At 65.7% G+C, this 54,602-nt stretch carries 57 protein-coding genes (1 of these 57 only partly in view); 27 read left to right on the plus strand and 30 right to left on the minus strand.

From position 1 onward, the window contains the following. Positions 1-46: 46 nt before the first annotated feature. Together ACFRJ8_RS12060 and ACFRJ8_RS12065 are read right to left on the minus strand one after the other, a co-directional pair. Positions 47-544, minus strand: a complete 498-nt coding sequence (locus ACFRJ8_RS12060; RefSeq protein ID WP_377986393.1) for a DUF5956 family protein — start codon at positions 542-544, stop codon at positions 47-49. A 47-nt stretch (positions 545-591) separates the two neighbouring features. Further along, positions 592-894, minus strand: a complete 303-nt coding sequence (locus ACFRJ8_RS12065; protein WP_377986394.1) for a DUF4193 domain-containing protein — start codon at positions 892-894, stop codon at positions 592-594. Positions 895-1,259: 365 nt separating this feature from the next. On the opposite strand from ACFRJ8_RS12065, the gene ACFRJ8_RS12070 reads away from it, so the two are divergent. Continuing rightward, positions 1,260-2,249 carry a C2 family cysteine protease gene (locus ACFRJ8_RS12070; protein WP_377986395.1) on the plus strand — a complete coding sequence of 330 codons (990 nt, stop codon included), beginning with the start codon at positions 1,260-1,262 and terminating at the stop codon, positions 2,247-2,249. Positions 2,250-2,643: 394 nt separating this feature from the next. On the opposite strand, the gene rfaE2 is transcribed toward ACFRJ8_RS12070, so the two are convergent. Continuing rightward, a complete protein-coding gene (rfaE2, locus tag ACFRJ8_RS12075; protein ID WP_377986396.1) occupies positions 2,644-4,191 on the minus strand; it encodes a D-glycero-beta-D-manno-heptose 1-phosphate adenylyltransferase in 1,548 nt (515 codons plus the stop codon). Positions 4,192-4,634: 443 nt separating this feature from the next. Here rfaE2 and ACFRJ8_RS12080 point away from each other — a divergent pair, with 443 nt between their 5' ends. Further along, entirely contained in the window at positions 4,635-5,780 is a 1,146-nt protein-coding gene (locus ACFRJ8_RS12080) for a glycosyltransferase family 9 protein (RefSeq protein ID WP_377986397.1), read from the plus strand. On the opposite strand, the gene ACFRJ8_RS12085 is transcribed toward ACFRJ8_RS12080, so the two are convergent. The 7 genes from ACFRJ8_RS12085 to ACFRJ8_RS12115 are packed head-to-tail and all read right to left on the minus strand — an operon-like array spanning position 5,746 to position 12,469. Then, positions 5,746-6,444, minus strand: a complete 699-nt coding sequence (locus ACFRJ8_RS12085; protein WP_377986398.1) for an SDR family oxidoreductase — start codon at positions 6,442-6,444, stop codon at positions 5,746-5,748. The two genes, ACFRJ8_RS12080 and ACFRJ8_RS12085, sit on opposite strands and share 35 nt — an antisense overlap. Before the next feature lie 57 nt (positions 6,445-6,501). Beyond that, a complete protein-coding gene (locus ACFRJ8_RS12090) occupies positions 6,502-7,881 on the minus strand; it encodes a PfkB family carbohydrate kinase (protein ID WP_377986399.1) in 1,380 nt (459 codons plus the stop codon). Further along, a complete protein-coding gene (locus ACFRJ8_RS12095; RefSeq protein WP_377986400.1) occupies positions 7,878-8,540 on the minus strand; it encodes an SIS domain-containing protein in 663 nt (220 codons plus the stop codon). Before ACFRJ8_RS12095 ends, ACFRJ8_RS12090 begins: the two co-directional genes overlap by 4 nt. 38 nt (positions 8,541-8,578) lie before the next feature. Next, complete coding sequence (locus ACFRJ8_RS12100; protein ID WP_377986401.1) at positions 8,579-9,835, minus strand: glycosyltransferase; 1,257 nt, start codon at positions 9,833-9,835, stop codon at positions 8,579-8,581. Further along, positions 9,832-10,848, minus strand: coding sequence for a glycosyltransferase (locus ACFRJ8_RS12105; protein WP_377986402.1), 1,017 nt, complete (start codon positions 10,846-10,848; stop codon positions 9,832-9,834). Before ACFRJ8_RS12105 ends, ACFRJ8_RS12100 begins: the two co-directional genes overlap by 4 nt. Continuing rightward, complete coding sequence (locus ACFRJ8_RS12110) at positions 10,845-11,918, minus strand: glycosyltransferase family 9 protein (RefSeq protein ID WP_377986403.1); 1,074 nt, start codon at positions 11,916-11,918, stop codon at positions 10,845-10,847. Before ACFRJ8_RS12110 ends, ACFRJ8_RS12105 begins: the two co-directional genes overlap by 4 nt. Further along, the gene (locus ACFRJ8_RS12115) at positions 11,915-12,469 is read right to left on the minus strand and encodes a D-glycero-alpha-D-manno-heptose-1,7-bisphosphate 7-phosphatase (protein ID WP_377986404.1); all 555 of its coding nucleotides are present in this window, start codon (positions 12,467-12,469) and stop codon (positions 11,915-11,917) included. Before ACFRJ8_RS12115 ends, ACFRJ8_RS12110 begins: the two co-directional genes overlap by 4 nt. A gap of 92 nt (positions 12,470-12,561) precedes the next feature. Between ACFRJ8_RS12115 and ACFRJ8_RS12120 the strand changes: the two genes are divergently transcribed. Then, complete coding sequence (locus ACFRJ8_RS12120; protein ID WP_377986405.1) at positions 12,562-13,527, plus strand: glycosyltransferase family 9 protein; 966 nt, start codon at positions 12,562-12,564, stop codon at positions 13,525-13,527. On the opposite strand, the gene ACFRJ8_RS12125 is transcribed toward ACFRJ8_RS12120, so the two are convergent. Beyond that, positions 13,485-14,309 carry a sigma-70 family RNA polymerase sigma factor gene (locus ACFRJ8_RS12125; RefSeq protein WP_377986406.1) on the minus strand — a complete coding sequence of 275 codons (825 nt, stop codon included), beginning with the start codon at positions 14,307-14,309 and terminating at the stop codon, positions 13,485-13,487. The genes ACFRJ8_RS12120 and ACFRJ8_RS12125 overlap by 43 nt on opposite strands. Positions 14,310-14,669: 360 nt before the next feature. On the opposite strand from ACFRJ8_RS12125, the gene ACFRJ8_RS12130 reads away from it, so the two are divergent. From ACFRJ8_RS12130 to ACFRJ8_RS12175, 10 genes are all read left to right on the plus strand, one after another. Then, positions 14,670-15,578 carry an SRPBCC family protein gene (locus ACFRJ8_RS12130; RefSeq protein ID WP_377986407.1) on the plus strand — a complete coding sequence of 303 codons (909 nt, stop codon included), beginning with the start codon at positions 14,670-14,672 and terminating at the stop codon, positions 15,576-15,578. 11 nt (positions 15,579-15,589) lie between these two features. Further along, positions 15,590-15,940, plus strand: a complete 351-nt coding sequence (locus ACFRJ8_RS12135; protein WP_377986408.1) for a LuxR family transcriptional regulator — start codon at positions 15,590-15,592, stop codon at positions 15,938-15,940. Positions 15,941-16,086: 146 nt separating this feature from the next. Next, complete coding sequence (locus ACFRJ8_RS12140) at positions 16,087-16,491, plus strand: hypothetical protein (RefSeq protein ID WP_377986409.1); 405 nt, start codon at positions 16,087-16,089, stop codon at positions 16,489-16,491. A gap of 357 nt (positions 16,492-16,848) precedes the next feature. Further along, entirely contained in the window at positions 16,849-17,820 is a 972-nt protein-coding gene (locus ACFRJ8_RS12145; RefSeq protein ID WP_377986410.1) for a hypothetical protein, read from the plus strand. Positions 17,821-17,956: 136 nt separating this feature from the next. After that, the gene (locus tag ACFRJ8_RS12150; protein ID WP_377986411.1) at positions 17,957-18,955 is read left to right on the plus strand and encodes a sugar phosphate isomerase/epimerase family protein; all 999 of its coding nucleotides are present in this window, start codon (positions 17,957-17,959) and stop codon (positions 18,953-18,955) included. Between the two features lie 28 nt (positions 18,956-18,983). Beyond that, positions 18,984-20,765, plus strand: coding sequence for a dihydroxyacetone kinase family protein (locus ACFRJ8_RS12155; RefSeq protein WP_377986412.1), 1,782 nt, complete (start codon positions 18,984-18,986; stop codon positions 20,763-20,765). Next, on the plus strand, positions 20,758-21,240 hold the full coding sequence (locus ACFRJ8_RS12160; protein WP_377986413.1) for a ribose-5-phosphate isomerase: 483 nt from the start codon (positions 20,758-20,760) through the stop codon (positions 21,238-21,240). The genes ACFRJ8_RS12155 and ACFRJ8_RS12160 overlap by 8 nt, the downstream gene beginning before the upstream one ends. Positions 21,241-21,242: 2 nt before the next feature. Beyond that, entirely contained in the window at positions 21,243-22,211 is a 969-nt protein-coding gene (locus ACFRJ8_RS12165; protein WP_377986414.1) for a 3-hydroxyacyl-CoA dehydrogenase family protein, read from the plus strand. A gap of 117 nt (positions 22,212-22,328) precedes the next feature. Beyond that, the gene (locus ACFRJ8_RS12170) at positions 22,329-23,708 is read left to right on the plus strand and encodes an MFS transporter (protein ID WP_377986415.1); all 1,380 of its coding nucleotides are present in this window, start codon (positions 22,329-22,331) and stop codon (positions 23,706-23,708) included. A gap of 27 nt (positions 23,709-23,735) precedes the next feature. Then, a complete protein-coding gene (locus tag ACFRJ8_RS12175) occupies positions 23,736-24,512 on the plus strand; it encodes an SDR family NAD(P)-dependent oxidoreductase (protein WP_377986416.1) in 777 nt (258 codons plus the stop codon). A 48-nt stretch (positions 24,513-24,560) separates the two neighbouring features. On the opposite strand, the gene ACFRJ8_RS12180 is transcribed toward ACFRJ8_RS12175, so the two are convergent. The 3 genes from ACFRJ8_RS12180 to ACFRJ8_RS12190 form a co-directional block, all read right to left on the minus strand. Then, a complete protein-coding gene (locus ACFRJ8_RS12180; RefSeq protein WP_377986417.1) occupies positions 24,561-25,139 on the minus strand; it encodes a histidine phosphatase family protein in 579 nt (192 codons plus the stop codon). Between the two features lie 71 nt (positions 25,140-25,210). After that, complete coding sequence (locus ACFRJ8_RS12185) at positions 25,211-25,792, minus strand: lytic transglycosylase domain-containing protein (RefSeq protein ID WP_377986418.1); 582 nt, start codon at positions 25,790-25,792, stop codon at positions 25,211-25,213. Positions 25,793-26,057: 265 nt separating this feature from the next. Then, positions 26,058-26,360 carry a DUF4193 domain-containing protein gene (locus tag ACFRJ8_RS12190; RefSeq protein WP_277527067.1) on the minus strand — a complete coding sequence of 101 codons (303 nt, stop codon included), beginning with the start codon at positions 26,358-26,360 and terminating at the stop codon, positions 26,058-26,060. A 285-nt stretch (positions 26,361-26,645) separates the two neighbouring features. On the opposite strand from ACFRJ8_RS12190, the gene ACFRJ8_RS12195 reads away from it, so the two are divergent. From ACFRJ8_RS12195 to ACFRJ8_RS12205, 3 genes are all read left to right on the plus strand, one after another. Continuing rightward, positions 26,646-27,230, plus strand: a complete 585-nt coding sequence (locus ACFRJ8_RS12195; protein ID WP_377986419.1) for a copper resistance protein CopC — start codon at positions 26,646-26,648, stop codon at positions 27,228-27,230. 89 nt (positions 27,231-27,319) lie between these two features. After that, a complete protein-coding gene (locus tag ACFRJ8_RS12200) occupies positions 27,320-27,934 on the plus strand; it encodes a hypothetical protein (protein WP_377986420.1) in 615 nt (204 codons plus the stop codon). A 117-nt stretch (positions 27,935-28,051) separates the two neighbouring features. Beyond that, positions 28,052-28,819, plus strand: a complete 768-nt coding sequence (locus tag ACFRJ8_RS12205) for a YcnI family protein (RefSeq protein WP_377986421.1) — start codon at positions 28,052-28,054, stop codon at positions 28,817-28,819. 124 nt (positions 28,820-28,943) lie between these two features. Here the strand turns inward: ACFRJ8_RS12205 and ACFRJ8_RS12210 are convergent, their stop codons facing one another. The 9 genes from ACFRJ8_RS12210 to ACFRJ8_RS12250 all read right to left on the minus strand — a co-directional run bounded on the left by ACFRJ8_RS12210 (position 28,944) and on the right by ACFRJ8_RS12250 (position 38,082). After that, positions 28,944-30,380, minus strand: a complete 1,437-nt coding sequence (locus tag ACFRJ8_RS12210) for an LLM class flavin-dependent oxidoreductase (RefSeq protein WP_377986422.1) — start codon at positions 30,378-30,380, stop codon at positions 28,944-28,946. After that, a complete protein-coding gene (locus ACFRJ8_RS12215; protein WP_377986423.1) occupies positions 30,377-31,324 on the minus strand; it encodes a TauD/TfdA dioxygenase family protein in 948 nt (315 codons plus the stop codon). The genes ACFRJ8_RS12210 and ACFRJ8_RS12215 overlap by 4 nt, the downstream gene beginning before the upstream one ends. Before the next feature lie 46 nt (positions 31,325-31,370). Then, positions 31,371-32,285 (minus strand): ABC transporter permease, encoded by a 915-nt coding sequence (locus ACFRJ8_RS12220; protein WP_377986424.1) that lies wholly within the window; start codon positions 32,283-32,285, stop codon positions 31,371-31,373. Beyond that, a complete protein-coding gene (locus ACFRJ8_RS12225; protein ID WP_377986425.1) occupies positions 32,285-33,208 on the minus strand; it encodes an ABC transporter ATP-binding protein in 924 nt (307 codons plus the stop codon). The genes ACFRJ8_RS12220 and ACFRJ8_RS12225 overlap by 1 nt, the downstream gene beginning before the upstream one ends. Further along, positions 33,205-34,260, minus strand: a complete 1,056-nt coding sequence (locus ACFRJ8_RS12230) for an ABC transporter substrate-binding protein (RefSeq protein WP_377986426.1) — start codon at positions 34,258-34,260, stop codon at positions 33,205-33,207. Before ACFRJ8_RS12230 ends, ACFRJ8_RS12225 begins: the two co-directional genes overlap by 4 nt. Positions 34,261-34,685: 425 nt before the next feature. Then, complete coding sequence (locus tag ACFRJ8_RS12235; RefSeq protein WP_377986427.1) at positions 34,686-35,675, minus strand: patatin-like phospholipase family protein; 990 nt, start codon at positions 35,673-35,675, stop codon at positions 34,686-34,688. A gap of 426 nt (positions 35,676-36,101) precedes the next feature. Further along, complete coding sequence (locus ACFRJ8_RS12240) at positions 36,102-36,719, minus strand: TetR/AcrR family transcriptional regulator (RefSeq protein WP_377986428.1); 618 nt, start codon at positions 36,717-36,719, stop codon at positions 36,102-36,104. 135 nt (positions 36,720-36,854) lie between these two features. After that, positions 36,855-37,532, minus strand: coding sequence for a PAS and ANTAR domain-containing protein (locus ACFRJ8_RS12245; protein WP_377986429.1), 678 nt, complete (start codon positions 37,530-37,532; stop codon positions 36,855-36,857). An 88-nt stretch (positions 37,533-37,620) separates the two neighbouring features. Beyond that, positions 37,621-38,082: a YegP family protein gene (locus ACFRJ8_RS12250; protein ID WP_377986430.1), complete on the minus strand. Its 462-nt coding sequence runs from the start codon at positions 38,080-38,082 to the stop codon at positions 37,621-37,623. Between the two features lie 347 nt (positions 38,083-38,429). Between ACFRJ8_RS12250 and ACFRJ8_RS12255 the strand changes: the two genes are divergently transcribed. The 5 genes from ACFRJ8_RS12255 to ppk2 all read left to right on the plus strand — a co-directional run bounded on the left by ACFRJ8_RS12255 (position 38,430) and on the right by ppk2 (position 41,215). After that, positions 38,430-38,792, plus strand: coding sequence for an ArsR/SmtB family transcription factor (locus ACFRJ8_RS12255; protein ID WP_377986431.1), 363 nt, complete (start codon positions 38,430-38,432; stop codon positions 38,790-38,792). A gap of 75 nt (positions 38,793-38,867) precedes the next feature. Further along, positions 38,868-39,128, plus strand: coding sequence for a hypothetical protein (locus tag ACFRJ8_RS12260; RefSeq protein WP_377986432.1), 261 nt, complete (start codon positions 38,868-38,870; stop codon positions 39,126-39,128). Positions 39,129-39,151: 23 nt separating this feature from the next. Continuing rightward, on the plus strand, positions 39,152-39,328 hold the full coding sequence (locus ACFRJ8_RS12265; RefSeq protein ID WP_377986433.1) for a hypothetical protein: 177 nt from the start codon (positions 39,152-39,154) through the stop codon (positions 39,326-39,328). 236 nt (positions 39,329-39,564) lie between these two features. Beyond that, the gene (locus ACFRJ8_RS12270; protein WP_377986434.1) at positions 39,565-40,152 is read left to right on the plus strand and encodes a ferritin; all 588 of its coding nucleotides are present in this window, start codon (positions 39,565-39,567) and stop codon (positions 40,150-40,152) included. Between the two features lie 127 nt (positions 40,153-40,279). Then, positions 40,280-41,215, plus strand: a complete 936-nt coding sequence (ppk2, locus tag ACFRJ8_RS12275) for a polyphosphate kinase 2 (protein ID WP_377986435.1) — start codon at positions 40,280-40,282, stop codon at positions 41,213-41,215. Here the strand turns inward: ppk2 and ACFRJ8_RS12280 are convergent. Continuing rightward, entirely contained in the window at positions 41,153-41,488 is a 336-nt protein-coding gene (locus ACFRJ8_RS12280; protein ID WP_377986436.1) for a hypothetical protein, read from the minus strand. The genes ppk2 and ACFRJ8_RS12280 overlap by 63 nt on opposite strands. A gap of 30 nt (positions 41,489-41,518) precedes the next feature. Between ACFRJ8_RS12280 and ACFRJ8_RS12285 the strand changes: the two genes are divergently transcribed. The 3 genes from ACFRJ8_RS12285 to ACFRJ8_RS12295 all read left to right on the plus strand — a co-directional run bounded on the left by ACFRJ8_RS12285 (position 41,519) and on the right by ACFRJ8_RS12295 (position 43,430). After that, positions 41,519-42,154, plus strand: coding sequence for a LysE family translocator (locus tag ACFRJ8_RS12285; protein WP_377986437.1), 636 nt, complete (start codon positions 41,519-41,521; stop codon positions 42,152-42,154). A gap of 106 nt (positions 42,155-42,260) precedes the next feature. Beyond that, entirely contained in the window at positions 42,261-42,872 is a 612-nt protein-coding gene (locus tag ACFRJ8_RS12290) for a glyoxalase (protein WP_377986438.1), read from the plus strand. A gap of 87 nt (positions 42,873-42,959) precedes the next feature. Then, positions 42,960-43,430, plus strand: a complete 471-nt coding sequence (locus ACFRJ8_RS12295) for a group II truncated hemoglobin (RefSeq protein WP_377986439.1) — start codon at positions 42,960-42,962, stop codon at positions 43,428-43,430. Between the two features lie 455 nt (positions 43,431-43,885). Here ACFRJ8_RS12295 and ACFRJ8_RS12300 read toward each other — a convergent pair whose 3' ends face one another. Then, on the minus strand, positions 43,886-44,038 hold the full coding sequence (locus tag ACFRJ8_RS12300) for an LPXTG cell wall anchor domain-containing protein (protein WP_377986440.1): 153 nt from the start codon (positions 44,036-44,038) through the stop codon (positions 43,886-43,888). A gap of 471 nt (positions 44,039-44,509) precedes the next feature. On the opposite strand from ACFRJ8_RS12300, the gene ACFRJ8_RS12305 reads away from it, so the two are divergent. Beyond that, positions 44,510-45,178, plus strand: coding sequence for an alpha/beta fold hydrolase (locus tag ACFRJ8_RS12305; RefSeq protein WP_377986441.1), 669 nt, complete (start codon positions 44,510-44,512; stop codon positions 45,176-45,178). 97 nt (positions 45,179-45,275) lie between these two features. After that, positions 45,276-46,187 carry an alpha/beta fold hydrolase gene (locus tag ACFRJ8_RS12310; protein WP_377986442.1) on the plus strand — a complete coding sequence of 304 codons (912 nt, stop codon included), beginning with the start codon at positions 45,276-45,278 and terminating at the stop codon, positions 46,185-46,187. Between the two features lie 45 nt (positions 46,188-46,232). Here ACFRJ8_RS12310 and ACFRJ8_RS12315 read toward each other — a convergent pair whose 3' ends face one another. Further along, positions 46,233-47,672, minus strand: a complete 1,440-nt coding sequence (locus tag ACFRJ8_RS12315) for an MFS transporter (protein ID WP_377986443.1) — start codon at positions 47,670-47,672, stop codon at positions 46,233-46,235. 728 nt (positions 47,673-48,400) lie between these two features. On the opposite strand from ACFRJ8_RS12315, the gene ACFRJ8_RS12320 reads away from it, so the two are divergent. Then, on the plus strand, positions 48,401-48,838 hold the full coding sequence (locus ACFRJ8_RS12320; protein ID WP_377986444.1) for an RNA polymerase sigma factor: 438 nt from the start codon (positions 48,401-48,403) through the stop codon (positions 48,836-48,838). Between the two features lie 18 nt (positions 48,839-48,856). On the opposite strand, the gene ACFRJ8_RS12325 is transcribed toward ACFRJ8_RS12320, so the two are convergent. From ACFRJ8_RS12325 to ACFRJ8_RS12340, 4 genes are all read right to left on the minus strand, one after another. Continuing rightward, positions 48,857-50,236 carry a glutamate decarboxylase gene (locus ACFRJ8_RS12325; protein WP_377986445.1) on the minus strand — a complete coding sequence of 460 codons (1,380 nt, stop codon included), beginning with the start codon at positions 50,234-50,236 and terminating at the stop codon, positions 48,857-48,859. A 31-nt stretch (positions 50,237-50,267) separates the two neighbouring features. Then, a complete protein-coding gene (locus tag ACFRJ8_RS12330) occupies positions 50,268-52,358 on the minus strand; it encodes a chloride channel protein (protein ID WP_377986446.1) in 2,091 nt (696 codons plus the stop codon). Positions 52,359-52,974: 616 nt separating this feature from the next. Beyond that, a complete protein-coding gene (locus tag ACFRJ8_RS12335; RefSeq protein ID WP_377986447.1) occupies positions 52,975-54,378 on the minus strand; it encodes an ATP-binding protein in 1,404 nt (467 codons plus the stop codon). Next, positions 54,375-54,602, minus strand: partial view of a response regulator transcription factor gene (locus ACFRJ8_RS12340; protein ID WP_377986448.1) — the 3' portion only. 456 nt of this gene lie beyond the right edge of the window; only the last 228 of its 684 coding nucleotides appear in the window; its start codon lies beyond the right edge, outside the window — the gene reads right to left on this strand; its stop codon occupies positions 54,375-54,377. The genes ACFRJ8_RS12335 and ACFRJ8_RS12340 overlap by 4 nt, the downstream gene beginning before the upstream one ends.

The raw sequence follows: 54,602 nt of genomic DNA on the forward strand, positions 1-54,602 counted from the left end.
GTTGCGTACTCCGGGCGGCGTCCAAGAGGCCGATAAGTCTGGATGGTTATGCCCCCGGGAAGTGGTCTGCGTGGTCACCAGCTCGAGCGCGATGTCCGGACCGGAATCGGGGGCCCTGGGCGTAGAAGCCGCGGAGAACGGCAGCGAATATCGGCCGCAGCCGCTTGGGATGTGTGACGGCGCCTGCGGCTCGAAGGATTGAGCTCTCGACGTCGTCCAGAAAGCCCTCAGGTGACGCATGCCCAACCGGAACGCGGATCAACCAGACATACCCCCTGGGCCGCGGCGGGACGTCGGCGTCCCGGAGGTAGGAATCGATGTCGTCATCGACGCCTTGCCGGTCAGTGGCTGTGAACGGACCTTCGAAATCGTGCCGGACGCCAGCGTGCTCGGTGTAACCGGTGACCACCTTGTCCGCGTCCGAGGACGGGTGGCGGCGCAGGTTTTCCCGGCCGGCTGCCCGCCCCATGAGCGCTCCCCAGCCACTTTCGGGCAGCTCTACCCAAGAAGCTGAGAGCTCAGCTTCCTGTACCTCACTCCACATGGTTGCTCCGCATCGGCCGGGGTGCGCCTGCGCCCTGAAGGGGCGCCTTAGCCCTCGCACTCGATGCAGTACGAGTGGCCGTTGCTTTCGCGTGCGAGCTGGGACCGGTGCCGGACCAAGAAACAGGAGGAGCAGGTGAACTCGTCCTCGGCCTGGGGAATGACCTGAACGATGAGTTCCTCGGCGACGAACTCTCCGCCGGGGGTGATGGCATCATCCAGCGCGTCTGATTCATCCAGCTCGCGGACGACGCTGCGGGCATCCGGGGCGTTCGCGGATTGCAGCGCCTCCAGAGACCTGTCCTGTGATTCCTTGACGTCGGAACGGACTTCGTCGTAATCGGTTGCCACTTCGGTGATTCTCTCTTCTCTGGTGTTGTCGGACGATCATGTCTGACTCCAGTCCAACACACGCAAGGGCGCCCGTATTCCCTACTCGTCGCGGAGTGGCAGGCGGCTTCTGGCCGCCCGGAAATTGGTCCGGATCCATGGCCGCTGGACCAGCGGAAACGCCACCGGCCATGTCCCGGAGCAGCCAAATCCCCGGGCGGACGACAGCCTCGCAATCACTGTGGTGCCATGCTATGTCGCCTTAGCTGTGACTTCCTTGGTTTTGCCTGTGAATCATCCGCTGGTCCTTGCGCGCGTATGGTTGCCTGCGGCAAGCTGTTGCTCACTTGGTGAATTGATCAAGTAAATGGAGACTGACGGCGAGGGTGCTGTCGGACTTTGCCGCGGCGATGCCGCCGCCCGGGGATGAACCCGCAGAACGGGAGGGCAGCAATATGCAACGTCCAGTATCCATGTCGGCCAAATTTCGCCCCATCGTCACTTACTCATTGATCGCCGCGATCGTAATTCTTGGGATTGCGTATATTTTCATTTCCCGGTCGACCGTTACGCCGCTTCCGGGAGCGTCCGGGCCTTCTGGGAATAATCCAACGGTGTCTGGGCGCGCCACTTACCAGAAAGTCCCGAATCAAGTTCTGTTTGCATTTGACAGCGCCGGTAAGCCCAATATCGCCGGCGATCTGACGAATATCAAGCAGGGCGACGCGGGCGATTGCTATTTCCTGGCTGCTTTGATGACAGTGGCCGCGCGATCACCTGAGACCATTTTGAACATGGTTCACGACAACGGCAACGGCACTTACACCATCTCCTTTCACAGCAAGTACGACGGCGTACCCAATCCGGTGACAGTGACGGTCAACGGCGATCTTCCGTTCCGCCGCTCCAAACCATTCGAAAACGGCATCGAAAATATTGACGGCAAAAACGTTTCATGGGCGGCGATTATCGAGAAAGGATGGGCGGCGGCGAACGGCAACAGCTATAAGGGCATCGACGGCACCGACCTCAGCAATGCTCAGGACCACGATGTGCATAATGGCCTCTATGCCATCACCGGCGAGTCGGGCGTCGACCGCAACCCCGGCGGCCCCATGACGGAGGTGAGCTTTACGCAGATGGTGGAGGATTTCGCCAGCGGCCTGATTACCCTGGGGACGTCTAACTCCGACGGCAAGCTGGTGTCAGACCATTCGTACGCGTTGCTGGGAGTGAACTCTTCCGACCAAACCGTCGTGGTGGGAGATCCGGAGGGCGGCCAAGAGACGCTGTCGTTTGAGACCTTCCAGTCCACAAATATCAACCAGTACATCGCGATACCGGCCTTCCCTAGCAACGGACTGGTGAACGAATGACGGCGGTCAGTTGCCCTGCCGGGGCAATACCCGGGCTGGCCCGCTATTCGTCGTGACTCTGCTCCCCGCCGAGCCGCCCCGATTGCGCCCCAGGCCCGTCCAGGGCGGCAATGAATCAAGGCGAAGATGCCGGTTGACAGGTGGAGCCCGATATCTAGAATTTTTTCTATATTCCGGCCTAGTCCGGGACGGTTTTGCTTCACCCCTTGATAGCTGTGCAGTTGAGCGGCTACGCCGCCGGACGCAGGAGGCCAAGATGTTGAAGTCACCGCTACAGGAGTTAGTCAATGACTGCATCGTCCGGAATCAGGACGCTGACGGGCTCACACTGGAAGAGTTGTACGGTCTATACCTCAGTTGGTTATCCGGGGACGACGGTTCGACAACCAAATGCTCACGTTGGTTCGACCGGAACGGCACCCTCGCCGTGGCGGATGCGCTTCACGACGGCCGTCGTGGACGCATCGGCCACGTAGTCGAGAATCGCCACCGTGCCGCCATACCGCTCCACCACTCGGGCTTCCGTAAGCATCTCCGAGGAGTAGTCACCGCCCTTTGCGTAGATCTCCGGACGGAGCGCTTCGATAAGTGGCACCGGCGTGGGTGTGTCGAACACCGTGACATAGTCCACGCAACTAAGTGCGCCAACGACGGCGGCCCGGTCCGTGACGGTGTTGATCGGCCGATCTGGCCCTTTGAGCGCCCGGACGGAGGCATCGCTGTTTAAGGCCACCACCAGGATGTCGCCCAGCTGCTTTGCTTGGTTGAGATAGCGGGTGTGGCCGCGGTGCAGGACATCGAAGCAGCCGTTGGTCAACACGATCCTCTGCCCGGCGGCGCGGTGGCGGCTAATCTGCCGGGCGAGCTCCCCGGCGTCGAGCGCGGTATCTGCGAAGCTGGCTAAGTGCTGGCCAAGATCATCCGTGCTGCACACCGACGTTCCCGTCCGGCGGACCACAATGTCGGCTGCCGCCTGGGCGAGGTCCACGCTTGTCGTCAGCGGCAGCGAGGCGGCCCGGGCCAGTGTCAGCGCCGCCACGAAGGTGTCCCCGGCACCGGAAGCCTGTTTCTCCGTGACCGGTTTGGCCCATGTTCGGTGGACGTCGCCGGAAGTGGGTATCAGGATTGCACCTTCACGGTCCAGCGTCACCACCACGGCCGCTGCGCCGGTTGCGCGCAGCAGCTCCTGGCGGTGCTCAACGACGACGGCGGGTCGCCTGGAGCTGGCCGACAACTTGAGACCGAGCACCTCGGCGGCCTCCTGTGCATTCGGCGTGGCCAGGTCCGGCCTGAGTGCAGCCCACGGCCGGGGATCGTGGGCGTCAACGACCACCAGCACGGACTCCGGGCGCCCCGCGAGAGCTGTGACAAGATTGCTTTTCACCGGTCCGCTAAGAAATCCGGCACCATAGTCGCAGATGACGACGGCGTCCTGGTTCTGGACAACTGCCGGCAGGGACCTGGCAGAGGCGTTAAGGGCTGCCGCCGGAATCCTGCCGGCGGACTCATCGAAGCGCAGCAGCAGCTGGCCGGCGCTGCTGATCCGCGTCTTCGTCGTGGTGGTCAGGTCCGGGACGCGGCAGATATTCGCGGTGTCCACTCCGGCTTCCCCGAGCTGTCGCAGCAATTCCGCACCTGCCACGTCGCAGCCCACGACCCCAACGAGCCGCACTCTGGCCCCGAGGGCAGCCAGGTTCATGGCGGTGTTCGCGGCGCCGCCCGGAGCGAAACTGCGTTTGCCGATATCGACCACCGGTGCCGGCGCTTCGCGGCAGAGTCTTTCGATGGTGCCGCTCCACCAGCCATCCAGCATTGCATCGCCGATGACCGTTACCGCTGGACCGATCCCGGCCAACCGTCTGGGAAGCCACTCTTCCAGGCCACGCTGCCCGGCCAGATCGCCACCATTGGGAGTGTTCTCCGCGGCCGAGCGCGGTGTCACTGTCGCCGGCTTCCGCCGACGGCGCGCCTCAGGACTTCGGGAGTCTTCGACGGAGCCGCCGAAACACTGCCACTATGCTCAGCCGTTTGCGGTTCGCGGACAGACATCCGCTCCTTGGATCTGTTGAGTGCGCAGTTGAAGCTCACAAACACGGGAATCCTTCCCTGGCTCTTGGAGGGGTCCTGAGGAGCTGCGGACATGCTCACGTGCTAATCCCCGCTCCTCCTATGACCCGTCACTTACCCCTTTGGGGGCAGCTTTACACCCTTGGGTGGCGGCCGAAGTGCCCCCGATGCCTTGGGCAGATCAGCGGCGGACGGTGTAGCCAGCGGCCCCCAAGGAGAACTATGGTTGCGGCACAGTCGACCGAGGCCCGCCACGGAGGGCCTTCCTTACGGACGCCGAGCCACGTTCCGAGGCAAGTACAGACGCGGGAGGACTAGATGCAGGGGTTTGGACCGGAAGTATCCGGCGACGCCGACGTTGTCGGATGGGGCGTCGGACCGATTCTGGAGCAGTTCGAAGACGTCAGGCGGATTGCAGTGCTGCGCGGGGGCGGGCTGGGCGATCTCCTGTTTGCGTTGCCTGCCGTCGCTGCCCTCCGTGCGGCCTACCCTGACGCCTCAGTCACTGTCCTGGGAACCCCCGTCCATCAGGAACTGGCGTCCAGCACCGCAGGACCCGCGTACGACGTCCGGGTCCTGCCCTTCGCGGAGGGCATCCGGCCGGGCCCGGAAGACCGTGCGGCCCTGGAGTCGTTTTTTGCCCAGATGCACCGGGAACCGCTCGACCTCGCTGTGCAGCTGCACGGCGGAGGACGCTTCTCCAATCCGTTTCTGCTCAGGCTGGGCGCCAGGCATTCGGTGGGCGCCCGGACCCCGGATGCCGCTCGCCTGGAGCGCAACCTTCCCTATGCCTACTACCAGCACGAACCGCTCCGAGCCCTCGAAGTTGCCGGACTTGCCGGCGCTCCCCCGGCCGGCCTGGAGGCTCGGCTCCGGCCCTTGGACCGCTACGCGGCAGGGCTGGAACCTTTCCTGGAAGGCGAGTCCGCCGTCGTGGTTATCCACCCGGGCGCCACGGATCCGCGTCGACGCTGGCCGGCGCGAAGCTTTGGCGAGGTGGCGGCGGCCTGCGCAGCGGACGGTGCCCGGGTTCTCGTAGTGGGCACCCGGGACGAAGAAGAACTGGCCGCAGCGGTAGTGGAGGCGGCCGCCTCGGCGCAGGTCACTTCCCTCGCCGGCGAACTCGAGCTAGGGGCCCTGGCGTCGCTACTGGCTGCGGCAACCGTTCTGGTGGGCAACGACAGCGGTCCGCGTCACCTGGCACAGGCGCTGGGTACCCCGACGGTAGGCCTGTACTGGGCCGGGAACGTCATCAATGCAGGCCCGCTGGGCCGCAGCCAGCACCGGGTACACGTGTCATGGCTGACACATTGCCCCGAGTGCGGCGCCGACATCACCCAGGTCGGCTGGACGGCTCCGCGTTGCCCGCATGAGAGCCCGCTCGTGGCCGGCATCAGCGTTGACGCCGTCTATCAGGACGTGCGGATGTTCACGGCCAAGACCCCTCTTCCGCGGGGCAGATGAGCAACTCGCGGACCACGCATCCCCGAGGCTGGGAGAGGACAAACAGGACTGCCTGGGCCACATCGGCGGGATCGTTGAGTTTGGAATCATCCTGCGGCCTGTACTTTTCGGGCCGGTCGTCGAAGAACCTGGTCTTCATCCCGCCTGGAATCAGCGTGGTCACACCGATTTCTCCGCTGGTTTCTGCCGCAAGGGCGTGGCTGAAGCCCACCACGCCGAACTTTGAGGCGCAGTATGCGGAAGCCTCCGGCAGCGCCCTCTTCCCCAGGGTCGACGCGACGGTGACCACCCGTCCCCGTGATGCCTTCAAGTAGGGCAGTGCCGCCCGGACCACGGACACTGTGCCCAGGAGGTTGACGAAAATGACCTGCTCCCAGTCCTCGGCCGCGACGGCCTCCAGTTTTCCGCAGCGATCAATGCCTGCGGCGGTGACCACGGCGTCCAGGCCCCCTAGAATGTCGGCGGCCTGGTTGACCGCGTCACTGACGGCGGTCCGGTTCGCGACGTCCACCTCGATAGCCTTAGCCGCGGACACCGTCCGGATGTCGCGGTCCAACACTATGGGCGTTCCGCCTGCCTGCAGCACGGCGTCGACGACGGCGGCACCGAGTCCGGAGGCACCTCCGGTGACCAGCACCCTGCCTTGTTGCATCTCGTAGGTCATGATATTCCTTTCGCTTTGCGGCCGGCCGAGGGGCACCGGCCCGGGACGGGATGTCGGTCAGCCGACGCGGGCCAAGGCATCGGCGAGGTGAGTCGTGGAGCGAGCCGGCTGGTAAGGAACGGTGAGGCAGCGGCCGCCCCAGCTCTCCACCAGCGGGGTTTCAGGCAATTGCCGGACGTCGTAGTCTCCTCCCTTCACCCAGATGTCCGGGCGCAGCAGGTTCAGGCATTTTTCCGGGGTGTCTTCATCGAAGACGAGCACGGCGTCGACGCACCCAAGGGCCAGCAACAGTTCCACCCTGTCCAGCTGATTGATGATGGGACGGGATGCCCCCTTGATCCGGCGGACGGATGAATCGGAATTCAGGCACACGATCAGGCAATCGCCAAGGGCCCTGGCGGCTGCGAGCGACCGCGCGTGACCGGCATGGAGCAGATCGAAGCAACCTCCGGTCGCCACCACGGTTCCGCCGGTGCGTCGCACCCGGCGGGCCAGCGCCGCCGCGTCATTGCCCCGCAGGACCGTGCTGTGTCCGGGTACCGGCCGGGGCGGGCCCTTCAGCGCCCGCACGCCTCCGCCAGCCAGAAAGGATGCCGCGTCACGGACTGCCACGCGTGCCGATTCCGTGAGGTCATGGCCAGCCGCGAGATGGGCAGCGAGACTGGCTGCCAGCCTGTCGCCTGCGCCGCAGGGGTCTGCGACTCGGGTTTCCGGCGCAGCAATGTGCAGCGGGGTCGGGCCGGTTAAACGCGCCAGGGTCGCCCCGTGCTCGCCCTGGGTCACGAGCACGGCGTTGCTGCGCCAGAGACTCATGAGTGTCCGGGCCAGCCCTCCCGGGCTGTCTGCGGACGGTGCTGGGGACAGGAATGTCGCAGCGGCGCGGGCCTCGGCCCAATTGGGCGTCACGACGGCGACGTTCTCGACGGGCGCGGCCCCGGCAGGGTGCGGATCCCAGATGATGGGAATGCGATCTGCCAGTCGGGCCAGCGCCGTACGAAGGGACGGGTTGGTGGTCAGGCCTCTGCCGTAATCGGCCACCACAATGGCGGCCGCGCCGTCCAGTGCCCGCAGCATTGCCGGCGTCACAGCGGGCACAGGTGCTTGTTGACAGCCTTCATCGAACCGGACAATCGGGTGGCCGTCGGCGCGAACCCTGGTCTTGACCGGGGTCGGGGCGCCTGAGGGACCAGCGACAACGGTGACGTTGGCCAGTTGCTTCCCGAGCCGCGTAGCCGCCTCGTCCGATCCCAGAACGGTCACCAGAACCACGTGGTGTCCGTCTTCGACGAGCATGGTCGCGACCAAGCCGGCCCCGCCTGCACGGTCGCGGGCGCCGGACACGTCAACCACCGGCACGGGTGCATCCGGGCACAGCCGTGTGGCCATGCCGTCAACGTCAACGTCAAGCAGGATGTCGCCGACCACCACGATGTTCATGACCGGGCCCCAGGCGAAGATTCCGAGGGGCCTTGCCGCAGGATCTCGGCGTCAAAGGCACGGCAGATGGCATGCAACGCAATTAAATGACACTCTTGGGCACTGGCTGCCGGACCGTCGATCGTGACAGCTTCATCGCAGTTCACGGCCAGCGGATTCGGGCCCGTGCCGGTCAGCGCCCAGGTGGTGACGCCCAGCCCTCTTGCGGTTTCGACCGCACGGAGCAGGTTCACGCTTCTCCCGCTGGTGGAGAGCAGCATCAGGACGTCCCCGGAGCGGGCGTGCGCCCGCACCTGGCGGGCGAAAAGCTCCTCGAAGCCGTAGTCATTGGCGATGGCGGTCACGGCTGATGTCTCGGCGTGGAGGGAGATTGCCGAGAACGGAAGCCGTTCGCCGTCGAACCGTCCCACTAACTCCGCCGTCAGATGTTGGGCCTCTGCGGCAGACCCGCCATTGCCGGCCGCGAGCAACCTCGCTCCGCACGCCAACCGGCGCGCGAGGTCTTCCCCCCACGCCGCCAACCGGAACGACTGACTCCGCAGCGACTCAAACGCCGGGAGAACGTTGTCCAAGTGCGATCGGACGGCTGCCACCGATCCGGGCCGTGCCAATGGGGAACCAGGGAGGCCCACGCGGTCACCGTTTTCGGGGAGCAGCATCAGGGGAGGATGCGCCCGGCTCAGAGACCTCTCCGCGCTCACAGCGCTGCTCCTTCTACAGGATCCAGCCGCCGCGAAGCAGCACGGGCGCCCAGCGTCTGCAGATATGCTTTTTCGGTTTCAGCCGCTACACGCTCCCATGAATAGCGGACCCGCACACGCTCCTGCCCGGCGCGCCCCAGTTCTCGGCGCAGCCTGGCGTCACCTAGCAAACTGGCGAGGGCTGCGGCTAGAGCGGCCGGGTCCTTCGGAGGCACGTGCAGTCCAGTGCCCTGATGCACCACGGTGTCCTGCAGTCCGCCGACGGCTGCGGCCACTACAGGGATTCCGCACGCCATCGCCTCCAGCGGCACGATCCCAAAGGGTTCGTACCAGGGCGTGCAAACCACCGCGTCAGCGCTGCGGAAAATTCCAGGCATGGCACCCCGCGGCACTTGCCCGCGGAACGTGACCTGGTCCCGGACTCCGAGTTCCGTAGCGACGGCGGAGAGCCTGCGTGCTTCGGCGTCGTCTCCACGTGCGGCAGCGTCGCCGCCGCCGACAATGAGGAGTTCGACGTCGGTGAAGCCTGCCTTCCGAAGCAGGGGCAGGGCCCTGATGGCCAGATCGACGCCTTTGCGGGGAACCAGCCTGCCTACGGAGAGGATCCGGTGGGCGCTGTTGCGGGGCTCGACCGTCCCGTCGCCTGCGAACAGTTGAATATCGACACCACACGGCGCGATGGAGATTCTGGCGGTGTCGATTCCCATGGCCTTCAGTTCGAAGACCTCATCGGAGCAGGTGGCAACAATCCGGTCCACGGACCGTGCCACTGACGGCTCAAGCCACCGTCTTTCGAGTGGACTGGTGTCCTGGGCACCCTGATGTCGTCGTTTGACGGTGCCCAGCGCGTGGAATGTCTGGACTACGGGGACGTGTACGCCGACGGATCCCCTCCGCGCCGCGTCGAGCGCGGCCAGGCCGGACATCCAGAAATGTCCGTGGACCACATCCGGGGGGTGCCTGCCCCAGTCACGGGAAATACCGTCGGCTAGCTCGCCCATGAATGGTAGGAGATCGTCTTTGGGCAGGTGCTGAGCCGGTCCGGCGTCGATGTGGACGACCTCCAGTTCCGGCAGGATCCGGACCCGTTCAGGCAGTTCGGACGAGTCCCGTCGGGTATACACGGTGACGTGGTGCCCGCGGCGGGCCAGGGACTCCGAAAGCGCGGCCACATGCACATTTTGGCCGCCGGCATCTACCCCGCCCAGTGCTGCCAGCGGACTGGCATGTTCCGAAACCATGGAGATTTTCATTGGCCCTTCCCTTCTTGCGTTGGAATCAGAATCCGCCCCGTCCGGAAGCGCGGCGAGGTCAGGTCGTCGAGCAGCTCGTTCCATGCGCGGAGGAAGGCCTCGAGGCCGTGGCGTTCCAGCGCCGCTTCCCGGGCCATGTTTCCCCGTTGCCGGGCCTCCACGGGGTCTCCGACCAGCTGGGCGGCGACGCGCACGAGCTCGTCGACATTCGTGGAGATTGCCCCGGCCTCGGGTGGCACAGCGCGTGCAGCTTCGGTGGTGCCCAGCACCACGACCGGCATGCCGAGGTGCATCGCCTCCAGAAGTGCCAGGCCCAGGGACGTCCACCGAACCGGGTGAAGGTAAACCCTGCAGCGTGCAAGTTCGCGGTGCAGGCGGGCGGTTTGCAGGTCTCCGCAGACCGTCAGCTTCCCCGCCGGCAGCCCGGTAGCCTCGGACAGTCCTGCTCCGCCCATGCCGAAGACCCGCAGCGGCGCCGCAGCGGCGAACCGGGCCAGTAGATCAGTGCCAGTGACGCGGCCCCGCCGAACGGGCTCATTGACCACGGCAGCGAGTTCAGGGATATCACCGCTGTAGAGATGTCCCGGATCCGGGATACCGTGCTCGATTACAACCGTCGGAGTTGAGCCGTTGTCCCAGATCAGCTGGTTGAAGTAGGTGACGTGGACCAGCGGAATGACGTGTTGGTCTGCCAACGGATGCACCGAGTGGGGAACATCGCCCTTAGGGGTGTTGTGCTCCAGGAACACCGCGGGGAGGTCCTTGCCAGGGATCCGGCCCAGCGCACGTTCGACTTCTGCCAGCTCCTCCACCCGTTGCAGGATGACGGCGTCCACGCTGTCGGACTCGAGTGCATCGAGGGCAATCTCCCGGACCGAGGCGGGCCAATCCCGGCCGCCACGGCCCAGCCCCCACGGCCCGCGCTCGGGAAGCACCGGCAGGAGATACTCATGCGGGCCCCTGATGAAAGCATCAGTCCAGCCCCCATGCACATGCCAGAGAAGGATCCTCATGGGTGCCGCACCCTCCGCGCCGACAATGACGACACTCCGCCGAGTAGCCGTTCGACGGCTTCCAGGAGCTGCTCAGGTGCAACGGAGGCCAGACAGGGATGACCCGGGACAGGGCACTCAGTGGCGCGGCTTGACTTGCACGGCGCGTCCTGATCGCCCAAAATCTCCAGCGGAACACCATAGGGGGCCCAGCGGATGGCTGGAACCACCGGAGAGAACAGGCACGCTACCGGTGTACCGAGCGCCGCCGCCAGGTGTGCCGGGCCGGTGTTGCCCGTGACCAGGACGCTCGCACGGGCAAGAACACCTGCCAGAGTCTTCAGATCGGTCCGCCCGCCTAAATCCAGGGCGGAAGGCCCCGCGACCGTGGCCGTGAGCTTCGTTTCGGCGGGACCGCCGGTCACCACCACCCGGTGCCCCGCGCCCTCGAGTAGTTCCACCGCCGCCGCATGATGCAGCGCGGGCCACGCGCGGGCCGGCGCGGAGGCCCCTGGATGGACAACGACGTAGGGCTCCTCCCCCACCAGGTCCCGCACGTCCGGATACCCTTCAACGCGGAGCCTGCCGTCGTCCCCGGCAGGAAGGGTGAAGCCTGCCGCCTGTGCGATCCGGAGGGCTCGTTCGGATTCCGGCTGGTTTTCCGGAAAATCCTCGCCAGGTCGCAGGCGAACGTCCAGGAGGCTGCCGGCATAGTCTGTGGACGCGCCCGCAATGCGGCCGATGCCGGCCAGCCGCAGCAGCAAAGCGAGTGGCAGCGGCGACTGGTGGAACGACGTCAGGATGACCGCCTCCGTGATCCGCGAATCGGTGACGAACGCCTTTAGCGCATCCATCTGACGCGCTTCCACCCGCGGGGCCGGGTTCGCGATCCAGGGGCAGTCCCAGCTATAGGCCTCGGAAACCCCTGGGAGGAGCGATGCCGCCGGCTCCCCCTGCGGCCCGCACAGCACGACGACGTCGTTGGGATCACCACCATAGGACCGGCCGCCGTGAGCAACGGCTCGGATGGCCGGACCCGCCAGCAGGACGTCGCCGACGCTGTCCAGCCGGGCCACGAGGACCCGCGTCATGGCGCCGTTCCCGCGGCTGCCGCCTTCAGGAGCAGATCCACAGCGGCCTCGAGGTCCACTGCCACGTCAAGGGCCGCTTCCACTTCTGCCGCACGCGTCACGGGGGTGGGTACCAGAATGCCCCTGGCACCCGAGATTCGTGCCGCTTCCATGTCACTTCCGATGTCCCCGATGAGTGCGGTCTCCGACGGAGAAACCCCGAGGGTGCTGCAGGCTTGCAGGACCATGCCCGGTGCAGGTTTGCGGCAAGAGCAGCGATCCGCGGGAATGTGCGGGCAGATGATCCAAAGGTCGAGGGGGCCCAGCAGCTGTTCGATCCGGTTGTTGACGGCGTCCACCTCAGCGGTTGTGAGGATCCCCCGGCCTACCCCCGACTGGTTGCTGAGGACGCCTATCGGGATTCCGTGGCTGCGCAGCCGTTGCAGCGACTCACGTGCGTGCGGCATCGGCCGGACCCGCGCGGGATCTGCGTTGTACGGGACATCGTGGATCAGCGTTCCGTCCCGGTCAAAAAAGACGGCCCGCAGCGGCGCCGTGCCAGAAGTGCCCATACCCACCCTGTTCCCCATTAGGACCCGGGCTAAACGCCGGTCCCCTTCCTGGCCCTGCCCGGGGCTACACTCCTCGAAAAGGAGATCAGTCGATGTTCGGAAATCAAGACGAGGTGCCAACGGGGTCCGTGCGTGACGGCCGGCCGTTGCTGCTGGTGTTGCGTGCGCTCCAGCTGGGCGATCTGCTCGTCGCTGTGCCCGCATTGCACGCGTTGCGGCGCGCCTATCCGGATCATCTCCTTCTGTACGCGGGTCCGGCCTGGCTGCGGGATGCCGTTGCCCTGGTGGGCGGCTATGGCCTCCTGCCGGCCGCGGGCCTGTCAGAGCCTTTGGCAGTTGAGCAAGGCAGCGTGGATGTTGGGGTGAACCTGCACGGCCGCGGTCCGGAGAGTCAGTTGCTCATTGAGGCAGTCGGTGCCCGCCAGGTGATTTCGCATGCCTCGGAGAATTGGGACGGTCCGGATTGGGTCGAGGACATTCACGAGCGTCGGCGCTGGACGCGTCTGCTCCAATGGCACGGCATCGCCGCGAATCCCGACGACGTCCGGCTGAACCCACCTACCGTCCAAACGCAGTGGCCGGACGCCACGGTCGTCCATGTGGGCGCAGCCTTTGCCAGCAGGCTCTGGCCAGAGGGCCGCTTCGCCGAGGTGGCTGGCCGCCTGGCGGACTCCGGGCACCGTGTGGTCGTGACCGGCAGCCGGGCTGAACGGGCACGCTCCCTGGCCGTGGCCGCACAGGCCGGCCTGCCGGAGGAATCTGTCCTCGCCGGCCAGCTCTCCCTGGGCGCACTCATTGCCCTCGTGGCGGATGCCCGGCTGGTGGTCTCCGCAGATACCGGAGCGGCGCACCTTGCCACGGCCTACCGCCGTCCCTCCGTGGTGCTCTTCGGACCCGCCCGACCCGAGCAATGGCACCCTCCACCGGGGCAGCACATCGTACTGACCAAGGCGGAATTGCGCCGGGGCGACCCCTTTGCCGAGGATCCGGATCCAGCCCTGCTTGGGGTCCGGGCTCAGGAAGTCTTGGACGCCGTCCGCGTCCTGGGATTGCTCTGAAAGTCGGCCTCGGCGAGCAGTTGCTGCAGTCTCATCAGCACCTTGGACAGCCGTCGTGAAACCTGCATTTGCGAGACGCCGAACCGCCTTCCGAGTTCGGCCTGGCTTTCTTCACAGAAATAACGGCGGTACAGCAGTTCGCGGTCCTGCTCGGACAACTCGCCGATGGCCTGGTTCAGGCACAGGAGATCCTCCAGCCGTTCCAGCGGCAGCTCCTGCGAGGCCAGTGCATCCGCCTTGCGCGGACCGCCATCGTGACCGTCAACGACGTCGAGTGAGTCCGGACGCATGCTCGATGCCGCGGCCAACGCCTCCCGCACCGCTGAGACAGGGACCCCTAGATGCTGAGCCAGTTGGCCAGTAGTCGGCCTATACCCCAAGGCCTGGGTTAGCTCCGGCTCGGACCGCAGAACTTCCCTGCGCAGGTCCTGGATCCTCCGCGGCGGCCGGACCACCCAGCAACGGTCGCGCAGATACCGCTTAAGCTCGCCTGTCACGGTGGGGGCAGCGTACGCCGCGAAGCGTTCTCCCCTGGCCGGGTCAAATCGTCGCGCCGCCTTGACCAGCCCCAAATACGCCACCTGGTTCAGATCCTCGTGTTCCCTCCCCCGCCCTGTGAAGCGAAGGGCCAGGGCTTCCGCCAGTCCCAGATGGTCTAGGATCAGCCGGGCCTCGAAGGCCTCCCGGATCTGGCCGGTTGATGCCCGCCCCTCCGCCGCGGCCTTCCCGAACTCGTCCAGGGCATACGGCGTCCATGATGGCGGGCGTTGGGGTTCTGCCATGGTCATTCACTCCTCTGAACCAGAGTTGTTCAAAGCCTGCGGCAAGACTTAGCAGTAGAAAACCATAAGCCTGCTTATTAAACAATGGCCGTGAAAGTCAGGCACTGCCCCCAGGCGATACGAAGCAAGAGATCACTCGACGTACGGACACTTCACGGTTGGATTCCCCTAGGAGCGCCCCGGCGAGATCACGTCCACAGCGAAGAACCCGGCACCGCCCGCCTGATGTCACAGCCCGGCATCCGCCCGCGGCGTGGCGCCAATCCCCTCTGGCCGTGATGGACCGAAGAAGTTATAGTAAGCATGCTGATGATTGATGCAGCTCTCATCAGTTCCCCTCATACCGTCGAAGGAGACACCGTGAGCACCAGGGTTGAAAAGCGAGTTCTGGTCAACGTTCCGGTTAGCGTGGCCTATAACCAGTGGACCCAGTTCGAAGAATTCCCGCACTTTATGGGCGGAGTGAAGAGCGTCAAGCAGCTCAGTGACGACCAGCTCGAGTGGGTTGCTGAAATCGGCGGCGTGCGCCGGAAGTGGCAGGCCAGAATCCTCGAGCAGGTACCGGACCAGAGAGTCGCCTGGGCCGCCACAGAGGGCGCAACGAACGCAGGGTCCGTGACGTTTGAAGACCTCGGCGGCGGGCAGACATCCGTACAGCTGTCCTTGGAATATGAGCCCGAAGGGATCATGGAAAAGGTCGGCGACAAACTGAACATCGTTGAGAAACAGGCAGAGAGTGACCTGAACCGATTCAAGGCCTTCATTGAAGACGAGGGCTACGCGACCGGCGCCTGGCGCGGATCCGTCAGCGCCGGCGCGTCCGCAGGCACGCCCGGCCTTGATGAGGCTGCGGGGTCGCGCGGAGACAGCGGCAAGGCCGGCGTATCGGGAACAGTCATCGCCGGAGTCGGGCTCGCCGCCGTGGCCGCTGCGGGCGTTGCGGCCGCGGCAGGCAACAAAGATTCCGAACGTGATGCGGCGCCTAACGGCACGCCATATCCGGAGGCGGAGGCCGTTCCGCCCACCCGGACCTCGGGCGGTGTATTCCCCGGTGAGGAGTTGCCCCGGGACACGCATCGCCCCGCGAATGGAACTGTTGGCCGGTCCGAAGCGAAGCCGTTCGACCAGACCAATGGCCTTGTGGACACCGAAGGCGATTCGGACGGAACAGCCGTGGGTGACACCACCAGCGCGGCTGATAGGGCGACGGGCCGGCAACGCGGCCCAGGCCAGGTGCCGCCGGCCGGAGGAAGCCTGGGACAGCACTGACCGGAGGCACAATGATCAAGAATCTGATCCTCGGCGCCTTGGGATTGTTCCTGCTGGGAGGCACCTTGTCCGTCGCACCGTCCGAGGCCGGTACAGCCGCCGGAACCGCCGCACCGGTGTCCTCCACCGTCGCAGCAAAGGGTACTGCCTCCCAAGCCTTAGCAGCCATCGTTCCCATGTCCTCGACAACTCCGTCGCCCAGCGGGCCCGTCGATCCCGGGACCGGAGAATCCAAAGAAGCGAAGGAAACCCGGGTCGACTATGCCCCCTACGTTATCGGGGCAGTGGTATTGGTCGTGCTGGTGGCGAGCTTTATCTTCTGGCGCAAGCGCAGGATCTCACATCCCCGGAAACCCGGCTAAGCACGGGCTCCGGACGACGCCGTCACGGCCCGCCGATCGCTTGCGGCGGGCTCGTGCGGCGCCTCGACAGGATTACATTCAGCGCCGGTTCCATTCGTCTGTATTAGGACTACTCTGTTGGCAGGATCTTCATAGAGGAGGACGCAATGAGCGCCTCTGACGAACTAGCCGCCATCGAAGCGCGGCTCGCCGCGGACGAGGACGAAGACGCGGACGTCGAACCGAACGTCCGGGACCGGCGCTACCTCCTTACACGGGTGCGGGAACTAGTAGCCCGGCTCGAGAAAGTGGCCGCTGTGGCATCCGACTTGGCTGAGCGGGGCGAGCGGATCGGGGAGCAGTTTGACGGCAACGGCACGGTCCACACGATCAGGGCCGCGGGTCTTGGTGACGGGTACCGGGAAGCTGCCAGGAGCATCCGTGCCGCGTTGGGCCCGGCGGTTGGTCAGCCCGACGGCGATGCAACAACCACCGAGATCACAAGCCGCCAACCCGAGCACCAGACTCAAGCGGGCTCCCCAGCTCTCCCCCCGGAGGCCCTGGCAGGATAGGGCGTGCAGTTGCCACGAGGCTACCGAGCTCCAGGAGAGTCTGCGCCGCTTCCAGGAAGTCCGGCCGCTCGGCCCTTCTCAAATAGCCGGAACAGGACCATCATTCCTGCTAAGCAAGTACGGAATCGGCCGTGGTCTCAAGCGACGGAGAGGGGGCGATCGTCCCTCGGTGGAGCGCACCGAGAGACCGAATCCGCGCCTTGCGGGCACCGTTGTCCCGCTTCTCTGAGCGCGGTCCGTCAGCGTGAGCCTGAACGCACTTCCAGTCGGGGCTGGTGGCGCAGTCGGGCCTCTGGATGCCCTGGAATTGCGAAAGCGAAGGCCACCGAAATGTCCCACTCACACGAGCGTCGAACAATGCTGGGTTCCGCTCTCATCCTGTTTGTCGCAGCATCCACAGTTGTTTCGTGTTCCGGGCAAAACGCGGCCCCGGCGCCGTCGTCCCCAGGGACCGCTGGCCCAACATCGCCGACGGCGGCGTCGGAAACTCCGTCCCCCACAGCTTCCCCCACTCCGACGGGCCCCGACCTCTGCGGACCCGGGTCGGCCATCAACTTCGACCCGGCCGCATTCCCCGAGTCACCGAAGATCGACAACAAGTGGTTCCCGCTGACGCCCGGCATGCAATACACGACGACGGGAAAGGTCACGAACGCCGAAGGCGCCACCGAGCGCACGGTGGTCCACTCCGTGACCGGGCTGACCAAAGTCATCAACGGCGTCAAGACCCAGGTGATGTGGGACCAAGACCTCTCTGATGGTGAGTTGGTGGAATCCGAATTGGCCATGCTGGCCCAGTCGAAGGACGGGGCGGTCTGGCTCTTCGGGGAGTACCCGGAGGAGTTCGAAGCCGGCAAATTCATGGGCGCGCCGAAGACCTTCATCAGCGGCATCGCCGGAGCCGAGGCCGGGATCGCGATGCCAGCCCAGCCCCGGACTGGCACGCCGGCCTATCCCCAGGCTCACGCGCCTGCAGTGGGCTTCCTGGACTGCGGAGACGTCCTTGAAGAACACAAACGGGTGTGTGTTCCCGCCGGGTGCTACGAGGACGTCCTGGTGATCGATGAACGCAATCCGCTGGAACCGGACGCTGGCCACCAGCGGAAATTCTATTCGGCCGGCACAGGGCTGGTTCAAGTGACGGCCGTGGGCGGCGCGGACCAGGAAACCTTGAAGCTCGTGAAGGCGGAACAACTGTCCGACGCCGGGTTGAAGAACATCAACCAGAAAGCAATGGCCCTCGAACAGCATGCCTACCAGCTAGGAAAAACCGACTACGCAAAGACACCCCGTGCCGAGCTGGCAACGGAGACCTCCGGCAGCAAATGATCAAACGCGGGCATTGATTCGGGTGGTGCAATCCCGATAAGTTCTTGAGTGTCCCAAAACTGTCAGTGCGACGTTGACAACATCCTCTCCAGCGCAGTTCCTATGGGAAACAGGGATTCACGAAGGAGTGAACACCATGGCTTACACCGCTGAGAACTGGCCCATTACCGCAGCGCTCCTGCAGTTCCCGGGAACCGACGCGCAGGGTAAGCACGTCAACGACGCCGACGCCGCCGCCTGGGCCGGGGTCTTCACCGAGGTCAAGGACGCCGGCTTTGCCGACGCCGACCTCACGGACAGCTGGGTCCGTCCCGGCGACCTGAGCCCGGCCCGGCTTGCCGAGTTCAAGCAGACCGCGGACACCGTCGGCATCGGCATCCCGGTCATCTCCGCCATCCGGCGCAGCGTGATCGAGGAAGGCAACTGGGAGGCGAACCTGGCCTACAGCCACCGCACCATTGACGCCGCGGCCGCGCTGGGCTGTGAGGTGGTCTCCTTCGGGCTGCACCAGGCCATCACCGCCGAGCAGCAGAAGCAGCTCTGGTTCTGGACCCTGGAAGGCTACAAGGACCCGGCAGGCGACAAGGAAACCTGGGGCAAGGCCGTGTCCCGCCTGCGCGAGCTCGGCCGGCACGCGGCCGAGGTCGGCGTGCTGCTGTCGCTGGAGATGTACGAGGACACCTACCTCGGCACCGCGGACTCCTCGGTCCAGCTGGTCCAGGACATCGGCCTGGCCAACGTCGGCATCAACCCGGACATCGGCAACCTCATCCGGCTGCACCGGCCGATCGAGGACTGGCGCGAGATGGTCGCCAAGACCCTGCCGTACTCGAACTACTGGCACATGAAGAACTACATCCGCGACGAGGACGTCGCCCGGGACACCTACGTCGCGATGCCGGCCCCGATGGAATCGGGCCTGATCAACTACCGCGAGGCGTTCAAGGTCGCGCTCTCCGTTGGCTTCCAGGGCATCCTGTGCACCGAGCACTACGGCGGCGACGGCCTGTCCGTCACGGCCAGCAACCAGGACTACCTCCGCCGCCAGGTCCTGCCCAAGACCGACGGCTACGCCCTCGGCCAGAGCCAAGTGGCCCAGGGCCGGCAGCTGCCCGCCGGTACCCATCAGAACTGATGACCCCCTACGGATTCAATGAGGAACCATGACGCAGATCTTCGACAATCCCGCTGATTTCGCGGATGAGGCACTGGACGGCTTCGTGGCGGCCAACCGCGGCTACGTGGCCCGTGTCGACGGCGGCGTGGTCCGCTCCACCGAGGTCCCGGCCGGGCAGGTCGCCCTGGTGATCGGCGGCGGCTCCGGGCACTACCCGGCCTTCGCCGGCCTGGTCGGGCCGGGCCTGGCCGCCGGCTCGGCGTGCGGGAACATGTTCGCCTCGCCCGCGGCCGGGCAGGTCTACCGGGTGGCCAGGGCCGCCAGCGCCGGCGGCGGGGTGCTGCTGAGCTACGGCAACTACGCCGGTGACGTGCTGCACTTCGGCCAGGCCCAGCTGCGCCTGAACGCCGAGGGCATCGAGACCCGCACGGTCCTGGTCACCGACGACATCGCCAGCGCCCCGCCGGAGCAGATCGAGAAGCGCCGCGGCATCGCCGGGGACCTGACGGTCTTCAAGGTCGCCGGCGCCGCCGCCGAGGCCGGGCTGGGCCTGGACGAGGTGGAACGGCTGGCCATCAAAACCAACCACCGCACCCGCTCCCTCGGCGTCGCCTTCGGCGGCTGCACCCTGCCCGGCGCGGACGCGCCGCTGTTCACCGTCCCGGAAGGCCAGATGTCCCTCGGCCTGGGGATCCACGGCGAACCCGGCATCTCCGAGCACCCGATGCCCACCGCCTCCGAACTCGCCGGCCTGCTGGTCAGCCGGCTCCTGGCCGACAAACCGGAGGACGCCGGGACCCGGGTGGTCGCGATCGTCAACGGCCTCGGCACGGTCAAATACGACGAACTCTTCCTGCTCTTCGGCAAGATCGAGACGCTCCTCACCGCCGCCGGGCTGACCGTGGTCGAGCCCGAATGCGGCGAGCTGGTCACCAGCCTGGACATGTCCGGGCTCTCCCTGACCCTGCTCTGGCTGGACGGGGAACTCGAGCAGTACTGGGCCGCCCCGGCCGACACCCCCGCGTTCCGCAAGGGCAACCTGGCACCCCGCGCCCGCCGCGAACTCGCCGCGGCCGACGAGACCGCCGCCGAAGAGGCCGAACACGCCACGACGGCGGCAGCGGACCTGGGACGGCAGGCCGCGGCCGTGCTCACCCGGGTGCGCGACGTCGTCGTCGAGCACGAGGAGGAACTCGGCAACCTCGATGCGATCGCCGGGGACGGTGACCACGGCATCGGGATGCGCCGCGGCGTGGACGCGGCCGTTGCCGCCGCCGAGCAGGCTGTGGCCGCCGGAGCGTCGGTTGGACGGGTCCTGACCGCTGCCGGGGAGGCCTGGAGCGAACGCGCCGGCGGCACCTCCGGTGCGCTCTGGGGCTCGGCGGTCATCGCCGCCGGCCTCGCTTTGGGCAACCGGGACAGCTACTCCGGCGGGGACGCGGCCGCCGCAGTCACGGCCTTCGTAGGCGCCATCACCGAGCTCGGCAAGGCCGAGTTGGGCGACAAGACCATGGTGGACGCGCTCCTGCCGTTCCGGGACGCCTTCCTGACCGCCTTCGGCGCCGGCATGCCAGTGGCTGCCTCGCTCGCCGCAGCTGCGGAAGCGGCCACTGCCGCCGCGGACGGAACGTCCGGGTTGCGTCCGCTCAAAGGTCGGGCCCGCCCGCTCGCCGAGAAGAGCCTCGGACACCCCGACCCCGGCGCGGTGTCCTTCGCACTGATCTCCGAGCGGATCGCCCGCCACCACGCGTCAGTTCGGGCTACGCCTGAACCGGCCGCATCCGACACGGCTTCAGGGGCCGGAAATGGAGTACGAAAAAATGACTGACACCGAAGGTTTGCGCATTGTCATCGGCAACGATGAGGCCGGCGTTGAATACAAGAACGCCCTGAAGGCCCTGCTGGAAGCGGACCCCCGCGTAGCGTCCGTGGTGGACATCGGCGTCGGCGCCAATGACTCCACGGCCTACCCGCACCTGGCCGTCAACGCGGCAAGGAAAGTGGCCGACGGCGAGGCCGACCGGGCGCTGCTGATCTGCGGCACCGGCCTGGGCGTGGCCATCGCGGCCAACAAGGTCCCCGGCATCCGGGCCGTCACCGCCCACGACAGCTACTCCGTGGAACGCTCCGTCCTGAGCAACAATGCCCAGGTCCTCACCATGGGCCAGCGCGTCATCGGGCTGGAACTCGCCAAGAAGCTCGTGGGCGAATGGCTGAGTCACCGCTTCGACGAAAACTCCTCCTCCGCCGCGAAGGTTGACGCCATCGGCTCCTACGAGTCCGACTACACGGAGGCTGACTGACCATGACCGAGACGCGGAACAGCACGCGACGGATCGCCGTCGTCGGCTCCGGCTACATGGGCGGCGGGATCGCGCAGGTCCTGGCGCTCGGCGGCGCCCGGGTTGCCCTCGCGGACGTGTCCGCCGAAGTGGCGCAGAAGAACTACGAGCGGCTCCTGACCGAGTCCGACGAATTCGTCGCCGCGGGGCTCTTCCCCGCAGGCGCCACCGCCATCCTGGAGCAAAACCTCTGGGCCGCCAAGGACATCGAGGAAGCCGTGGCGGACGCCGACTTCATCGAAGAAGCCGTCCCCGAGGTCATCGGGATCAAGCACCAGACCCTGGCCCGGATCAGCGCCGCCGCCCGGCCGGACGCCATCATCGGCTCCAACACCTCCACGATCTCCATCGCGGAGCTCTCCGAACCGGTCACCAACCCGGAACGCTTCCTGGGCGTGCACTTCTCCAACCCCTCACCCTTCATCCCGGGCGTGGAAATCATCCCCCACGCCGGCACCTCCGCGGCCACCGTCGGCGCCGTCCGCGACCTCGTGCACGCGGCCAACAAGCAGACCGCCGTGGTCAAGGACGTCACAGGCTTCGTGCTCAACCGGCTCCAGTACGCCCTCTTCCACGAGGCCGCCCAGCTGGTGGAACAGCAGATCGCGACCGCGGAGGACATCGACACCCTGGTCCGCACCACCTTCGGCTTCCGGCTGCCGTTCTTCGGCCCCTTCGCGATCGCCGACATGGCCGGCCTGGACGTCTACAACTTCTGCTACAAGTCCCTGCAGACCGAATTCCCGGAACGCTTCGCCACCCCGAAGATCCTCACCGAGCTGGTGGAGGCCGGAAAGCTGGGCACCAAAACCGGGGCCGGCTTCCTCAACGTCCCCGCCGAGCGCACGCCGGAACTGATCGCCTACCGGAACAAGGCCTACGTGGCCATGCAGAAGCTCATCGACGAGCTCGGCCCCGCACCCATCAACTGACCTCCAGCGGGGACGCCTGGACGTACTAGGTCTGGTGACTATTGCGCCACCGAGTGGTAAACCTAAACTGTTCCGCTGAGGAACCCGGCGGGCTCGTTTCTGACAGCGAGGTGCACCATGACTTCCATGAATCCTGCTAATCAACTCGACGAGCTGGGCCAGCGCACCCTGCGCAGGGCACGCCGCCGCATCATGCCGCTGATCGTCCTGCTCTACTTCATTGCCTATCTGGACCGGAACAATGTCGGCTTCGCGAAGCTGACCATGAGCGAGGACATCGGCCTGAGCGCATCGGCCTACGGCCTCGGGGCAGGCATGTTCTTCATCGGCTACGCGCTGCTGGAAATCCCTAGCAACGCTGGAATGTACAGGTTCGGCGCCCGCAAATGGATCGCCCGGATCCTTATCTCATGGGGTATTTTCGCCACGGCGATGTGCCTGGTGAACGGCCCGACCACTTTCTACATCGTCCGCTTCCTGCTGGGGGCGGCCGAGGCGGGGTTCTTCCCGGCCATCCTGTTCTACCTGACGCTCTGGTTCCCGGCCGCGCAGCGCGTCACGGTACTGGGCATCTTCATCCTCGCCCAGCCCGTTTCCAACGCCCTGGGCGCTCCCGTCTCCGGCCTGTTGCTGCAGATGGACGGCATTTGGGGCCTGCAGGGCTGGCAGTGGCTGTACATCATTGAAGGCATCCCTGCCATTATTCTGGGCATGCTGACCCCGATCCTGATGACGGACCGCCCGAGCCACGCGCGTTGGCTGGCCGACGATGAGCGCGAATGGCTGACCACCACCATGGACGACGAGCTTGCCCGGCACTCGAAGGGGCAGCCGCATCACTTCCTGGCCGGCCTCAAAGACCCGCGGACCATTGCCTACTCAGCCCTGTACTTCGGGCTGGTCTGCGGTATCTACGGCCTCGGGCTGTGGATGCCGACGATCGTTGCCGCCCTCGGCGACTTCAGCACCACGCAGGTCGGTTTCATCGTTGCCATCCCATACACAATTGCGGCGGTTTTCGTGTACTTCTGGGGTAAGCGCTCGGACCGCACCGGTAACCGGGTCCTTCATGCCACCATCAGCATGGTAATGGCGGCCATCGGCCTCCTGGCTGCCGGCTACCTGGTCGAGGTCAACGCGGTCCTGGCACTGCTGGCCCTGACGCTTGCGGCCATGGGTATCTACTCCGCCATTGCCCCGTTCCTGGCCATGCCCGCGACAGCCCTCGTCGGCGCTGCGGCGGCAGCCGGGCTGGCTATGGTGAATTCGCTCGGTAACCTGGGCGGGTTCGTGGCTCCCTTCGCCGTGGGGCTCTTCAATGACGCCACGGGAGACAACCGATCCGGCCTCGTGTTCCTGTCTGCCTGCCTTGGCATCACGGCCATGGCCACCTATCTCTACGCACGCAAGCGCCCGGAGGGACACGTGAAGCCCGGTACGCCGGCCACGGTCGGTGAGGAAGCTGTAGCTTCCGACGACTTCGACATCAAAAACTGACCATCAGGCGACGAGGGGCAGAGGACCATGACCCAGCAAGCAACGTTTCCGTCCGGCCGGACCGCGGTGCTGACCGGCGCCGCCTCTCCGCGCGGCATTGGACGGGCGACGGCGGAATTGCTCGCCAGCGGGGGGTGGGCCGTTGCGATTCTGGATATCGACGGCGACGCGGCGCGGAAGGCGGCGGAGGAAATCGCCGACGTCTACGGTGTCCCGGCAGTGGGTGTTGGCGCGGACGTGTCCGATCCGGCAGCCGTCAACGCTGCCATCGACGAGGTTGAGTCAACGCTGCCGCCGATCATTGGTCTGGCCAACCTGGCGGGCATCAGCTCACCCACGGAGTTCATGGACGAGACCCTTGAGGCCTGGGAGCGGGTGTTCAAGATCAATATGACTGGCACGTTCCTGGTCACGCAGCGGGTGCTTAGGGGCATGATCGAGCAGAAGCTGGGCAGGATCGTGAGCGTCTCCTCCATCTCCGCACAGCGCGGAGGCGGCACCTACTCCAAGGTCGCCTACAGTGCTTCGAAGGCTGCCATCATCGGCTTCACCAGGGCCCTGGCGCGGGAAATGGGACAGCACGGAATCACGGTCAATTGTGTGGCACCGGGCCCCGTGGACACCGACATTATGGGAGGAACACTGACCGAAGAGCGGAAGGCCGCCATGTCAGCCGACATCTTGGTGGGCCGGGTGGGAACCGTGCGCGACATCGCCGCACTGCTGGTGTTCCTGCTGGGCGAGGACGCCGGCTTCATCACGGCCGCGACGTATGACATCAACGGAGGACTGCAGATTTCCTGACCGCAGCGACGCGAAAAGCCGTATCACTCCCCGGAGCGGGCTGCAGCCCTAGACTGCAGCCATAACCCGCTCGCCGTTGAAGTATTCGAGCTCCCAGCCGTCGACGGCATGGTGGTGGGCCAGGTTGAGCACGGCGTTGTCGATGCGTTCCAGGGTTCGGCCGACCGCGCGGCTCAGGCTCACGCGCAGGAGCGTGCCATGGGCGACCGCCAGGACGCGGCGGCCGTGGAACTCCTCCGCCAGCGCTTCCAGGGCGGCCAACCCGCGGCGGGCTGCCTCGTCCTCGCCTTCTGCACCGCGGAAACCACCGCGGATGCGCAGTGCGTCCAGTTCCGGGCCGTCCTGCAGGCCCTCTGCGGGTCCGAAGCTGCGCTCGGCTAGCTCAGGAACGCGCCGGGCCACGCTGAGCCCCAGCCCGGCGGCAATGAGGTCGGCGGTTTCCGCCGCACGGCTCAGCGGCGAGGACACGATCGCGTCCCATTCGTAGCCGGACAGGGCGGCAACGGCCTCGCGCGCCTGGCCGCGGCCGACGTCGTTCAGCGGAATGTCGGTGGATCCCTGCAGCCGGCGCTCCGCGTTCCAGTCGGTCTGGCCGTGGCGGACAAGGGCAAACGTCGTAAAAGTCATGCCTTCCATTCTGCCCTGCGGGCCGAGAGTCCCCGTCATCAGCGAGTCACCGGCAGGCCATCATCGAGGAGTTATCCGGCAGGGCCAGACTGCGCGGCGTAGGCGGTAGCCCGGTCGCGTACGTGGGCCACGTAGGAATCCGACTGGTTGTAGGAGTAGATGGCGTCCGACCAGCCCTCGGCCGTGGTGAGATCACCGCCGTGGACGCATAAGTACGAAGCGGCACTTAGAGCGGCGTCGTCGATGTTGAACGGATCGGCTTTTCCGTCACCGTTCCCGTCCCGCCCGGCGAGCTGCCAGGTGGAGGGAATGAACTGCATGGGTCCGACGGCGTGGTCCCACTGGGCGTCGCCGTCCAGCGCGCCGGCGTCCGTATCAGGAATCGCGGCAAAACCCTCACCGTTGAGGCTCGGACCGACAATCGGCCCGCTCGCCTGGCCGGCGGCGGTCAAGCTTCCGCCGCCGTAGGTGCCGTGGCCGGATTCGACGAAGCCGACGGCCGCCACCGTATTCCAGCCGATGCCGCACGCCGGCGCGGACTCGTTGGCTGCACCGGCCGCAGCCACGTAGGCCTGGAGCGCACGTGCAGGGATGCCGGTTTTCGCGGCGGCATGGGTGAGCCACTGGGCGTCCGTGCTTCGGGTTATGTTCACCGCGGAGGTTATGCCCGCGGACAGTGTTTCCAGTTTCGCCTCCGCCCTGGGCGGTGGTGGCAGGACCGCGCGGGTCTCCGCCCCGGAGAATTGCAGTGCCCAAAACAAGAACCCGGTAATGCCGCAAAACGCGAACAGGCCGAGCACTGCCAAGCGTTTCAGGTGGAGCATGGACTAGTTGGACGTGCTGTGGACGATGCCGATCCGCTGATCCCGTGCTGTGCGGAAAATCGCCCCAGTGCCGCACCCACGCTCTGCCACGCTCCTAGCCTTCACAGTCGACGCAGTAAGTGTGGCCGTTCTTTTCGCGTGCTACTTGGGACCGGTGCCGGACCAGGAAGCAGGAGTAGCAGGTGAATTCGTCCTGCGCCTGCGGGATCACCTGTACCACGAGTTCCTCGGCGACGAATTCACCGCCGGGTGTGATCGAATCGTCAAAGGCGTCAGTCTCATCCATCTCGCGGACAACGCTGCGGGCATCCGGGGCGTTGGCAGATTGCAGCGCCTGCAGGGAACTATCCTGCGACTCCTTGACGTCGGATCGGACTTCGTCGTAATCGGTTGCCACGGGGGTGACTCTCATTCCTATGTTTTGGTTCTGACGGGAAGCCAACGTACACCATTACGCTCCGCTCTGCGTCATCTGAACAACGGGTGGACCACAAGCGCGTTCCCGCTGTGCACACCGTCCACCACCTCACGCGGCTTCTGGATCCAAGGTTTGTCCCGGGTATGCGGGGATATTCTGTGGTCGGCGACCGAGTGCCGGATGCAAAAGCAGGAACGCATCACCCAGCATCATCGGTCCCATGTTTGGGCAGGAAAGTTGTTTACAGTCAGAGGACGGTTGGCCGTGGACGCTGGATTCGCAGGAGCACTGGCGCGATCCGCCGCGGCCGGGCTCCTGCTGGCCGCCTTCGCCACAGTCCTTGCCCCGGCGCCGCCGGCCGCGGCACATGACATGATCGAGGCAACCGAACCGGCCGGCGGGTCCACTGTCGCGTCCGTTCCGCCGGCCGTTCGACTGACGTTCATGCACACCCCGATCGCCTTGGGCTCCCGGATCCTGATCCAGGACGAGACCGGCACAAACCAATCCGACGGTCCTGTCGTCGTCATCGACAACCAGGTCACCCAGGCCATAAAAGCCGGTGCACCCGCGGGCCGCTACACGGTGGCGTGGCGGGTGGTGTCCCCGGATTCCCACCCGATCGAAGGGACCTTCGCCTTCACCGCCGGTGCTGCTGGCGGAACGGAACAGCCAGGCACGGCTTCCATCCCGGGAGCTGCGCTTCCGGACCCGAAAGTAGTGGCGTCGGTGGCGCCGCCGTGGGGCTTGGCCGCCGGTGGTGCCGTGCTCGCGGTGGGCCTGGCCGGAACAGCCCTTCACGTCCGGCGCCGGCTGGCCGTGAACGACGCCGACGGTCCAGTGTCATGATCGCCCGGCGTTGGCGCCACGACGCGGGCCGGCCAGTAGAATTTGGAGCTCGTTTCCCTGATCCCGGGACCCGGAAAGGACGGCTCACCATGACGCGCGCTTCGTTCCAGCTTTTCCGCACCGGGTTGATCGGAGCCCTCATCGTGGCGCTGGCAGCCGGCGGCCACCTGGTCGGCGGCGGGCGGCTGCCTGAGCCGGCGATCGTGACGGCGCTGTGTGCCGTGGCGATGGCCCCGGTGGCGGTCCTGACGCGCTTCCGCCTGAACTTTCCTGCCCTGGCCGGCCTCCTCGGCGCGGGGCAGTTGTGGCTGCACTGGTCGTTCGGCGCACTGTCTACCGCAGTGCCCGTGAAGATTCCTGAGCCGGGGATCTATAACCATCCGGGCCACGCGGCCGCGGACGTGGTCCCCGGACTTTTCAGCCAAGCCATGCCGGCCGCTTCCGCGGCTGACATGGGCGGGGCCATGTTCGCTGCCCACGCGGTGGCGACCTTGGGCACGGCCCTGCTGCTGGCCCGCGGCGAGCGGGCGCTGTCCGCGCTGGGCGCCTGGCTCCGCCCGCTGGTGCAGCTGCCGGAACCTGTCGCCGTGGCGCCGCTGCGCGTCCCGGGCCCCTGCACGCTCACCCCGGCCCTGCCCAGGGCCCGGGTGGGCCGGCTCCTGCCCACCCGGCGCGGCCCGCCGGAGCCGGCTCCGGCCGCCTGACACCATCCCCCTTTTCACGCGCGGACGGGGAGGGCAGGCGGCCACCCGCCACGGCCGGACGGACACCGCACCGGCCGGTCCCCCACCGTTTCTTCGTTAGTGAAAGGCACCCTTGCCATGAAAACCTCCCTCCGCCGCACCCTCAAGACCGCCGCGGCCGCCACGATGACCGCCGCGCTGCTCGCCGCCGGCGCGGCCGCCGCGTCCGCCCACGTCCACGTTGACTCCGATGACCCGGCCGCGGGCGGCTACAGCCACCTGACGTTCAATGTCCCCAACGAGTCCGCCACGGCCAAGACCAGCAAACTCGAAGTCACGCTGCCCACCGACACCCCGTTCACCTCGGTGTCGGTCAAGCCCGTCGAGGGCTGGAAGGCCGTGGTCACCACCAGCGAGCTGCCGAAGCCGGTCACCATCGCCGGCGCCACCGTCACCAAGGCCCCCAGCTCCGTGGTCTGGACCGCCGACGCCGCCCACCAGATCGGGCCGAACGAATACCAGGCGTTCTCCCTCTCCGTCGGGGTCCTGCCGGATGCCGGCACCACGGTGACGCTGCCGACCGCCCAGACCTACACCGACGGGACGGTCGTGAAATGGGACGAGAAGACGGTCGAAGGCCAGGCCGAACCCGAACACCCAGCCCCCTCGTTCGTGACCACAGCCAAAGACGCCGAGACCGCGGCCGCAGCAGCGGCCCCGGCGACGGTAGTACCAGCAGCGTCCCCGGAATCAACAACGCCGCCGTCGGCGGCCCCGGCCGCGGCAGCCAGCACCTCAAGTGATGCCGGCTCCGTGGCCGGCTGGATCGGGATGGCAGCAGGACTGATCGGGCTCGCCGGGGGCCTGACGGCCCTGGCCCGCACCCGCCCGTCCCGGGCCAAATGACCCAGGCAGGTACCCCTCCGCCGACCCGTCCTTGAGATAACCGCCCGCCGGCAACCGACGCACTGAGGCCCCGGACAGCCGTCGCTGCCCGGGGCCTCAGGTGGTGATCGGCGCCGCGACCGTATCACCGGTCGGAGACCAGGAGCTCCCGTCTCGGCGCAGCCGGGCTCTCCACCGGTGTGGAGCCCGCCGGGATGGAGCCCGCAGGAGTGGAGGCCGTCTGGCTGGAAGAGGCAGCCGCGGCGAAGGTGTTTACCGGCCGGGGCAATCCGTAGTGCTCACGGAGGGTCCGGCCGGTGTATTCACGCCGGAATAGTCCGCGGTCCCGCAGGATCGGGATGACGTGGTCCACAAACGCATCAAGGCCGGACGGGAGTACGGGCGGCATGATGTTGAAGCCGTCCGCTGCCCCGGCCACGAACCATTCCTGGATGGCGTCGGCCACCTGCTCAGGCGTGCCGGAGAAGGTCCGGTGTCCGCGGCCACCCCCGAGCCGGCCGATGAGCTGGCGCACGGTCAGGCGTTCCCGCCGGGCGAGGTCCACGATCAACGTGTACCTGCTCTTGGCGCCCTCGATCTCATCCTCCGGGGGCAGGTCCTCCGGCAGCTGGGCGTCCAGGGCCAGGGATTCCGGCGAGATCTTGAGCACTCCCGCAAGCTGCCGTCTGGCGTGCTCGGGGTGGATGAGCCCGTCGAGTTCCTTCTCCAGCCGCCGGGCTTCGGCCTCCGTGGACCCAATGACCGGAACGATGCCCGGAAGCACCTTGATGGTCTCCGGGTCCCGGCCGGCAGCGGCGGTCCGCTTTTTCAGGTCCGCATAGAAGCGCTGCGCGTCGGGAAGGGTTTGCTGCGCTGTGAAGACGGCTTCGGCGTAGCGGGCGGCGAAGTCCTTGCCGTCCTCCGAAGAGCCCGCCTGGACAATCAAGGGGTGGCCCTGGGCGGAGCGTGGCACATCCAGGGGGCCTTGGACACTGAAATACCTGCCGGTGTGGTTGACCGGGTGGACGCGGGTGTTGTCTCCCCAGATCCCGGCATCCTTGTCCCCGACGGCGGCGTCGTCTTCCCAGCTGTCCCAGAGCTTGCGCGCGACGTCGAGGAATTCAGCGGCCCGCTCGTACCGCAGCGCATGGGCCGGCTGGTCGTGCAGCGAGAAGTTCCTCGCGGCGGCGTCCCCCGCTGTGGTGACGACGTTCCACCCGGCCCGGCCGCCGCTGATGTGGTCCACGGACGCAAACCGCCGGGCGAGGTTGTAGGGGTCGTTGTAGGTGGTGGACGCCGTCGCGATCAGCCCGATGCGTTCGGTGACGGCGGCGATGGCGGCCAGCAGGACGGTCGGCTCAAACGTGCCGTAGGGGCGCTGGCCGACGTCGCCGTGCAGCACCGGCGAGTCCGCGAAGAAGATGGAGTCGAACGTTCCCCGTTCGGCGGTCCGGGCCAGCCGCTGGAAATGCGCAACGTCCGTCCCGGCGAAGCTGTCGCTTTCCGGCAACCGCCACGAGGCTTCATGGTGGCCGGTGCTCATGAGGAACGCGTTCAGGTGCAGCTGCCGTGCCCCGCTCACAGCGGCGCTCCGGAAAGATCTGCGCGAAGTTCGACCGTCTCGGAATAGACGGAGGAGTCGCCCTGGATGGAGGTGCTGCTGCGTCCATCGATGCCCCGCGGAACGTCTCCGGCCACCGTGACCCGGTTCAGCTGGCGGGGCTGGCCGTCAAAGTTGTCCGGGGCGTAATGCTGCGTGATGCGGTTGTCGAAAAGCACCAGCTGGTTCGGTTCCCAGTTGACGCGGACCACGTTCTCCGGGCGGGTGACATAGGCCTGGAGCAGCCGCAGAATGTCCTTCGATTCGGTGTTGGACAGCCCCACGATCCGCAGCCTTTGGGCGAAACCACCGATGAAGAGGCCCCGCTCCCCGGTCAGTGGATGGACCCGGACCACGGGGTGGGCCGTCTCGAAGTGGATCCGGGTGAATTCCTTCCGCCGCTCATCGGCGTTGGCGTGCTCGAGGTTTTTCGGCACGGAGTAGTCGTAGTCGTTGGTGTGGACGGCCCACAACGTGTCGGCGAAGTTCCGCAGTTCCTCCGGCAGGTCCTGGTAGGCACCTGCCGAAGAGGCGATCAGGGTTTCCCCGCCGTAGGCCGGCAGGGTGATGCTGCGCAGGGTGGAGGCCTGCGGCGGGTTCACCACAAACGTGACATCGGTGTGCCAGTTGTTCGCGCTGCCGTTTTCGCTGTCCACCGGCAGGACCGCCGGTTTGCCCTCGACTGAGGCCACCGTGGGGTGCGCCTTGGTGAGCGGGCCGAAGCGGCTGGCGAAGCGGACCTGGGCTTCGTCGTCGTGGACGTTGGCTTCCCGGAAGACCAGGGCCTTATGGGTGTTCAGGGCCGCCCGGATCTGGGCGATGGTGGCGTCGCTGAGGTCGCCGCTGAGGTCCAGGCCGCGGATCTCGGCGCCGATGCGCGCGCTGAGTTTCCGGAATTCGAGGCGGGTTTCGGTAGCTGTCGACATGGTGGTTGACTCCTTGATCTGTGGGGGCGTGGCTAGTTTGGCTGGATTAGTTCGACTGGGATCCGACGGCGGTCCGCCACCGGGAGAAGTGCCGTTCGACGGCGACCAACAGGTAGTTGACCAGCAGGCCGAGCAGCGAGACGGTCAGGATCCCGGCATACATGTCCGGGATCAGGAAACTCATCTGGGAGTTGACGATCAGGTACCCGAGGCCCGCCTTGGCGCCGACCATTTCCGCGGCGATAAGTACCAGGATCGAGGACGTTCCCGCCATCCGGATTCCCGTGAAAATGGTCGGTACCGCCGAGGGGAGGATGACCTTCTGGAACAACCGGAAGTTCGAGAGCCCCAGGGAGCGGGCGGCACGGATGAGCAGCGGGTCAACGGTCCGGACGCCGGCGATGGTGTTCAGCAGCACGGGGAAGAACGCGGCGTAGGCCACGATGCTGATCTTGGATGTCTCCCCGATCCCCAGCAGGAGGGTGAAGACCGGGAGAAGGGCCAGCGCCGCCGTGTTCCGGAAGACCTCCAGCAGCGGATTCAGGAACCGGTCAAGGGACCGGTACCAAGCGACCAGCAGGCCAAGGGCCACGGCGGATACAACGGCGATGCCGAAGCCGCTGGCGGACCGGGTCAGACTTGCCGCCAGGTGGTTCTGCAGCTGACCCTTGGCGATGAGGGTTCCCAGGGCCCGCAGGACCTCGTGCAGCGGCGGGAGGAACACCCTGGTCGAGGCAGAGGCGAGGTAGGTGGGCCCCAGTTCCCAGAGCAGGAGGAACAGCACGATGGCGCCCGAGGCCCAGATCCCGCGCCCAGCCTTGCGGGCAACGGCCCGGACCAGGGAGGGAAGATGCCTGGCTGCCGGGCTTCGGGCGGCCCCCGCGGTCCACCCGGCGTCGGCCGTGGGTGCGGCGGTGGCGGCGGGTGCGGCGGCGTCTTTGGTCAGTGTTGGTGCGGTCATCAGGCTGCCCTTCCCGTGCTGATCTGGCCCTTGCTGAGTAGGGGTGCCTCGTCGGGTGCAGACCCGTCGGGCCGGATTTTGGCGTGCCCGGCGTCCTGGGCCTTCCGGACCTCGTCGTGCAGCAGCGACCAGACCTTGTGGCGGTGTTCGACGAAGACGGCGTCGGAACGGACGTCGCCATCACCGCCCCGCTCCCCCAAGTCAATGTCGACAATCTGCTTGAGCCGACCGGGGCGGGAGCTGAGCACAGCCACCCGCTGGCCCAGGTACACGGCTTCGTCGATGCCGTGGGTGATAAAGATGATGGTCTTGCCCGTGGCTCGCCATATACGCAGGAGTTCCTCCTGGAGCTGTTCGCGGGTCTGGGCATCCAGTGCCGCGAATGGTTCATCCATGAGCAGGACGTCGGGTTCGTACGCGAGGCTCCGGGCGATCGCAACGCGCTGCTTCATGCCGCCGGAGAGTTCATGGGGATATCGGTCCTCGAAGCCGGACAGGCCCACGAGCTCCAGATAGTGGCGGGCCTTGTCGGCACGTTCCTTGCGGCTCAGGCGGCGCCCCTCGCTGCCGATCCCCTCGAGGCCGAAGGCCACGTTGGCGGCCGCGGTGCGCCACGGGAAGAGTGCGTACTGCTGAAAGACAACGGCACGGTCGCGGCCGGGTCCGGTCACCTCCTTGCCGTCCACCAGAATCTGACCGGTGTCCGGCCTGGTGAGCCCGGCAAGGAGGTCCAGGAGGGTGGTTTTGCCGGAGCCGCTCGGACCGACCAGAGTGATGAACTCTCCCGCGGCGACGTCCAGGGTGATGCCCTCCAGCGCTGTCAGGGTGGTGCCCTCGGGCTGGTCCTTGCTGGCCCGAACCGTGAATTGCTTCCCAACGTTCCGGAGGCTGATTTTCGGCGTCTGGCCGGTACCGCGGGTCATGATGCCGCCCCCTTCAGCAGGTCGTTGAAGTCGTTGGTGTAGTACTTGGACGGGGTGATGTCGCCGGTGACGATTCCAGTGTCATTCAGCCACGCTGACCAGCGGGTGAAGTCCTGGTCGCTGATGGCGCCCTTGGAGGGGACACCGACGCTCTTCCAGTACTTCAGGGCTGCGGTGCTTTCGGAGCGCTGGCGCTTGTCGATGATGCTCGTAAACCGCGCGATTACTTCGTCGCGGGGGGTACTGCGTTCCCATTCGATGGCCTTGGCCACACCCGTGGTAAAGATCCTCGTGGTTTCCGGGTTCTTCTCGATGAAGTCCTTCCGCAGGACGAATTGGCCTCCGGCGAAGCTTCCAAAGAGTTCGAAGTCGTTGAACAGGGACCGCAGGCCGCCCTTGGCGACTGCGTTATCCTGAAGCACTCCGCCGAGCGCGCCGACGTCGACCTGTCCGCGGCGGATGGCCTCCTCGGTGTCATTGGGCGGAACGACGACGAGTTGTACCTGCTTGATCTCCTCCTGGGACAGACCGTTCTTCTTCAGGTAGCTGTTGATCACGGCGTCCGAATGAGCGCCCAAGGTGTTGACGGCGACCTTCTTGCCGATCAGATCCCGCGGCGACCGGATCGGACTGTCCTGGGTGACATAGAAGCCGTTGAACGTCTTGTCGTCCTCGCCGTAGTAGTTGATCACCGCGGTAACCGGTGCGCCGGCCTCGATGAGCTTCACCACGGCGCCGGAGAAGGCGCCGCCAAAGTCGGTGGCTCCGGTAGCGGCTGATTGGATGCTCGCCGGCCCGCTGATGGTGTTGCCCACCCAGTTCAGCTTCACGCCGCCCAGGTAACCGAGGTCCTCGGCCAGCTCGGGCAGCGTGACGCTGTTGGCCCAACCCTCGTAGCGGAGTTCGGTCACTTCGGGCGTCCCGGGGGCATTCCCTGCCGGGGACTGGGCGCTCGCAGGGCCGCCGCAACCGGAGACCACCAGCGAGACCGCCACGGCGGCAGCAACGCCCAAGGTGGAGAAAAGTCCTGCGGGTAAGAGTCGGTTTTTCATAGCGGATACTTTCTGGATTCGATGGTGCGGACCGGGCTACCAGACCGTGTCCACCATCAGAACAGAGTTGAATCCACGCCGGCAGGTGCTTCGACACCCGGCGAAACCGCGCGTCATCCGGCGACGAAAACAGCAACGGACGGCACCCGCTACCCACTCGGACGCATCGGGAAGCAGTCCGTAACAGGGCAGACTCACGCGGTCATCGGCCGCCATACCGGGACACATCCAGGCCCCGGTGGACCGGCACTGTGACGGCGCTCTGACGCATTGGTGACGCCCAACGACGGCGCGTGAAGGCGCCGTCGTCGCGCCGCCGTCGCGCCCGCCACGAAAGAATTCCTAAGATGTAGCCGAATGTTGCGTTTCCCAGGGCGGCGGGAAGATGGGGGCGCCCGGGGCCCTATCGGCGGGTGCCCTGAGCATCACCGCCAGAATTCGGTGAGCTGCTGGGCAACGGCTCTGCCTTGGCTGTAACCCGCCCGAGCGGCGGGCGGGCGCAGGGACAGATCCATCGCATTGGCACCGAACATGTGCTCGGAGTTGCTATCCGGGAAGATCGCTTCGACTCTGCTGCCGCGTGCGCGTAGCTCGTCGACCTGCGTTGCGAGATGCATGCCCCACTCCAACGGTGTCCGTGATCTGCCGCCGAATGGTGACAGCACCAGCACCCGTGCATATCCGGCCGCCAGATCGGCGTTCTCGGCGTTGGATCGGTAGCCGCCGTCGATGTAGTAGCTGCCGCCGACACGGTAGGCGAAACCACTGGCACAACTGGCGGCGACGGCGTCCACCAGGTCGACCCCGCTATGGCGGTCGAACACGACCGGTTCACCGGTACGGGCATTGACCGCCGTGATGAGCACCGTTCGGTCCGGCCAGTGCTGGCTGGGAAGCCGCGCGGCGACGGTCGCGCGCCACCGCGCTTGCCAGGAACCGTCCGACTCAGCATCCAAGTCGAGCGCCGCCGCGCCCATTCTGCGGCGCATGTCGGCCGCATCCTCAGCGGCGGCGATGATTTTGCTCGTTCTGTCCATGTGGTCCGCCGCCGGCCTGACGCGTCCACTGCCGGATCCGACGGGACCGGTCCGTTGCTGGGGTGCGGCGGCAAGGATGGCGGCAAACAGTTCGGCGGGGGTCGCGCCGGCTAGCTGGGCCGCGGCAGTCGATCCGGCCGACGTGCCGATGATCAGATCGGCATCGGTCACATCCGGCCCGGGATCGAAGAGGCCGGCGATGACGCCGATCAGCCACGCGTTGCCGGTCGATCCGCCGCCGCCGAGGACCAACGCCCGCTCGCTCGCGGAGCGCACCGGCTTTGTCGCGTCGACCTGCGGTTGGTCCTTCTCGGACCTCGGCCGGTCGGCGGCCGTCGTCGAGATGTAGTGCAGAGGAGAAGAAGGTGTTGTGTTCATGGGAGTTGTCCTTCGCGCATTGCCTGGCGGGCGCTCCCAGTTGCGACTACCGCAGTTGCGCGATCGCGGACTGCAGGGGAGCACCCATTGCGGATACTGCGTACATGGGTCTCACCTCCTGCCGATAGATCACGATCACCGGAATAATTGCACACTGGCGGCGGGTGCGCAATCGGTTTCAAGCTGTTCTGTGGCGCTGGCGCGTTCGCCGCCGCCATTTGGCAGCGGCGAACACGCCTTGAGCATTGGGCCCGGCCGCCGCTACATTCCGGGGAGCGTGGGCACCGCGGTACCGTCGACGACGGCGCGCCGGCGCCGCTAGGGGTATCTGTTTGCGTCTTTTGGGGAATATCCGGATTGTCCGCGTCAGGGATCCGGGAGCGGGCCGAGGCCGCGCTTAAGTGCGGGGCACTCCGAGCACAGCGGCTATAGGCCCCGGTGGTGTTCTATGAGCCATCGCGCCATCTGCTGGGCGCGCTTGGAGGCCAGCGTGTCCCCTTCGGTGGCGGAGATGATGGAGCCCTTCATGAGGATGTGCCAGGATCGCGCGAATTCCTCGGGGCGGTCCAGCCCGGCTTCCTCGGCCAGGGCCTGGATGTGGCCCCGGATGCGGCTGAGATAGTCGATGCTCGCCTTCCCCAGCGGGTGCCCGGCCCCCATCTCCAGCAGGACGTTGATGAACGAGCACGCCTCGAAATCTTCGCGCTGGAACCAGTCGCCAAACACGTCAAATACGGCGAGCAGCTGTTCCTCGGCGGTGGTGCCCCGTTTCCTGGCCTCGCCCACGATGAGGTCCACGGTCCACACTTGGTCGCGGAGTTCCAGAAAGGCCAGCACCAGGGCGTCTTTGGACGGAAAGTGCCGGTAGAAGGTCGCTTTGGATACCCCCGAGCTGTTGATCAGCTCATTGACCCCAACACCACGGATGCCGCGGCTGGAGAAAAGTTCGTAGGCCGTGGCGAGAATGCGGTCCACAGGCTCATCGCGTCCGGCCATTGCTGTGGCAGGCAACAGCGTGGGGCCCGCGGCGTCGTCGACAGTCATGATGAAAAAATTTTACACCCGGCCGGGGCGTACAGACCGGTCTGCCTCGGAGTGTGCTATAAATGTCCGCTGGGTTGCCTCCCGAGCAATTCGGTCGGCACGGTGCCGGCCGGCGCCTTTGGTCCGCCTGTCCGCCTAGGGATGAAGAACGCGGTCCCCCTCGTGACGTGCCGAGAAACGGCTGTCCAGTGCGTGGACGAAGCTGCGGAGGGTGGCGGATTCGTGGGTGTTGTTGGCCAGCCGAACGAGGGCCGAGGCCGTGTGGGCTAGCTTGATGTTGTGGTGCTGGCTGTAGGCGGAAAGCCGTTCGAAGGCGGGCTCGGAACCGATGTGCAGTATTCCCATCACGATGCCCTTGGCCTGTTCAATGAGGCCTCGTGTGCCGATGGCGCCGGCAATGGCCTCGCGTGCGGACCGGTCCGTCTCCAGCTGGATCGTCCTGGTGAGGTCGAGTATGAAGCCGTCGATGAACAGCACGTTCCCGTCGCTGTCCGGCACCCCCTCCCCCGCAGTCAGGACGCGGCGTTCCCGCCGGCGTGCGTCGAAGAGGCGGTGGTAGTTGACAAAAAATCCACCGCCGCGGCACACACCCTCAATAATTTCCCTGCACCGCTTCCGGTCGTCAGGGTGCAGGTGCGACATCAGCACTCCCACGGTGGGCACCACCTCGCCCCGGTGGTAGCCGTGAATCTGATAGACCTGCTCGGACCACTGCAGCTCCCCCGAGACCACATCGTAGCGAAAGGTCCCAGCGAGGCAGTCCTCGGCAACCAGTGCGCTGGAGTAGGCCTGCAGCGCCTTCAACCCCGTCATGGCCATGCCTGCCTGCCCGGCCCGCCGGCAGGCGCCCAGCGCCCGGGCCCAGAGCGCCCCACGCGGCCAACACGGGACCCGACGACGCTCAGCACGAGCTGAACCCGACCTGCGCGGTCCGTGTTTCCAGGGCCTGCCGCCACCGTAAGATCAGCTGCTGATTCCGGACAACAGCCCGGCCGCCCAAGAAGCGCGCGGCGGATGGGATGCCGACGCGCGGCGGCCGTCCCGGGAATCTGGGCGCTCCGTCACGGGCCGGCGTCGCCCGTGCCCGCGGATCGTTGGCGTGCGTCTCATGGGCTCGACGGTGCGCGCTGGGCTCCGCCCAAATGACATTGGCCTCGGATTGGCGCAGGGCGTCACTTTGCGGTGCCTCAATCTCGGTCACCAGCCCCATGCCGGCGTACTCCCGCACTGCGGCGATCCCGGCCACCGCCGATGGCAGGTCAGGAAAGGGCCTCGAGAGGGCCATGACGGTCCCATCCGGGGCAGTTAGTCGAAATCGGTAGGAAGTGTCGGAATCGGTGAACAGTTCGAACATGCCTGTCATAGAACCCTCCTGGAAGCCGGGACCCGATTGCTCCCGGTGACTCCGTTGTCACCGGGAACAGCCTGAACCCACCCGAACGATGCCAGCCGCTCATAGAGGCCGGCACGGATCGAATTGATGAATTCATGAAAGTCTGAACTATGGCTCTGACCTGCGCAAGAGGTAACACCCTGTCTCCCGGCCGCGGCGACACGCCAGCGGTCCGGCGCTACGATATAGGTGCGGGCAGACCAATCACGGGTGCTCCGAGACAGACTTTTCTGTCTCGGGCGTGTTAGTTTTCCTGTCGGCAGGTCCTGCCCAGACGCGCGGCTCAGAATATTTGAATGTGAAGGAGGGAGGTCCCGATGCCGGATGAACTTCCCGCAAGCCTGGTCCTGACCGATGTAAAGGCCGAACTTTTCAAGTCCATGGGCCACCCTGCGCGAGTCCAACTATTGGAGATGCTCGCAGACGGGCCAGTTGCCGTGAGCAGACTGCGTGACAACACCGGTCTGGAGCCGTCGAATCTCTCCCAGCATTTGAGCCTGCTCCGCCGCCAGCGCCTAATTGTCCCCTCACGACGCGAAGGGCGGCTGTTCTATGAACTGGCCAGCCCCGAAGTGAATGACCTGCTCGCGGCAGCCCGGTCTCTGCTCGGCACTCTCCTCCACACCTCCCGATTGACCCTGAGTCCCCTGGCTGAAGAGCGGGAAGAGGCAATCCGCTAGGTGCCAGCGCGCGGTGGACCGCCAGACGGCTCCCCCGCGGCGCCGTCGACGCCCGCCGCGACGGCACTATCCGCAATGCCACCGCCCATTGTCGGAGACTACGAAATCACGGCCGCGGAACCCGGAAAGCATCTGGGATTCCAGGTGGTGGCCGGCCCTGCCCGCCCGGCCGGTGCTTACCGGCTCAGTGAAGCGCCGGGCGGGACGACTGTTCGGTTCACCCTGGATCTGCAGCCCAAGGGACTCATGAAACTCGTGGGTCCGGTGATCGTCCGCACCATGCAGGCCGAGGTCGCGCAACTGACAAAGCTGAAGAACGTTCTCGAATCCGCATAGAGAGGTCTCACAGGGCGGCAGCTATGGAAAACCGGAATCCGAAGTTCCACCAGGGGTCTACCCTCCAGGACGATGCCCGGCGTCTGGAAGGTGACAGTGGAGTGTCCCGTGTGGCACGGTTCGTCGACGACGACGATTTCGAGGCCAAGAAGGCAGCGCTCCGGAACGTGATTCTCGCCTGGATCCAAGACCGCAGCTAAGGCTTGCATCTGCTTCCAGACGACGGCGCCCGTCACCTATCGAAAGAGGTGGCGGGCGCCGTCTTTCTTGTTTATGCGCCAGCCGCCGCGGCCAGGAACGGCAGGGTCTTGACCGGCCATCACGCATTGGGGAAGCTCGAACCAAGCGCCCTGCCAATCGTGCTCCGGCCGTCCCCGGCCGTTCCCGGCCTGCCCTGTCCGCAGTTGCCCGCCCCAACCCACGTAAGGAGATCCCGATGGAATCCGCCAAGTTCACCGAACTGCTCACCCGCCAAGTTGGCAACGAATTCGCCGCCTCCCACCAATACGTCGCCGTGGCCGCATGGTTCGACGGCCAGGACCTTCCCCAGCTGGCCAAGCACTTCTACCGCCAGTCGTTGGAAGAGCGCAACCACGCCATGATGATGGTCCGCTACATCCTGGACCGCGGACTCAAAATAGCCATCCCCGGCATTGATCCGGTCCGCAACGATTTCGCGAACGTAGAGGAACCCCTCGCCTTGGCCCTCGCCCAGGAACTGGAGGTTACCGAGAACATCAAGGCAATCTTCACCGCGGCCAGGGCCGAGAACGACGCCTTGGGCGAGCAATTCATGCTGTGGTTCCTCAAGGAACAGGTCGAAGAGGTCGCCTCGATGACCACCCTGCTGAACATTGCCCGGCGCGCGGACAACCTCTTCGACATCGAAAACTTCCTCGCCCGTGAACGCGTCGGCGACCAAGGAGGTGTAGGCGGGCACCGCGGATCCGGCGGGCATCACACCGGCGAGGCCGGAGGGGGCCGCGACTCCGGAACGCCGGAAGCCGCCGGCGGATCACTCTGAAGCCGTCCCTATCGTGAGCTCCACCTGTCGGCTTAGGCTGGTCGCATTCTATGAACTCAGTTGAGCATCGAACGCTGTCACTCTAGAAGGCAGGCGACGGTTCAGCGGGGCCGGAAGGAGGCTGGGGATGGCGCAGGCGGACAGGACGTGGACACCCGAGGATCAGGGCTGGCTCAGGGAAAACCTGAGGGAGGCCATCGACCATCTCGTAGAGATGGGGTACACGGTGCGCGGGGGGCAAGGCGAGGATCCGGAACTGATCCACCCCGGGGGCTCGGCCGTGCAGACGTGGCGGGAAGACTACCCGTACGAGGAGCGGATGTCCCGTGAGGATTACGAGCTGGAGAAATACCGGCTGCAGGTTGAGCTGCTGAAGTTCCAGTACTGGGGCCAGGACCATGATCTCCGGCACGTGATCGTTTTCGAGGGCCGGGACGCGGCCGGCAAGGGCGGTACGATCAAGCGCTTCACTGAACACCTGAATCCCCGGTCGGCCCGGGCTGTGGCATTGAGCAAACCTTCCGACCGAGAACTCGGCCAGTGGTATTTCCAGCGCTACATCCAGCATCTGCCCACGGCCGGGGAGATCGTGATGTTCGACCGCTCCTGGTACAACCGAGCGAACGTGGAGCGGGTCATGGGCTTTTGCACAGAGCAGGAGTTCGACACGTTTATGATTCAGGCGCCGCTCTTCGAGAGGATGCTGGTGGACTCCGGGATCCACCTGACCAAGTTCTGGTTTTCGGTAACCCGCCACGAGCAGCGGACACGCTTTGCGATCCGGCAGATAGACCCGGTGCGGCGCTGGAAGCTCTCACCCATAGACCTGGCTTCACTGGACCGGTGGGAAGAGTACACGGCAGCCAAGGAGGAGACGTTCCTGCGAACCGACACCGACCATGCGCCGTGGATCACCATCAAGTTCAACGACAAGAAGCGCGGACGGATCAACGCCATGCGCTACTTCCTCAACCAGTTCGACTACGAGGACAAGGACACATCAGTGGTCCATGGCCCCGACCGCCTGATCGTGCGCCGCGGCCGCGACGCCGCCGGCGACTAGCGGATCGATCATCCAGAAAGATCTTCGATCACCCTTGAAAACGACTCCAGACTGAGGGGTAATCGACCGAGGCGGGCCAATTCCAGAAGGCCCCACCACTACTCGCAAGGTCCACCCGGCGTCGACCATCAGCTCGGTGCCCTCGAATAGAAATTCGGGGTCGCCGAAGATCGGATGGTGGAACCGCTTGACGCCGGTGGCGTGGCGGCGGACATCGTGGTCGCCCCACTTCGTCCGGAACTCCCCACTCCGAAGCCTGGCCACAATTGCCACCGGACAGCCAGCACCCGGACAATGGTGCGCATGACCGCCGTTACCCTGCTGGCTTTTGCCGGACTGTGCCTGCTGCTCTCCGTCACCCCGGGGCCGGATACGTTCCTGGTGCTGCGGATATCGCTGCAGAATGCCGGGGCCGGGCTTGCCGCGGCATTCGGCTCGGCACTGGCATCCCTGGTCTGGGCCGCGCTGGTGGGCGTAGGACTCGCCGCGGTGCTGGAGGACTCCGCCGAAGTGTTCCGCTGGCTGAAGATTGCAGGCGGGTTGTACCTGCTGTATTTGGGAATCTCGTCGCTGATCCGGGCCCGCCGCACAACGCCCTCTGCAACGGCTGGGCACGCTCCGCGCCGGAGCCAGACCCGAAGGGCAGGGTTCGGCGCCGGCGCGCTCTCCACACTGCTCAACCCCAAGGTCGGCCTGTTCTACCTCGCCGTCGTGCCGCAATTCATTCCGCACGGCGGCAACACGCTGGACACCGCCATGGTGCTGGGTGTCATCGAAAGCGCCATCGGCTTCCTCTATCTGGCCGCCGTGTCCATCGCGGCAGCGAAGGCAATGGCCTGGCTACAGCGCCCCCGTGTGAGCAGCTGGCTCGAGCGCGGCAGCAGCGGCATCATCGCTGCACTCGGCCTGGGTGTTCTAGCATCCAGCACCAGTTCGTAGCCCGCCACGGCTCGCAACGGATCGATCAGGATCTGAGAAGCGATTCGGGGGGCCACAGCATAAAGTCATCAACACACGACCTGCCCCCCTCACCGAAGGACCTGCCATGACCTCCATCGAATCAGTCACCCTGGAAGTACCCGACCCCGAGGCCGCCACCGCCTTCTACACCGCCGCCTTCGGATTGGACGCGCAGGTGCAGGTGAGAGCCTCGGATGCTCCGACGGCCGGGTTCCGCGGGTTCACGATGTCGCTCATCGTGTCGCAGCCGTCCACCGTCAGCAGCCTGGTCGACAGCGCCCTGGCGGCTGGTGCCACGACACTGAAGCCAGTCCAAAAGTCACTGTGGGGCTACGGCGGCGTCGTACAGGCTCCTGATGGCGCGATCTGGAAGGTGGCGACGTCGGCTCGAAAGGACACCGGTCCGGCCACCAGGCAGATCGACCAGATCGTGCTGTTGGTGGCGGCCGCCGACGTGGCCGCGAGCAAACGGTTCTACGTGGACCACGGCCTCACCGTAGGTAAGAGCTTCGGCAAGTACGTCGAGTTCGCCATGCCGGCGAGTCCTATCAAGCTGGGGCTCTACGGGCGTCGCGCCCTCGCCAAAGACGCCGGCGTCTCCCCCGACGGCACCGGCTCGCACCGGCTCACGGTCGGCAGCGACGCCGGCCCGTTCACCGACCCGGACGGGTTCGTGTGGGAGGCCGCATCTGCGTGAGTCGGTCCGCGGCGGTCGTTTAGCCACCGCGGCCGTCGTTGTGCCGGTCCCCTTTCGTGAAGGGGTGTGGCGTGCCATCGTTGCAGAATGCAGACGGTACACGAAGCTGCTGGCGGTGATCGCTTTTTCCTGGCGCTGGCGGAAGCCTGGCATACCAGGGCGACGGCGGACCCAGTGGTCGGGCATGCGTTCAGCCATGGTTTCCATCCCGAGCACACGCGGCGGCTCGCCGCCTACTGGGCGGAGGCCTTAGGTGGCCCCACGACGTATTCAGACTCCCATGGCGACGAGACATCGGTGGTGCGGATGCATAGCGGCAACGGGCCGCACGAGGACATGGATCGTAGGGCGATCGTCTGCTTCGATCAGGCACTGACCGACGTCGGAGTAACCGACGACCACCGTCTCCGCAAGGTGCTGCACGACTACTTCGCGTGGGCGACCACCACCACCATGTCCCGATACCACCGCTCCGCAGATGACGTTCCAGATGGCCTGCCCTTCCAACACTGGTCCTGGGACGGTCCCGCGGGAGGGCCGGGTTCAGACGACGGCTGATCTCAGACAAGCCGATGGTCCTGGCCCGCTATCTCCGGACGCTCATTGAGACACGCAACCGGCACCTGACCGCTGGCCCAGATGCCACGGCACAGTCTCAGCCGGTTGGGTGGTGTCATCCAGGGGAAGTTCCGCGAAGTTCGGAGTGATAGTCGTTATCCCCAGCCGGGGCGAAAGCTGGCGTGCCGGTGGCGCCGCAGCTGGCTGCGGCGGTCGGGTTTGTTCTCCACAGGCCGCAAGTGGCGCAATCGACAAGACCGCTAAGACGACGCAGCAAGCGAATCGGTTCCCCACGCTGGTCCGGCCGTCTTCCATGTCTGCACACTACTTCGACGTACTCCGAGTGAAAACCGCGGCACGGATCTGGGGTGGGCAACCCGGGAAGCGTCCCGGCACGAAAGCGGCGGCCGGTCCCATGTGGGACCGGCCGCCGCCGAAGAGAGATCAGTCGGGCGTCAGGCCTTGGCTTTGCGCTTCATCCAGCCCCAGGCAGCCGTAGCCACCAGCAGCACCAGGCCGATGATGGCCAACCAGAGAAGGCCCTTCACAGCGAAGCCGAGGATCGACAGAATAAGCCAAATGATAAGTAGTGTGATTATTAGTCCCATACCGGAAGCTTATGCCACGTCGGGCCACGACGAGCGCCGTCGGGCTTCTGGCGGCGCGCCTGTTTGCATATCGATCGGCTTGTGAGTGACTCGCGGAGTAGCTCTTGAACGAATTGCACTAGCTCTATGAACCCAATGGCATCGATAAACACGAGCGGGATTCCCGAAGATGTTCTTCTCCTGATCACAGGAATAGTCATCGTTGTAACCATCCTCTGTGCGGCCCTGGTTGGAGTGGTGCATTATCGCGACAGGGCCAAGGAAAAGCGATCCAAAAGTTAGGACTTCCGTCCGGTCAGAGCGTTCCCCCCAACGCACTCGGTAGGAGATAATTTCCGCTCCTATGGCTGTTAGCGGTTGCGGGAATGAAAATGGGGAGATGAGATCCACGTTGAATCTAGATCGGTCCAACAGCCCCCGACTGCCGGACCGGGACTGGGGTCCCCGTGTCGGCGTTTGGCCGGCACTGCGGTGAGCACGTTCGTACTGATCCCGGGAGCGGGCGGCGCAGCCTGGTACTGGAGCCGTATCGTTCCTTTGCTTCAGGGGGCTGGCCACGAAGCCGTGGCGGTCGATCTGCCCGGCGACGATGAAGGCGCCGGGCTGCCTGAGTATGCGCGGCTGGTTCTCGAAGCCATCGGCGGGCGCGACGGCGTGGTGCTCGTTGCGCAGTCGCTGGGCGGCTTCACTGCCCCGCTCGTTTGCCAGCGAGCTACCGTCCGGGAGCTTGTCCTGGTGAATGCGATGATCCCCGCGCCGGGCGAAACCCCGGGGGCATGGTGGGACAACACAGGCTGGGCTGCCGCGCAGCAAAGCGCGGCGAAGGCCCGCGGGTACAGTACCGAGTTCGACACAGACACGTACTTCCTGCACGACGTTTCACCGGACGTCGCGGCCGAAGGGGAACCGCATCAACGCCCGGAAGCAAACACGGTCTTCGACTCGGTATGCAACTTCACGGACTGGCCCGGGATCCCGACTCGCGTGCTGACCGGCGAGGCAGACCGGTTCTTTCCACTGGATTTCCAACGGCGGGTTGCCCGCGACCGCCTCGGTGTGGAGCCCGACGTCGTGCCCGGCGGCCACCTCCTCGCCCTGGCAAACCCCGCCGGTGTGGCCAATTACCTGCTGCGCCGTTGAACGCAGGAAATAGCTTCCTCCGCGTGCAATTATTCTGGGTACTTCCAATACTGTGGGCAGGGTGACGGGCGAGCAAACGGAGATAACAAGCGGCTGGGTGAACGTGCCCCAAGCCAGGATCTACTGGGAATCGACCGGCGAACCCTCTGGCATTCCGGTCCTATACCTCCATGGCGGCCCCGGCGGTTCCCTTGGTAATGGCGGTTACCGCAAAAGGCACGACCACACGCGCTTTAGGACTATCGGGCTGGACCAACGAGGGTGCGGCAAGAGCACTCCGACGGTCCAAGAGGACCTCGACCACCTGTCCGAGAACACCACGCAAGCCTTGATCGAAGACATTGAGGCGGTGCGCGAGCACCTCGGTATCCAACGGTGGATTGTCACCGGTGTTTCCTGGGGCAGCACGCTCGCGCTCGCATATGCCCTCAAATACCCTGCTCGGGTCCTCGGCATCGCTCTCGTAGCCGTGACAACAACGAGCCTCGACGAGGTCCAATGGATCACTGAAGACGTCGGACGAATCTTCCCCGAAGCGTGGAACGAGTTCTTCGAGGCAGCCAACACAAAACCGGGCGAGCGAGTGGTCGAGGCGTACGCTCGGCGGCTGGCCGGGGAAGACCGCAACGACGCCAGACGAGCCGCCTTATCCTGGGACCGCTGGGAATCCACGCATATTTCTCTGGACCCCAACTGGGAGCCCGGCGCGCTGTTCGACGATGAGAGAGAGCGTATGACGTTCGCCCTTCTGGTTGCGCACTACTGGGCCAACGACGGGTTCCTGACCAACGGGCAGGAAATCATTCCCCGGATTCACGAGCTCAACGGCATCCCCGGTTACCTTATCCACGGCCGGCGAGACATCAGTGGCCCTGCTGTCACCGCGTGGCAGCTGCACCGGCGATGGCCATCAAGCCACCTTGTGGTCATCGAGGACGAGGGGCACGGTGGCCCTTCATCCATGGCGGCATTGTCAGAAGCAGTCGAAAATATTGCTGGCATGATCTGACGCGCTTCTCACTTCGGCCCTCACTAGTGGCGTCGAACTTTGCGACTACCTTCGCGCGCCGGCGGCGTAGGCCTGTTTGACCGGCTTGGTGGCGGGCATCGCGACGACGGCGAAGACCGTGAGTACGGCGCAGATCATGACGGCCAGGAACACGGCGGCGGAGGCCGACACAATGGTTTTGGGGTCCGTTCCGCCGTGCGGGGAGCTGGCATAGACGGCGTTCGCTATCGCCCCGAATACGGCGACGCCGATGGAGCTGCCGATCGATCGAGCGAAAAGGTTGGTGCCGGTGACCACGCCGCGCTCGTTCCATTCGACGCTCGTCTGGGCGGCTATGAGGGTCGGGGTCGCGACTAGCCCGAGTCCGAGTCCGACTATGAAGCAACTGCCCGCGACCACCGCAATGTTGGGGGCCGAGGCGGTGAGGGCAAGGACTGCGGTGCCGATGACGGTGACCGTGACGCCGATTAACGCGGTGTTCCGGAACCCGATCCGCAGATAGAGCCGGCCCGATTGAGACGCACTAATCGGCCAGCCGATGGTCAACGCCGCCAGGGCGAGACCGGCCAGGATCGGGGAAGTCGACAGGGCACCTTCGAGGAACGTGGGGACGTAGGAAGTCAGACCAAGCATGACCGCTCCGACGCCGAAGGCGACCATCGCCGTCGTCGCCAACAGCCGCCGGGACACCACCCACGGCGGCAGGACCGGCTCCGCCGCCCGCCGCTCGACGAAGACGAACGCGGCAAACAAGATCCCACCGCCTGCGAAGACTGCGCTGCTGATGGCGGAGTTCCAGGCCCAGGCCTGGCCACCCTCGAGGGCCCCGAGGATGAGCAGGGTGAGCGAGACCGTGAGCAGCCCGGCCCCCAGATAGTCGACGCGATGCTTCACGCGCTCAATTTCCTCGTGGAACGACCGGATAAGCATCCAACCTGCCACCAGGCACAGCGGAATGTTCACGAGAAAGATGCCACGCCAGATGCCGAGTGAGGCAAACACTCCCCCGAGCGTCGGACCAACCACTGAGGAGACCGCCCACACGCTCGCAAGGTAGCCCTGCACCTTTGCCCGTTCTGCCAGCGTGTAGATATCGCCGGCGATGGTGATGGCCATCGGCTGGACCGCTCCCGCGCCCAGTCCCTGCACCACTCGGAAGGCGATGAGCACCGGCATGCTCCAGGCAACTCCGCACAGAACCGAGCCGAGCAGGAACAAGGCTATTCCGAGAAGCATGATTGGCTTGCGGCCAATGACGTCCGAGAGCTTCGCGTAGACAGGTACCGACACAGCCTGGGCCAACAGGTAGGCGGAGAAAAGCCACGGGAACGAGGTGAACCCGCCAATGTCATGCACGATCGAAGGCACCGCAGTCGCGACAACCGTCGCATCAATCGCCACCAGGCCGGTCGAAAGCATCAGCGCGATCAGGACAGGGCCGCGTTTGGACCGGAAGCCGACTCCCTCGGCAGGCGTAGCTGTCACGTGACCTCATTCCCATCGGCGCCCAAGGCGGGCGTTGCGCGCAGAACCGGTTCCAGCCCCGACTGCATAACGGCACCATTCACCGAATTAGTCCCGACCGCTCTCACCATCGGGTTGAAAATTCGGAAGTGGGTTGGCGGCAGAGGCCCACCCCGAGTAGCCTGAACCCCGGCAGGTCGTGCTGCCGCCACTGCCGGGCGATTTCTAAGGAGCTGGGCGTTACCCGTCTTTAGCCTGAACCTCATCGTGACCCTGCCACGGACCTCTGGTCGCTCAGGTATCCGGCAACCCACGAGTTGCACATTCTTGAACGGGACCCCGCCGCTGCTCTGGCTCCGGCGGCCCCTCTGGACGCCCGGAGCATCCGAATCCACGCCCGCAGCAGGGATCTTGCCCGTTCCCCGCACGTCCTCTTCGCTACCGAACCGATGGATCACAACCCGGGTTGGCGGCCCATGGCTGCGGGCGAATTGGTGCACGTTGGCCCGTCTCTGGCGGTGACCGCCACGTTTCCCTTCCCGGACTCCCCCGCGCATCCGCTCAGCCTCGCAGATCTTGATGCGCACGCGGCGGCGTCCCAGACGCAATGACCCAGGCTCCGGATTCATACTCCTTTAGCCATCAGGCACAGCACCGGCCCACAGCCGGCCCGTCATCCCGCCAGCAGGCAGTCGGGCTATTTTGGGCCGCGCGGTTACACTTTCGGAGTTGCCGGACATTAACGGGGTATGAGCTTGCAAACAGTCCGGAAGGAACGTGGGGATTTGGAGCGTGAGAAGCGGTTTTTGGCCGCGCACGCGGCTGGGCATGACCGCATCTACCGCTACTTCCGCCGTCGAACAGACAACGCCGCCACCGCCGAAGACCTGTGTGCGGAAGTTTTCCGGATTGCCTGGGAGAAGACCGGAGAGGAGTGCGCCCTTTCGGTCATGGTTCTTTTCGGGATAGCCAAAAACGTGCTCCGCAATCATGGCCGGTCCGCGATTCGGTCCGCAAGCCTTTTCGGTGCGCTGCAGCTCGAGCGCTACGAGGAGAGCAACCCGGACCAACTCCGCGCCATGCTTAACGAGGCGGGACTGGCCGTCGATATAGTGTTCGGCGGATATCACGACGAACCCGTGGGACACGGCGTTGGCACCCTCACATTCACCGCTCACCGTCCGTGATTTCCCATGCCCCCCGGGTCAATGGCCGGGTCCGGTGACGATCTTCCTTCGTTCGGATTCGTGCGCGCCGCCCTTCTTCGCCAGCGTGGAGCACGCCTCTTCGATGTCTCGGGCGAGCGTGTCGACGTGCTCGCGGCTCATCGTTTCCTTGACCAGGGCCCGCATGATCGTCACGTCTTGGGCGTTGGGCGGCAGGGTGTATGCCGGCACCATCCAGCCGCGCTCGGCCGAGAGTTGCCAGGCAATGTCAAACTCGTCGTACCCGGTGTCGGCGGCGAGCCGGAACGCGACCAGCGGTAGTTGCTCCTCGTCCGGGCCGATGATCTCGAACCGGCCCATGGCCTCCAGCTTCTCGGCGAGGACGCGGGCGTTGGCCTGCATGTTCTGCATGATGTAGGTGTAACCGGCCCGGCCATAGCGCACGAAGTTGTAATACTGGGCGAGAACCATCGCCGAGCCGGTGGAGAAGTTCAGGGTGAAGGTCGAGTCGGTCTTGCCGAGGTAGTTCTCCTCGAAGACGAGGTCCTTGGCCAGGTCGGCTTTCTCCCGGAAGATCAGCCAGCCGATGCCGGGATAGACCAGTCCGAACTTGTGCCCGGAGACATTGATCGAGCGGACTTGCTCGAGCCGGAAGTCCCACTCGGAGTCCGGGTACAGGAAGGGCCAGACGAACCCCCCGCTGGCCCCGTCCACGTGGATCGGCACATCAAGGCCCCGCTCACGCTTGATCCGTAGTAGCAGGTCGTTGATGCCGACGATGTCGTCTTTGTGCCCGGTGAACGTCGTACCCAGCACGGCTGCGACACCGATGGTGTTCTCATCGACATGGGCCTGCACGTCGTCCGGGCCGATCGTGTACTTCCCCGGCTGCAGTGGCACGATCCGCGGCTCGACGTCGAAGTAGCGGCAGAACTTCTCCCACACGACATGCACGTCGCCGCCGAACACCAGGTTCGGGCTCGACGTCGACGCGCCGGCGGCCTCGCGACGCTTGCGCCAGTTCCACTTCAGGGACAGACCGCCGAGCATGATTGCCTCGGACGATCCCTGGGTCCGGGCTCCCGTCGTCTCCCCGGGCGCGTGGAAGAGGTCGGCCAGCATCCGAATGCAGCGCTGCTCGATCTCGGCCGTGCGGGGATATTCGGCATGGTCGATGAAATTTCGGTGTAGGTTCGCGGCGATGATCTGCTGGGCCTGAGGCTCCATCCACGTCGTCACGAAGGTCGCCAGGTTCCGGGCCGGATCACCCTCCAGCGCCAGATCCTCCGACACCAGCCGCAAAGCGTCCTGAGCAGGAATGCCGGTCTCCGGGAACTCCCGGCTCGGCACCTCCTGGGTGACAAATCGGTTGCCGAACAGCGCCGCGTCGGCATCCGTCCGCTGGGAATTGATTGACATCACTTCTCCTTCAAGGATTGTTGAAAAGCGGTTACGGATGAGTTCCCCTGACCAAAGGAACCGAGGCGTCGGTGGACTCTGGACTCAGCATCAGAATCGCGCCGGCGAGGAAGCACAGGGCTCCCACGAGGGTGCCGAGATTCGACAGCTCGGCGTTCCAGACATCGCCGCTCGAGGGTATGACAAAGGCCGCGACGGCCGAGATGCCGAACGCAACAGAACCGGCCACGTTGATCACACCGATTGTCCACGTCCGAGGCCTGGGCCGGCCGGCAATGGCGCCACGACTGGCCTCCCGCAACGCCACCCAGCTTGAAACGAGGAAAGCGACTGAACCCAGAGCGTCGGGTCGCCACACCCGCTGATCGGTCAGCGCCGCACTGAGATTTTCCCGCACCGCGTTTCCCGTACTCCAGTTGAACCACAGCGTTCCGGCAAGTTGAATCGCGCCGGCCAGCCAGAGGAGATTCCGCGGCGCCCACACCCAGAACGAATGGCGCCGCGCGGTACCCACGGCCGGGAGCCCCTCGACGGCGTCGCGGTACTGCAGGAACGCCGCACAGGTGAAGAACAGCGAACCGACGAAGAATGTGACTGCGCACAAGCGCAATCCCACGGCCTCGGCGTACAGCGGCACCGCCCCCAGGGCGAACAGACTCGAGCCAATGATGAACAACCAGGCGGTCCACCTGCCGCGAACGCTCGAACGGCCCGCGCTCTTGCTCTCAGTTACATGCTCGGACCCCGAGGGAGCCCGATGCTGGGCGCTGCCGGGATCGTCAGGTGCCGCCGAGGCCCCGGCCCCTGGGCCCGGGTCCGGGCCAGGGGCCGGGAGCACATTGGTGATCACGAAGGCCACCGCCACAGCCACCACCACCTGGGGCGTTACAGCCACACCGTCCACCCCCAGCAGCAGCGTGGCCAGCAGGGTAGACGTTAACGGCAGCCGGAGCATAGCTGCGCACATGGCTCCCATGCCCATGCCGATCCCTGCCGCGAGATTCATTCCGGGCAACCCACTGGCAGCAATACCGAGCGCCGCACCGATGAACATCGACGGGAACACCGGACCACCACGGAATGCGCTCAGCGAGAGCCCGTAGGCCAAGGTCTTACAAGCGATCAGCAGGACCAGCACAGGAAGCGAGTAGTCCGCGGCGCGTTCGACCAGCTCCGGAAGTGCGTCCTGCCCCGAGAACAACACCTGCGTGAAGCTTTGCCCAGAGATCAACTGGTACGTCATCGCGGTAAGACCGATCAGCAACCCGAGCGCGGCCGTCACCAATACACGGTTCAGATGCACGACTGGACGAAGCGACAACGCGACCCAGCGGATCAACCATCCCAAGAGCGCGCCGACGGCGCCCATGGCCACCGCCCAGCCCAACGTCGCCAACGTCGGCGGCACCGCAGGCGGCACCACGGGCAGCGCCAGCGAGAAGCTGCCCAACCCGGTCCAGCCGTCCAAGCCCACGAACACAAGCGCCCCGACACCGGAAGCGAGCAGTCCGGGCAGGGCCATCAGGCTCAGCGTCATTCCCCCGATCCCAGCGGCCTCCATGATCAGGAATGCCCCGAGCACCGGAGATCCGAGCAGGGTGCTGATCGCTGCGAAGCTGCCGGCTGACGCCATGATCGTCAGGGCCATCGGCGGGGCGTCCTTCTTCACCAGGTGCACCGCCAACGCCCCGAGGCCGCCACCGATCGCGATCAGCGGCCCCTCGGGCCCGAGCACCGCACCCAGGCTGAGAGTGGTCAGCGCCGCGAGAACGATGCCCACGAGCTCCCGACCGCTGGGCGGAGCGCCGCCCGTCTTGAATCCGAAAGCGGGTGAGTGGCCCCCGGTTCCCGGTAAATACCGGATGGTCAGCGCCGTCAACAACCCACACAGCACCAACCACGGAACCGGCCACCAGGCAGGAGCAGGACCCCCGAGGACTTGATTCGGCAGCCCGTCGAAGATGTACCGCTGAACCACCGCGACCAAAGCGAGAAAGCCATAAGCAATGGCCGAGATGGGAACGCCCAAGACCGCTGCCAGCACGAGCGCAGCGATGTACGGCTTGGAACGAATAACCACCGCCGGATCGAACCGGGGCGGCCCCGCGGCAGGCTCGCTCATTCCCGGCAACCCGGCGCGTCTGTGGCGACCCCGATGGAAAGACGGCCGTCAGCAAACGGAGGCGCCGAGAGAACAGGTCCGGTGCACCCGCGGCAACAGTTGAGCATCCCTTCTCCTTCCGCTGGCCGTCCGATTGACGGCGGGAGTCTCTAGTGAGGTCTCACAAGCGATAGAGGCTGGTTGATCACGTGTTCTCCAAGCTAACGCTTCCAGTCAGGGCGGTCTTCACCCAATGCGGGTGAAAGAGCATCAAAAGAACACATCGTGGACGCCAATCGGGGGGAAACGCAGGCATTGCCTAGTCGAGGTCGGCTGGCGGTGGCGTCAGGTGATTGCTATTGCAAGCTTGCTTATCATCGTTTAGTTTAGGGCTGGGATGCGGCCCGCCTTGCGAACGCGGGCCTCCGGCACACGCCTCTTGCCGACTTCCTGACGGGCCGGCTCCGCGTCCAAGTGCGGAGCCGGCCTCGGGGCGCTCCCCGACGGTATGGGCCCCGACCACTCGGAGCCACATCACGCCCACGGACCACGGCACAGGCCACCGCTAGCCGGCGGCGCCGCCGCTTCTTGGAACAGGGAGGGTCAATGGCCCCAACGATCTCGCCCCCTGCCGGTCTTAGGCTGCTCTGAACTTCACGCAGGCGTCCAGACCGGTCGCTCCCGTGGCAGTTCCGGAGGTTCTGGGCGTCAGTGAGGCCTCGGCGCCGCTGGCCCGGGCCAGCTGGTGCACGATGGACAGGCCCAGGCCGCTGCCCTCCCCGCCCTGCGTGCCCCGCCAGAAGCGGCTAAAGGCCCGGTGGCAATCTTCCAAGGAGAGTCCAGGCCCCTCATCCAGGATGTGCAGTTCTATGATGCCTGGTTGTTCACCGTGGGAGACCAGGAGCTGGATCTGGGAGCCCGGCGGAGCGACGGCAAGCGCGTTGTCGATCAAATTGTCGATGATCTGCTCTGCAGCCCCGGGCAGGGCCGCGATGTCCGCCGTAGGCAGGCCGTCCACGCTCAGGCGCACACCTGTCTCCTCCGCGAGAGCCTCCCACTGGTCCTTGCGGGCCATCACTTCGTTGACGAGATCCGTCGTGCCCAGCACGGTTGCCCTGCCTTCGGCCCTGCTGAGCAACAGAAGCCCGTCGATGATGCGCTGCAAACGGTACGTCTCGTCAAGGGAAGCGGCCACCATGCTCCGGCCCGCTTCCGGGTCGGTGGGGATCGTGTCGACGGCGTTCTCGAGCCTCAGCCTTAGCCCAGTCAGTGGGGTGCGGAGTTGATGGGAGGCATCGGAGGCAAATCCCCGTTGTTGCTCGAGCAGATCTTTCAACCGGTCCGCCATGCGGTTGAAGGAACCCGCGAGGGCCTTGAGTTCGGGTGCGCCCCCTTCATCGGTACGCGTGTCCAGCTTGCCATCGGCGAGCAGCTCTGTGGCGGTCCGTAGCCTCTGGAGTCTTCTGGTTACCGCGCCCGCCATGAAGTACGCCAGGATGCCGGCGAGCAAAACCGTTGTACCGGCGACGGTCCAGATGGTCCTCAGCTGGCCGTTTACCTGCTCGGTCACCACCGAGGCAGGGTACGTCAGCCGGACGACGCCGGAAATCTTCTCCCCGCTGAGGACAGGGACTGCGACGTAGAGCAGATCGAGGCCCAACGTCTGGGAATACCGCTGGCCGGCGTTGATCTGCCCGGCCAGCGCGGCGGCAATTTCCGGGCGTGAACCGTACGTTGATCCGGTGGCTGCCTGATCGTCATCCGAAGTCGCCAGGGCCTTCCCTCCGGCGTCGACTATCACCACACGAGCGCCGCCCGCCTCCCCGTATCGACGCACGTCGGCGGCGACTTCCTCGGGTAGCGGGCCACCTGCTCTCAACGCGTCGCCGGCCCTGCCGGCCAGCAGAAACGCGTCTCGTTCGAGGGAGGTGGTGAGGCGCTCACGTTCTACCCGGACCAGGTAGTTCCCCAGCGGAATGTCCTGCACCAGGACCACGAGCAAGGTGATGAACATGAACGCACCGATCAGCCTCCATCTCATCCAGGTACTCCCAGCCTGAACCCGACGCCCCGGACGGCCTCGATCCAGCGTGGATCACCGAGTTTCTTGCGGATCCCGGCTATGTGGGCATCCACGGTTTTCGTGGTGCCGTACCAGTCACCGTCCCACACTGCGCGAAGGATCTCGCGACGCTCGAACACGGCACCCGGGTCAGCTGCAAGGAAGTACAGAAGCTCGAATTCTTTAGCCGTCAGATAGACCTC

The organism is Arthrobacter sp. NPDC056886, from assembly GCF_042788715.1.
In the GTDB taxonomy this organism is placed as follows: domain Bacteria; phylum Actinomycetota; class Actinomycetes; order Actinomycetales; family Micrococcaceae; genus Arthrobacter.

Bases quoted from the DNA above. Each gene is read 5' to 3' on its own strand.
- ACFRJ8_RS12060 (WP_377986393.1), bottom strand. From the start codon at position 544: ATGTGGAGTGAGGTACAGGAAGCTGAGCTCTCAGCTTCTTGGGTAGAG.
- ACFRJ8_RS12080 (WP_377986397.1), top strand. From the start codon at position 4,635: ATGCAGGGGTTTGGACCGGAAGTATCCGGCGACGCCGACGTTGTCGGA.
- ACFRJ8_RS12085 (WP_377986398.1), bottom strand. From the start codon at position 6,444: ATGACCTACGAGATGCAACAAGGCAGGGTGCTGGTCACCGGAGGTGCC.
- ACFRJ8_RS12090 (WP_377986399.1), bottom strand. From the start codon at position 7,881: ATGAACATCGTGGTGGTCGGCGACATCCTGCTTGACGTTGACGTTGAC.
- ACFRJ8_RS12095 (WP_377986400.1), bottom strand. From the start codon at position 8,540: ATGCTGCTCCCCGAAAACGGTGACCGCGTGGGCCTCCCTGGTTCCCCA.
- ACFRJ8_RS12100 (WP_377986401.1), bottom strand. From the start codon at position 9,835: ATGAAAATCTCCATGGTTTCGGAACATGCCAGTCCGCTGGCAGCACTG.
- ACFRJ8_RS12105 (WP_377986402.1), bottom strand. From the start codon at position 10,848: ATGAGGATCCTTCTCTGGCATGTGCATGGGGGCTGGACTGATGCTTTC.
- ACFRJ8_RS12110 (WP_377986403.1), bottom strand. From the start codon at position 11,918: ATGACGCGGGTCCTCGTGGCCCGGCTGGACAGCGTCGGCGACGTCCTG.
- ACFRJ8_RS12115 (WP_377986404.1), bottom strand. From the start codon at position 12,469: ATGGGCACTTCTGGCACGGCGCCGCTGCGGGCCGTCTTTTTTGACCGG.
- ACFRJ8_RS12120 (WP_377986405.1), top strand. From the start codon at position 12,562: ATGTTCGGAAATCAAGACGAGGTGCCAACGGGGTCCGTGCGTGACGGC.
- ACFRJ8_RS12125 (WP_377986406.1), bottom strand. From the start codon at position 14,309: ATGGCAGAACCCCAACGCCCGCCATCATGGACGCCGTATGCCCTGGAC.
- ACFRJ8_RS12135 (WP_377986408.1), top strand. From the start codon at position 15,590: ATGATCAAGAATCTGATCCTCGGCGCCTTGGGATTGTTCCTGCTGGGA.
- ACFRJ8_RS12140 (WP_377986409.1), top strand. From the start codon at position 16,087: ATGAGCGCCTCTGACGAACTAGCCGCCATCGAAGCGCGGCTCGCCGCG.
- ACFRJ8_RS12145 (WP_377986410.1), top strand. From the start codon at position 16,849: ATGCTGGGTTCCGCTCTCATCCTGTTTGTCGCAGCATCCACAGTTGTT.
- ACFRJ8_RS12150 (WP_377986411.1), top strand. From the start codon at position 17,957: ATGGCTTACACCGCTGAGAACTGGCCCATTACCGCAGCGCTCCTGCAG.
- ACFRJ8_RS12155 (WP_377986412.1), top strand. From the start codon at position 18,984: ATGACGCAGATCTTCGACAATCCCGCTGATTTCGCGGATGAGGCACTG.
- ACFRJ8_RS12160 (WP_377986413.1), top strand. From the start codon at position 20,758: ATGACTGACACCGAAGGTTTGCGCATTGTCATCGGCAACGATGAGGCC.
- ACFRJ8_RS12165 (WP_377986414.1), top strand. From the start codon at position 21,243: ATGACCGAGACGCGGAACAGCACGCGACGGATCGCCGTCGTCGGCTCC.
- ACFRJ8_RS12170 (WP_377986415.1), top strand. From the start codon at position 22,329: ATGACTTCCATGAATCCTGCTAATCAACTCGACGAGCTGGGCCAGCGC.
- ACFRJ8_RS12175 (WP_377986416.1), top strand. From the start codon at position 23,736: ATGACCCAGCAAGCAACGTTTCCGTCCGGCCGGACCGCGGTGCTGACC.
- ACFRJ8_RS12180 (WP_377986417.1), bottom strand. From the start codon at position 25,139: ATGACTTTTACGACGTTTGCCCTTGTCCGCCACGGCCAGACCGACTGG.
- ACFRJ8_RS12200 (WP_377986420.1), top strand. From the start codon at position 27,320: ATGACGCGCGCTTCGTTCCAGCTTTTCCGCACCGGGTTGATCGGAGCC.
- ACFRJ8_RS12205 (WP_377986421.1), top strand. From the start codon at position 28,052: ATGAAAACCTCCCTCCGCCGCACCCTCAAGACCGCCGCGGCCGCCACG.
- ACFRJ8_RS12215 (WP_377986423.1), bottom strand. From the start codon at position 31,324: ATGTCGACAGCTACCGAAACCCGCCTCGAATTCCGGAAACTCAGCGCG.
- ACFRJ8_RS12220 (WP_377986424.1), bottom strand. From the start codon at position 32,285: ATGACCGCACCAACACTGACCAAAGACGCCGCCGCACCCGCCGCCACC.
- ACFRJ8_RS12225 (WP_377986425.1), bottom strand. From the start codon at position 33,208: ATGACCCGCGGTACCGGCCAGACGCCGAAAATCAGCCTCCGGAACGTT.
- ACFRJ8_RS12230 (WP_377986426.1), bottom strand. From the start codon at position 34,260: ATGAAAAACCGACTCTTACCCGCAGGACTTTTCTCCACCTTGGGCGTT.
- ACFRJ8_RS12235 (WP_377986427.1), bottom strand. From the start codon at position 35,675: ATGAACACAACACCTTCTTCTCCTCTGCACTACATCTCGACGACGGCC.
- ACFRJ8_RS12240 (WP_377986428.1), bottom strand. From the start codon at position 36,719: ATGACTGTCGACGACGCCGCGGGCCCCACGCTGTTGCCTGCCACAGCA.
- ACFRJ8_RS12245 (WP_377986429.1), bottom strand. From the start codon at position 37,532: ATGACGGGGTTGAAGGCGCTGCAGGCCTACTCCAGCGCACTGGTTGCC.
- ACFRJ8_RS12250 (WP_377986430.1), bottom strand. From the start codon at position 38,082: ATGACAGGCATGTTCGAACTGTTCACCGATTCCGACACTTCCTACCGA.
- ACFRJ8_RS12255 (WP_377986431.1), top strand. From the start codon at position 38,430: ATGCCGGATGAACTTCCCGCAAGCCTGGTCCTGACCGATGTAAAGGCC.
- ACFRJ8_RS12260 (WP_377986432.1), top strand. From the start codon at position 38,868: ATGCCACCGCCCATTGTCGGAGACTACGAAATCACGGCCGCGGAACCC.
- ACFRJ8_RS12265 (WP_377986433.1), top strand. From the start codon at position 39,152: ATGGAAAACCGGAATCCGAAGTTCCACCAGGGGTCTACCCTCCAGGAC.
- ACFRJ8_RS12270 (WP_377986434.1), top strand. From the start codon at position 39,565: ATGGAATCCGCCAAGTTCACCGAACTGCTCACCCGCCAAGTTGGCAAC.
- ppk2 (WP_377986435.1), top strand. From the start codon at position 40,280: ATGGCGCAGGCGGACAGGACGTGGACACCCGAGGATCAGGGCTGGCTC.
- ACFRJ8_RS12285 (WP_377986437.1), top strand. From the start codon at position 41,519: ATGACCGCCGTTACCCTGCTGGCTTTTGCCGGACTGTGCCTGCTGCTC.
- ACFRJ8_RS12290 (WP_377986438.1), top strand. From the start codon at position 42,261: ATGACCTCCATCGAATCAGTCACCCTGGAAGTACCCGACCCCGAGGCC.
- ACFRJ8_RS12295 (WP_377986439.1), top strand. From the start codon at position 42,960: ATGCAGACGGTACACGAAGCTGCTGGCGGTGATCGCTTTTTCCTGGCG.
- ACFRJ8_RS12300 (WP_377986440.1), bottom strand. From the start codon at position 44,038: ATGGGACTAATAATCACACTACTTATCATTTGGCTTATTCTGTCGATC.
- ACFRJ8_RS12320 (WP_377986444.1), top strand. From the start codon at position 48,401: ATGAGCTTGCAAACAGTCCGGAAGGAACGTGGGGATTTGGAGCGTGAG.
- ACFRJ8_RS12325 (WP_377986445.1), bottom strand. From the start codon at position 50,236: ATGTCAATCAATTCCCAGCGGACGGATGCCGACGCGGCGCTGTTCGGC.
- ACFRJ8_RS12330 (WP_377986446.1), bottom strand. From the start codon at position 52,358: ATGAGCGAGCCTGCCGCGGGGCCGCCCCGGTTCGATCCGGCGGTGGTT.
- ACFRJ8_RS12335 (WP_377986447.1), bottom strand. From the start codon at position 54,378: ATGAGATGGAGGCTGATCGGTGCGTTCATGTTCATCACCTTGCTCGTG.